At 67.9% G+C, this 55621-nt stretch carries 63 protein-coding genes (1 of these 63 cut by a window edge); 41 read left to right on the top strand and 22 right to left on the bottom strand.

The genetic code is table 11. The annotated features are described in order from the left end of the window. The 5 genes from V5E28_RS18935 to V5E28_RS18915 form a co-directional block, all read left to right on the top strand. Positions 1 to 779, top strand: the 3' portion of a protein-coding gene (locus V5E28_RS18935; RefSeq protein ID WP_336208466.1) for an aminobutyraldehyde dehydrogenase. Its footprint begins 625 nt before the window's first position; the window shows 779 of its 1404 coding nt (coding positions 626–1404); its start codon lies off the left edge, out of view; it ends in the stop codon at positions 777 to 779. A 252-nt stretch (positions 780 to 1031) separates the two neighbouring features. After that, positions 1032 to 4133: a sensor histidine kinase gene (locus tag V5E28_RS18930; RefSeq protein ID WP_336208259.1), complete on the top strand. Its 3102-nt coding sequence runs from the start codon at positions 1032 to 1034 to the stop codon at positions 4131 to 4133. Continuing rightward, complete coding sequence (locus tag V5E28_RS18925; protein WP_049565005.1) at positions 4130 to 4552, top strand: roadblock/LC7 domain-containing protein; 423 nt, start codon at positions 4130 to 4132, stop codon at positions 4550 to 4552. Before V5E28_RS18930 ends, V5E28_RS18925 begins: the two co-directional genes overlap by 4 nt. Before the next feature lie 20 nt (positions 4553 to 4572). Continuing rightward, on the top strand, positions 4573 to 4977 hold the full coding sequence (locus V5E28_RS18920) for a DUF742 domain-containing protein (RefSeq protein WP_336208258.1): 405 nt from the start codon (positions 4573 to 4575) through the stop codon (positions 4975 to 4977). Next, a complete protein-coding gene (locus V5E28_RS18915) occupies positions 4958 to 5536 on the top strand; it encodes a GTP-binding protein (protein WP_336208257.1) in 579 nt (192 codons plus the stop codon). The genes V5E28_RS18920 and V5E28_RS18915 overlap by 20 nt, the downstream gene beginning before the upstream one ends. Positions 5537 to 5585: 49 nt before the next feature. On the opposite strand, the gene V5E28_RS18910 is transcribed toward V5E28_RS18915, so the two are convergent. Then, complete coding sequence (locus V5E28_RS18910) at positions 5586 to 6359, bottom strand: ABC transporter ATP-binding protein (protein ID WP_336208256.1); 774 nt, start codon at positions 6357 to 6359, stop codon at positions 5586 to 5588. A gap of 144 nt (positions 6360 to 6503) precedes the next feature. Here V5E28_RS18910 and V5E28_RS18905 point away from each other — a divergent pair, with 144 nt between their 5' ends. Then, a complete protein-coding gene (locus tag V5E28_RS18905) occupies positions 6504 to 7475 on the top strand; it encodes an ABC transporter substrate-binding protein (protein WP_336208255.1) in 972 nt (323 codons plus the stop codon). Between the two features lie 58 nt (positions 7476 to 7533). Then, positions 7534 to 7956: a pyridoxamine 5'-phosphate oxidase family protein gene (locus tag V5E28_RS18900; RefSeq protein WP_336208254.1), complete on the top strand. Its 423-nt coding sequence runs from the start codon at positions 7534 to 7536 to the stop codon at positions 7954 to 7956. Positions 7957 to 7963: 7 nt separating this feature from the next. Here the strand turns inward: V5E28_RS18900 and V5E28_RS18895 are convergent, their stop codons facing one another. The 3 genes from V5E28_RS18895 to V5E28_RS18885 are packed head-to-tail and all read right to left on the bottom strand — an operon-like array spanning position 7964 to position 10616. Beyond that, a complete protein-coding gene (locus V5E28_RS18895) occupies positions 7964 to 8776 on the bottom strand; it encodes an ABC transporter permease (RefSeq protein WP_336208253.1) in 813 nt (270 codons plus the stop codon). Continuing rightward, a complete protein-coding gene (locus V5E28_RS18890; RefSeq protein ID WP_336208252.1) occupies positions 8773 to 9618 on the bottom strand; it encodes an ABC transporter permease in 846 nt (281 codons plus the stop codon). The genes V5E28_RS18895 and V5E28_RS18890 overlap by 4 nt, the downstream gene beginning before the upstream one ends. Then, entirely contained in the window at positions 9615 to 10616 is a 1002-nt protein-coding gene (locus V5E28_RS18885) for an ABC transporter substrate-binding protein (protein ID WP_336208251.1), read from the bottom strand. The genes V5E28_RS18890 and V5E28_RS18885 overlap by 4 nt, the downstream gene beginning before the upstream one ends. A 647-nt stretch (positions 10617 to 11263) precedes the next feature. On the opposite strand from V5E28_RS18885, the gene V5E28_RS18880 reads away from it, so the two are divergent. From V5E28_RS18880 to V5E28_RS18865, 4 genes are read left to right on the top strand one after another with little or no spacing between them, the layout of a single operon-like run. Beyond that, positions 11264 to 14014 carry a sensor histidine kinase gene (locus tag V5E28_RS18880; protein WP_336208250.1) on the top strand — a complete coding sequence of 917 codons (2751 nt, stop codon included), beginning with the start codon at positions 11264 to 11266 and terminating at the stop codon, positions 14012 to 14014. After that, positions 14011 to 14433, top strand: a complete 423-nt coding sequence (locus V5E28_RS18875) for a roadblock/LC7 domain-containing protein (protein WP_336208249.1) — start codon at positions 14011 to 14013, stop codon at positions 14431 to 14433. The genes V5E28_RS18880 and V5E28_RS18875 overlap by 4 nt, the downstream gene beginning before the upstream one ends. Before the next feature lie 58 nt (positions 14434 to 14491). Continuing rightward, positions 14492 to 14839 carry a DUF742 domain-containing protein gene (locus V5E28_RS18870; protein ID WP_336208465.1) on the top strand — a complete coding sequence of 116 codons (348 nt, stop codon included), beginning with the start codon at positions 14492 to 14494 and terminating at the stop codon, positions 14837 to 14839. 7 nt (positions 14840 to 14846) lie between these two features. Then, positions 14847 to 15407, top strand: a complete 561-nt coding sequence (locus tag V5E28_RS18865; RefSeq protein WP_336208464.1) for a GTP-binding protein — start codon at positions 14847 to 14849, stop codon at positions 15405 to 15407. A 6-nt stretch (positions 15408 to 15413) separates the two neighbouring features. Here V5E28_RS18865 and V5E28_RS18860 read toward each other — a convergent pair whose 3' ends face one another. The 4 genes from V5E28_RS18860 to V5E28_RS18845 form a co-directional block, all read right to left on the bottom strand. Then, positions 15414 to 16655 carry a flavin-dependent oxidoreductase gene (locus tag V5E28_RS18860; protein WP_336208248.1) on the bottom strand — a complete coding sequence of 414 codons (1242 nt, stop codon included), beginning with the start codon at positions 16653 to 16655 and terminating at the stop codon, positions 15414 to 15416. Between the two features lie 132 nt (positions 16656 to 16787). Next, a complete protein-coding gene (locus V5E28_RS18855) occupies positions 16788 to 17723 on the bottom strand; it encodes an ABC transporter substrate-binding protein (RefSeq protein ID WP_336208247.1) in 936 nt (311 codons plus the stop codon). Positions 17724 to 18022: 299 nt separating this feature from the next. Then, entirely contained in the window at positions 18023 to 18814 is a 792-nt protein-coding gene (locus tag V5E28_RS18850) for an ABC transporter permease (RefSeq protein ID WP_336208246.1), read from the bottom strand. Then, positions 18811 to 19608, bottom strand: a complete 798-nt coding sequence (locus V5E28_RS18845) for an ABC transporter permease (protein ID WP_336208245.1) — start codon at positions 19606 to 19608, stop codon at positions 18811 to 18813. Before V5E28_RS18845 ends, V5E28_RS18850 begins: the two co-directional genes overlap by 4 nt. Positions 19609 to 20219: 611 nt before the next feature. Between V5E28_RS18845 and V5E28_RS18840 the strand changes: the two genes are divergently transcribed. The 16 genes from V5E28_RS18840 (at position 20220) to V5E28_RS18765 (ending at position 32297) form a co-directional block, all read left to right on the top strand. Further along, positions 20220 to 22913, top strand: a complete 2694-nt coding sequence (locus tag V5E28_RS18840; protein WP_336208244.1) for a sensor histidine kinase — start codon at positions 20220 to 20222, stop codon at positions 22911 to 22913. Further along, positions 22910 to 23332, top strand: a complete 423-nt coding sequence (locus tag V5E28_RS18835) for a roadblock/LC7 domain-containing protein (RefSeq protein WP_336208243.1) — start codon at positions 22910 to 22912, stop codon at positions 23330 to 23332. The genes V5E28_RS18840 and V5E28_RS18835 overlap by 4 nt, the downstream gene beginning before the upstream one ends. A 92-nt stretch (positions 23333 to 23424) precedes the next feature. Next, complete coding sequence (locus tag V5E28_RS18830; protein WP_336208463.1) at positions 23425 to 23748, top strand: DUF742 domain-containing protein; 324 nt, start codon at positions 23425 to 23427, stop codon at positions 23746 to 23748. Beyond that, the gene (locus V5E28_RS18825) at positions 23702 to 24316 is read left to right on the top strand and encodes a GTP-binding protein (RefSeq protein ID WP_336208242.1); all 615 of its coding nucleotides are present in this window, start codon (positions 23702 to 23704) and stop codon (positions 24314 to 24316) included. Before V5E28_RS18830 ends, V5E28_RS18825 begins: the two co-directional genes overlap by 47 nt. A 55-nt stretch (positions 24317 to 24371) precedes the next feature. Then, the gene (ffh, locus tag V5E28_RS18820; RefSeq protein WP_336208241.1) at positions 24372 to 25916 is read left to right on the top strand and encodes a signal recognition particle protein; all 1545 of its coding nucleotides are present in this window, start codon (positions 24372 to 24374) and stop codon (positions 25914 to 25916) included. Positions 25917 to 26111: 195 nt separating this feature from the next. Beyond that, positions 26112 to 26555 (top strand): 30S ribosomal protein S16, encoded by a 444-nt coding sequence (rpsP, locus tag V5E28_RS18815; RefSeq protein WP_336208240.1) that lies wholly within the window; start codon positions 26112 to 26114, stop codon positions 26553 to 26555. Between the two features lies 1 nt (position 26556). Further along, on the top strand, positions 26557 to 26802 hold the full coding sequence (locus V5E28_RS18810; RefSeq protein ID WP_336208239.1) for an RNA-binding protein: 246 nt from the start codon (positions 26557 to 26559) through the stop codon (positions 26800 to 26802). A 68-nt stretch (positions 26803 to 26870) separates the two neighbouring features. Further along, complete coding sequence (rimM, locus tag V5E28_RS18805; protein ID WP_336208238.1) at positions 26871 to 27371, top strand: ribosome maturation factor RimM; 501 nt, start codon at positions 26871 to 26873, stop codon at positions 27369 to 27371. A 5-nt stretch (positions 27372 to 27376) separates the two neighbouring features. Further along, positions 27377 to 28156, top strand: a complete 780-nt coding sequence (trmD, locus tag V5E28_RS18800) for a tRNA (guanosine(37)-N1)-methyltransferase TrmD (protein WP_336208462.1) — start codon at positions 27377 to 27379, stop codon at positions 28154 to 28156. Positions 28157 to 28293: 137 nt separating this feature from the next. Further along, a complete protein-coding gene (gene rplS, locus V5E28_RS18795) occupies positions 28294 to 28656 on the top strand; it encodes a 50S ribosomal protein L19 (RefSeq protein WP_336208237.1) in 363 nt (120 codons plus the stop codon). A gap of 145 nt (positions 28657 to 28801) precedes the next feature. After that, entirely contained in the window at positions 28802 to 29662 is an 861-nt protein-coding gene (gene lepB / locus V5E28_RS18790) for a signal peptidase I (RefSeq protein WP_336208236.1), read from the top strand. Positions 29663 to 29688: 26 nt separating this feature from the next. After that, positions 29689 to 30252, top strand: a complete 564-nt coding sequence (gene lepB, locus V5E28_RS18785) for a signal peptidase I (RefSeq protein ID WP_336208235.1) — start codon at positions 29689 to 29691, stop codon at positions 30250 to 30252. Positions 30253 to 30304: 52 nt separating this feature from the next. Then, positions 30305 to 30973, top strand: coding sequence for a ribonuclease HII (locus V5E28_RS18780; protein ID WP_336208234.1), 669 nt, complete (start codon positions 30305 to 30307; stop codon positions 30971 to 30973). A gap of 39 nt (positions 30974 to 31012) precedes the next feature. Continuing rightward, positions 31013 to 31336: a DUF2469 domain-containing protein gene (locus V5E28_RS18775; RefSeq protein WP_026215037.1), complete on the top strand. Its 324-nt coding sequence runs from the start codon at positions 31013 to 31015 to the stop codon at positions 31334 to 31336. A 328-nt stretch (positions 31337 to 31664) separates the two neighbouring features. Next, complete coding sequence (locus tag V5E28_RS18770) at positions 31665 to 32018, top strand: YraN family protein (protein WP_336208233.1); 354 nt, start codon at positions 31665 to 31667, stop codon at positions 32016 to 32018. Then, the gene (locus tag V5E28_RS18765) at positions 32019 to 32297 is read left to right on the top strand and encodes a magnesium chelatase domain-containing protein (RefSeq protein ID WP_336208232.1); all 279 of its coding nucleotides are present in this window, start codon (positions 32019 to 32021) and stop codon (positions 32295 to 32297) included. It begins immediately after the preceding gene. Here V5E28_RS18765 and V5E28_RS18760 read toward each other — a convergent pair. Together V5E28_RS18760 and V5E28_RS18755 are read right to left on the bottom strand one after the other, a co-directional pair. Beyond that, the gene (locus V5E28_RS18760) at positions 32226 to 33533 is read right to left on the bottom strand and encodes a tyrosine-type recombinase/integrase (protein ID WP_336208461.1); all 1308 of its coding nucleotides are present in this window, start codon (positions 33531 to 33533) and stop codon (positions 32226 to 32228) included. The two genes, V5E28_RS18765 and V5E28_RS18760, sit on opposite strands and share 72 nt — an antisense overlap. A 19-nt stretch (positions 33534 to 33552) precedes the next feature. After that, a complete protein-coding gene (locus V5E28_RS18755; protein ID WP_336208231.1) occupies positions 33553 to 34266 on the bottom strand; it encodes a helix-turn-helix domain-containing protein in 714 nt (237 codons plus the stop codon). 49 nt (positions 34267 to 34315) lie between these two features. Between V5E28_RS18755 and V5E28_RS18750 the strand changes: the two genes are divergently transcribed. The 9 genes from V5E28_RS18750 (at position 34316) to V5E28_RS18710 (ending at position 40505) form a co-directional block, all read left to right on the top strand. Beyond that, positions 34316 to 34516 (top strand): helix-turn-helix transcriptional regulator, encoded by a 201-nt coding sequence (locus tag V5E28_RS18750; RefSeq protein WP_336208230.1) that lies wholly within the window; start codon positions 34316 to 34318, stop codon positions 34514 to 34516. Between the two features lie 137 nt (positions 34517 to 34653). Next, complete coding sequence (locus V5E28_RS18745) at positions 34654 to 34863, top strand: hypothetical protein (protein ID WP_336208229.1); 210 nt, start codon at positions 34654 to 34656, stop codon at positions 34861 to 34863. 11 nt (positions 34864 to 34874) lie between these two features. After that, complete coding sequence (locus tag V5E28_RS18740) at positions 34875 to 35699, top strand: bifunctional DNA primase/polymerase (protein ID WP_336208228.1); 825 nt, start codon at positions 34875 to 34877, stop codon at positions 35697 to 35699. Further along, positions 35696 to 37279, top strand: coding sequence for a DUF3631 domain-containing protein (locus V5E28_RS18735; RefSeq protein ID WP_336208227.1), 1584 nt, complete (start codon positions 35696 to 35698; stop codon positions 37277 to 37279). Before V5E28_RS18740 ends, V5E28_RS18735 begins: the two co-directional genes overlap by 4 nt. Continuing rightward, positions 37276 to 37686, top strand: coding sequence for a hypothetical protein (locus tag V5E28_RS18730; RefSeq protein WP_336208226.1), 411 nt, complete (start codon positions 37276 to 37278; stop codon positions 37684 to 37686). Before V5E28_RS18735 ends, V5E28_RS18730 begins: the two co-directional genes overlap by 4 nt. 28 nt (positions 37687 to 37714) lie before the next feature. Next, positions 37715 to 38020: a hypothetical protein gene (locus V5E28_RS18725; protein WP_336208225.1), complete on the top strand. Its 306-nt coding sequence runs from the start codon at positions 37715 to 37717 to the stop codon at positions 38018 to 38020. Between the two features lie 231 nt (positions 38021 to 38251). Beyond that, positions 38252 to 39661 (top strand): phage major capsid protein, encoded by a 1410-nt coding sequence (locus V5E28_RS18720; RefSeq protein ID WP_336208224.1) that lies wholly within the window; start codon positions 38252 to 38254, stop codon positions 39659 to 39661. 218 nt (positions 39662 to 39879) lie between these two features. After that, the gene (locus V5E28_RS18715) at positions 39880 to 40260 is read left to right on the top strand and encodes a hypothetical protein (RefSeq protein WP_336208223.1); all 381 of its coding nucleotides are present in this window, start codon (positions 39880 to 39882) and stop codon (positions 40258 to 40260) included. Continuing rightward, on the top strand, positions 40257 to 40505 hold the full coding sequence (locus tag V5E28_RS18710; RefSeq protein WP_336208222.1) for a hypothetical protein: 249 nt from the start codon (positions 40257 to 40259) through the stop codon (positions 40503 to 40505). Before V5E28_RS18715 ends, V5E28_RS18710 begins: the two co-directional genes overlap by 4 nt. 355 nt (positions 40506 to 40860) lie before the next feature. Here V5E28_RS18710 and V5E28_RS18705 read toward each other — a convergent pair whose 3' ends face one another. Continuing rightward, the gene (locus V5E28_RS18705) at positions 40861 to 41031 is read right to left on the bottom strand and encodes a hypothetical protein (protein WP_336208221.1); all 171 of its coding nucleotides are present in this window, start codon (positions 41029 to 41031) and stop codon (positions 40861 to 40863) included. Between the two features lie 41 nt (positions 41032 to 41072). Continuing rightward, positions 41073 to 41255, bottom strand: a complete 183-nt coding sequence (locus tag V5E28_RS18700) for a hypothetical protein (RefSeq protein WP_336208220.1) — start codon at positions 41253 to 41255, stop codon at positions 41073 to 41075. 94 nt (positions 41256 to 41349) lie between these two features. Here V5E28_RS18700 and V5E28_RS18695 point away from each other — a divergent pair, with 94 nt between their 5' ends. Next, a complete protein-coding gene (locus tag V5E28_RS18695) occupies positions 41350 to 41601 on the top strand; it encodes a GntR family transcriptional regulator (RefSeq protein ID WP_336208219.1) in 252 nt (83 codons plus the stop codon). 357 nt (positions 41602 to 41958) lie between these two features. Here V5E28_RS18695 and V5E28_RS18690 read toward each other — a convergent pair whose 3' ends face one another. From V5E28_RS18690 to V5E28_RS18660, 7 genes are all read right to left on the bottom strand, one after another. Continuing rightward, positions 41959 to 43980 (bottom strand): hypothetical protein, encoded by a 2022-nt coding sequence (locus tag V5E28_RS18690; protein WP_336208218.1) that lies wholly within the window; start codon positions 43978 to 43980, stop codon positions 41959 to 41961. Further along, the gene (locus tag V5E28_RS18685) at positions 43980 to 44369 is read right to left on the bottom strand and encodes a hypothetical protein (protein ID WP_336208217.1); all 390 of its coding nucleotides are present in this window, start codon (positions 44367 to 44369) and stop codon (positions 43980 to 43982) included. Before V5E28_RS18685 ends, V5E28_RS18690 begins: the two co-directional genes overlap by 1 nt. Then, positions 44366 to 44596 (bottom strand): hypothetical protein, encoded by a 231-nt coding sequence (locus tag V5E28_RS18680; protein ID WP_336208216.1) that lies wholly within the window; start codon positions 44594 to 44596, stop codon positions 44366 to 44368. Before V5E28_RS18680 ends, V5E28_RS18685 begins: the two co-directional genes overlap by 4 nt. Then, positions 44593 to 45399: a DUF2637 domain-containing protein gene (locus V5E28_RS18675; protein ID WP_336208215.1), complete on the bottom strand. Its 807-nt coding sequence runs from the start codon at positions 45397 to 45399 to the stop codon at positions 44593 to 44595. Before V5E28_RS18675 ends, V5E28_RS18680 begins: the two co-directional genes overlap by 4 nt. Then, positions 45396 to 45680, bottom strand: coding sequence for a hypothetical protein (locus V5E28_RS18670; RefSeq protein ID WP_336208214.1), 285 nt, complete (start codon positions 45678 to 45680; stop codon positions 45396 to 45398). The genes V5E28_RS18675 and V5E28_RS18670 overlap by 4 nt, the downstream gene beginning before the upstream one ends. Beyond that, positions 45677 to 46276 carry a DUF6907 domain-containing protein gene (locus tag V5E28_RS18665; protein WP_336208213.1) on the bottom strand — a complete coding sequence of 200 codons (600 nt, stop codon included), beginning with the start codon at positions 46274 to 46276 and terminating at the stop codon, positions 45677 to 45679. The genes V5E28_RS18670 and V5E28_RS18665 overlap by 4 nt, the downstream gene beginning before the upstream one ends. Positions 46277 to 46382: 106 nt before the next feature. Next, positions 46383 to 46544 carry a hypothetical protein gene (locus tag V5E28_RS18660; protein WP_336208212.1) on the bottom strand — a complete coding sequence of 54 codons (162 nt, stop codon included), beginning with the start codon at positions 46542 to 46544 and terminating at the stop codon, positions 46383 to 46385. 92 nt (positions 46545 to 46636) lie between these two features. Between V5E28_RS18660 and V5E28_RS18655 the strand changes: the two genes are divergently transcribed. The 3 genes from V5E28_RS18655 to dprA all read left to right on the top strand — a co-directional run bounded on the left by V5E28_RS18655 (position 46637) and on the right by dprA (position 50142). After that, positions 46637 to 46852 carry a type II toxin-antitoxin system prevent-host-death family antitoxin gene (locus V5E28_RS18655; protein WP_336208211.1) on the top strand — a complete coding sequence of 72 codons (216 nt, stop codon included), beginning with the start codon at positions 46637 to 46639 and terminating at the stop codon, positions 46850 to 46852. Positions 46853 to 46982: 130 nt separating this feature from the next. Further along, entirely contained in the window at positions 46983 to 48404 is a 1422-nt protein-coding gene (locus V5E28_RS18650; RefSeq protein ID WP_336208210.1) for a YifB family Mg chelatase-like AAA ATPase, read from the top strand. An 88-nt stretch (positions 48405 to 48492) separates the two neighbouring features. Further along, positions 48493 to 50142, top strand: a complete 1650-nt coding sequence (dprA, locus tag V5E28_RS18645) for a DNA-processing protein DprA (protein WP_336208209.1) — start codon at positions 48493 to 48495, stop codon at positions 50140 to 50142. A gap of 228 nt (positions 50143 to 50370) precedes the next feature. Here the strand turns inward: dprA and V5E28_RS18640 are convergent, their stop codons facing one another. Beyond that, positions 50371 to 51324: a helix-turn-helix transcriptional regulator gene (locus tag V5E28_RS18640; protein ID WP_336208208.1), complete on the bottom strand. Its 954-nt coding sequence runs from the start codon at positions 51322 to 51324 to the stop codon at positions 50371 to 50373. A gap of 62 nt (positions 51325 to 51386) precedes the next feature. On the opposite strand from V5E28_RS18640, the gene V5E28_RS18635 reads away from it, so the two are divergent. Then, on the top strand, positions 51387 to 53618 hold the full coding sequence (locus V5E28_RS18635) for an excinuclease ABC subunit UvrA (protein WP_336208207.1): 2232 nt from the start codon (positions 51387 to 51389) through the stop codon (positions 53616 to 53618). An 86-nt stretch (positions 53619 to 53704) separates the two neighbouring features. Here V5E28_RS18635 and V5E28_RS18630 read toward each other — a convergent pair whose 3' ends face one another. Both V5E28_RS18630 and V5E28_RS18625 read right to left on the bottom strand, forming a co-directional pair. Continuing rightward, complete coding sequence (locus tag V5E28_RS18630) at positions 53705 to 54070, bottom strand: ACT domain-containing protein (protein ID WP_336208206.1); 366 nt, start codon at positions 54068 to 54070, stop codon at positions 53705 to 53707. Positions 54071 to 54637: 567 nt separating this feature from the next. Then, the gene (locus V5E28_RS18625; protein WP_336208205.1) at positions 54638 to 55534 is read right to left on the bottom strand and encodes an arginase family protein; all 897 of its coding nucleotides are present in this window, start codon (positions 55532 to 55534) and stop codon (positions 54638 to 54640) included. Positions 55535 to 55621: the final 87 nt, after the last annotated feature.

Here is a 55621-nt window from a genome sequence, read left to right as displayed (position 1 = left end):
GCTCGACCGAGACCGGCCGGGCCGTGATGACGGGCGCGGCCACCACGCTCAAGCGGGTCCATCTGGAGCTCGGCGGCAAGGCGCCGGCCCTGGTCTTCGAGGACGCCGACCTGGCGGAGGCGGCCCGGGGCGTGGCGCTGGGCGCCACCTACAACACCGGCCAGGACTGCACGGCGGCCACCCGCGTCTACGTCGCCCGCGAGGTCTACGGCGAGGCGGTGGAGGCCCTTCGGGCAACTCTTGCCGAAATCCGGGCCGGCGACCCCTGGGATCCGTCGACGGACATCGGCCCGCTGATCTCGTTGGCGCACCGGGACCGGGTGCACGGCTTCGTCTCCCGCTCGGGCGGCCGGATCCTGCACGGCGGGTCGCCGGTCGAGGGACCCGGGTTCTTCTACCCGCCCACTCTTGTGACCGACGTCGCCCAGGACAGCGAGATCGTCCAGGGCGAGCTGTTCGGGCCCGTGCTGGTGGTCCTGCCGTTCGACGGCGAGGACGAGGCGGTCAGGCTGGCCAACGACACGCGCTACGGCCTCGCCTCGTCGGTGTGGTCGCGTGACGTCTCCCGCGCGATGCGCGTCTCGCACCGCCTCGACGTGGGCGTGACCTGGGTCAACGATCACCTGCCGATCGCCAGCGAGGCGCCGCACGGCGGGGTCAAGGGCAGCGGGTTCGGCAAGGACATGAGTCAGGAAGCGGTGCAGGAGTATTCGGTGACGCGGCATCTGATGATCAAGCACGCGGCACCCGTGGAGCGCGATTCGTTCCGCCCTGCCTAAAAACGTGTACGGCGCTATGTCCCCCAAAGTCCACCTGTGGGGGCGTTTGATGGGATATGTTCGGTTGGCCGATCTGGTACGGGTTGTGTTCCAATTACCCAGCCCGGCAGAATCCCATGCGCCACATGCGTGTCTGATTTTCTTCGAGCACGTAACGGCGAGAGGTTGCGAGAGTCAGTGAGGACGGAAAACCCCAAGCACACGAGGCCGGGGGAGTACACAGGCGGACGGTTCCGGCTGGCGAACTGGCGCGTGCGCTCGAGGCTGGTGGCGCTGATCCTCATTCCCACGATCGTGGGTGTGCTGCTCGCAGGCCTCCAGCTCGCCAACGCCATCGGCACCAGCAGCGAATACCGCCGGCTCACCCAGGTGGCCGAGCTGGTGCAGCGCGTCGGCGTGCTCTCCCACGAGCTGGGCAAGGAACGTACCCTCAGCGCGTGGTACGTCGCGGACGGCCGGCGCGCCGGCCGGATGGCCCAGCTGCGCACTCAGCGTGGAACGGTCGATGCCGCGAGGAAGCGCGTGCTCGAAGCCACGTCCGCCATCGACGCCTCCCACTCGGCGCGTGTGCGCGCCGAGGTCGAGGAGATGAACCGGTGGCTCAACGGCCTTCCGGGACTGCGTGAGTCGATCCTCGGCCAGAGCGTCCCGCCCCGAGCCTCGATCAGCACCTTCTCGCGGCTGATCGAGGTCCTCGCCGCGCTCCAGGGAGACCTGGGCGAGGGCGTCAGCGACGACAGCCTCCAGGGAGACGTGGCCGGGCTGCGCGCACTGCAGCGGGCCAAGGAGGAGGTCTCCCGCCAGCAGGGCATCATGGTCGTCGCGCTGGAAGAGCGCTCGCTCGACTACGACGACCTGTCCGACTTCCTCGGTTCGTGGAACCGACAGCAGTCCGAGCTCGCCGCCTTCGAGCAGGAGGCCACCCCGCAGGATCGGCGGGCCTACCAGCAGGCCGTGCGCGGCATCCAGATCGACCGCGCCGACTCCATGCGCCAGCGCGCCCTGGCCCAGCTGCGCGAGTACGGGCGCATCAGGGACCTCGACGTCACCTCGCGCCGGGACATCAACCTCTGGTACGAGAGCACCCTGCTGACCACCAACGCCATGCGCAAGGTCGAGGACGCCCTCGCCACCCGGATCGTGACGCAGACCCGCGAGCTCAGCGACACCGAGCAGCGCAACGCCATCATCTCCGGCGCCACCATCCTGGTCCTGCTGCTGCTCGTGCTGGTGATCACCACCCGGGTGGCCGGTTCGCTGGTCCGCCCGCTGCGGCGGCTGCGGGCCGAGGCTCTCCAGGTCGCCACCACCCGGCTGCCGGAGACCGTCCGCGTGCTGCGCGAGTCCGGCGACGGCGCAGAGGTGCCCGACGTGCCGTCGGTCGGCATCACCACCCGCGACGAGATCGGGGAAGTGGCTCGGGCCTTCGACGAGGTCCACCGCGAGGCGATCCGGCTGGCCGGTGACGAGGCCAAGCTGCGCGCCAACGTCAACTCGATGTTCGTCAACCTGTCCAGGCGCAGCCAGACACTGGTCGAGCGGCAGCTGCAGCTCATCGAAGGCCTGGAGCAGGGCGAGGAGGACGAGAACCGGCTCGCCAACCTGTTCCGCCTGGACCACCTGGCCACCCGCATGCGCCGCAACAGCGAGAACCTGCTGGTTCTGGCCGGTCAGGAGGCCGCGCGCAAGTGGAGCGAGCCCGTCCCGCTGGTCGACGTGGCGCGCGCCTCGCTGTCGGAGGTCGAGAGCTACGAGCGGGTCCAGATCCAGATCGCGTCCGGCACCCAGATCGCCGGCCCGGCCGTGACCGACGCGGTGCACCTGCTGGCCGAGCTGATCGAGAACGCCGTCTCGTTCTCGCCGAGAGAGAGCAAGGTCAACGTCACCAGCGCACCCGTCGACGGCGGCGTGCTCGTGACGATCACCGACCTGGGCATCGGCATGAGCCCCGAGGAGCTGGCCGAGGCCAACTGGCGGCTGGCCAACCCGCCCGTCGTGGACGTCGCGGTGTCGCGGCGCATGGGCCTGTTCGTGGTCGGCCGGCTGGCGCTGCGTCACGGCATCCGCGTACAGCTCCAGATGCGTGAGCGCGGCGGGCTGAGCGCTCTGGTCATGCTGCCCGACATGCTCCTGGTCGGCGTGCAGGGCACCGGGCCGCAGCAGCGCTCCCAGTACGACGCGTTCACCACCTTCGACCCGAGCATGTTCGACCAGAGCCCGGCGACGAACGGCTCCGGCGTCTACGCGGCGCCGTCCGGCCTGTCCTCGATGCCGGCCAGGCTCGACACGGCCGACGTCAGAGGCCAGGACGGCCCGCCGATGGACACGCAGTGGCCCGGCTCGCTGCCCGTGCCGGGGAGCGAGGCCTGGCCGCCGTTCGCCGAGCCGCAGAAGCAGCAGGAGCAGCCCTGGCCGTCCTTCGGCGAGCAGGCGCCCGCGCAGCCGCAGGAGGAGCCCCGCTGGCCGTCGTTCGCCGAGGAGACGCCGCCGCCGGTGCGCGAGGAGCAGCGCTGGCCCTCGTTCGCCGAGGAGCCGCCGCCGCTCACGGACGAGCCCCGCTGGCCGTCGTTCGCCACGGAGCCGCCGGCGCAGCCGCAGGAGGAGCCGCGCTGGACGTCCTTCGGCGACCAGCCCCCGCAGCGGCCCTACACCGAGGAGGCGGCCCCGTCGCCCTTCGCGGCCGAGGAGCAGCGGTGGTCGTCGTTCGCCGCTGACGAGCAGCGCTGGTCGTCGTTCGCCGATGGCCCCCAGGCCCCCGAGCCCTACGGGCAGAACGGCCATTCCGCGGTCAACCCGTTCGGGCCGGGCGACTACTCCTCGCAGGACCTGACCGGACCGCTTCCCGTGGTGCGCAGCTCGCCGATCGAGGAGGAGAGCGAGGAGTTCCTGCCGATCTTCTCCTCCGTCGGCTCGGACTGGTTCCGCCGCCCCGAACCCGAGCAGTTCGTCTCCAGGGAGCCGGAGCAGTTCGCCCCCCGGGAGCCGGAGCCGCCGGCGCAGCCCGCTCCCTTGCAGGTCGAGGCCGTCTCCGCGGACAAGCCCCCGCTGCCGCAGCGCAGGCCCGGCGAGTCGGGTGTCAGCCCGTCGTGGTCGTCTCCCGCGGACAGCGGCTGGCAGGCCGCCCAGGCGGCGGCCCAGCCCGCGCAGGGCGGCACCACCTCGTCGGGTCTGCCGCGGCGCGTGCCCAAGGCCAACCTGGTGCCCGGTACGGCGAGTCTGGCTGAGCCCCCAGTAACCTCACCGGCGCCGCAGATCTCTCCCGAAAGGCTGCGAAGCAGATTGTCCAGCTTCCAGCAAGGTGTACGGCAAGGCCGCGCGTTCACCCGCGGAGACGAGAATGAGGAGGAGAAATGAGAGAACTGAGCCAGGGAGCGCGTGGCATCAACTGGCTGATCACTGATTTCGTCAACAACGTGCCTGGTGTGGCGCACACCGTCGTGGTTTCGTCTGACGGTCTGCCGCTGGCTTTTTCCGAGGGATTCCCCAAGGACAGGGCCGACCAGCTCGCAGCGGTGGCGTCGGGCGTGATCAGTTTGACCCAGGGTGCGGCCCGCGTCTTCGAGGGCGGTATGGTCACCCAGACCGTCATCGAGATGCAGCGCGGACTGTTGATGATCATGTCGATCAGCGACGGTTCCTGCCTTGCGGTGCTCGCCGCGCCGGACTGCGACATGGGCCTGGTGGCCTACCAGATGACGCTGCTGGTCGAGCGTGCGGGGCAGGTGCTCACACCGGCCGTACGCGCTGAACTGCAGGCGGCCCGCCCCCGCTAGCCGGGCGGTGACAGGAGATCATGGTGTCAGGTCAGGGTTGGGCTGGTGATAGCACTCCGCCGCATCCGTCGGCTTCCCGTCCGCCGAAATCCAGCTCCCTGGTGCGGCCCTACGCCGTGACCGGGGGGCGAACCGCGCCGCGGATGAAGTTCGCCATGGAGGCGCTGGTGTCCTCCGTGACGTCCGAATACCAAGACATTTCACTACTAAGTCCGGAGTATCAGGCGATCATTCAGCTGACCCGGAACGTCCGGTCGGTTGCTGAGATCTCCGCCCTCTTACGCCAGCCTCTCGGGGTGGTCCGGGTGCTGATCGCCGACATGGCGTCGGAAGGCCTGATCCGCGTGCACCAGCCTGCGCTGGACGCGGGAAAGCCGGACCTCAACTTGCTCGAAAGGGTGCTCAGTGGACTTCGCAGGCTCTAGCGCCGGCCTGACCTCGACGAAGATCGTCGTGGCCGGCGGGTTCGGCGTTGGCAAGACGACGTTCGTGGGAGCGGTGTCCGAAATCTTGCCGCTGACCACGGAGGCGGTGATGACCGATGCCTCGGCGGGGGTCGACGACGTCTCGCTCACGCCGAACAAGACGACCACGACCGTGGCGATGGACTTCGGGCGGGTGTCGCTGGACCGGGATCTGATCCTGTATCTGTTCGGCACGCCGGGGCAGCACCGGTTCTGGTTCATGTGGGACGACCTGGTCCGGGGTGCGATCGGCGCGGTGGTGCTGGTCGACACGCGCCGGCTGGCCGACAGCTTCCCGGCGATCGACTACTTCGAAGAGGCCAAGCTGCCGTTCGTCATCGGCATCAACGGCTGGGACGGGCAGTTCGCCCACGCGGAGGAGGAAGTGCGCGAGGCGCTGTCGCTGGGCGCGCACACCCCCGTCGTGCGGCTGGACGCCCGTTCCAGAGACTCGGTCAAGACCACGCTGATCACGCTGGTGGAGCACGCGCTGACCCGCCACACGCACGCCCCCGCCTGACCTGAGCGCCTCAGCGGTGCCGTGGGGGCACCGCTGAGGCGGTCGGGCCCTAGCGCGCGACGGTGTGCCCGCGCACCAGGCGGCCCACCTCGGCCCTCAGGTGGACGAAGTCCGGGTGCTCGCGGCTGCTGATCTGGTCGCGCGGCGCGGGCAGGTGCACGTTCAGATCCCCGACCACGTGTGCGGGCGCCTTGGACAGCACCACGACGCGGTCGCCGACGTAGACGCTCTCGTCGATGTCGTGCGTGATGAGCACGATCGTCATCTGGTGGAGCCGGCGCACCTCGAGCACGAGGTCCTCCAGATCCTCGCGCGTCTGCGCGTCGACCGAGCCGAACGGCTCGTCCATGAGCATCAGTGTCGGCCGGTAGGCCAGCGCGCGGGCGATCGCCACCCGCTGCTGCATGCCGCCGGACAGTTGGAAGGGATACTTGCGGCCGGCCTCGGCCAGTCCCACCGACTCCAGCGCCTCTTGCGCGGCCTGACGCCGGCCCCGCCTGTCCAGGCCCTTGCGGCGCAGCGGCAGCGCGACGTTGTCCGCCACCGACATCCAGGGGAACAACGAGCGGCTGTAGTCCTGGAACACCACGGCCAGATTGTCGGGCGTCTGCTTCACCAGCACGCCGTCGACCTTGATCTGCCCGCTCGTAGGAGTGATCAGCCCGGCGATGGAGCGCAGCAACGTGGACTTCCCGCATCCGGATGGCCCGACGATGCACAGCAGCTCGCCCTCGGCCACCTTCAGATCGAGGCCGTCGATGGCGCGGTGCTCGTTCGGCCCACCGCCGCCATAAATGTGCGTGAGGTTTTCTATCTCAAGCAAGCGAATTCCTAGGGGCGAGTCCAGAGATAACACGGTGACTCTATCGAAGCCGTCATTAGTTGCACATGCCTACGGTTCATTACGCCTGGATCGGCCGTGAGCAGGTTTCACTGCTGTCATCGCCGATCGCGCTGGAGCCATTCGATGACACGCATATTCGCAGGTCACGTAGCTGTCATCGGCATTGCCGTGGCACTCGCGCTGGCCGCCTGCGGTGACGGTCCCGGGCATCGGGACGGGCAGCACCTGGAGCGGACCACCGTCAAAGTCGGCGTGCTGCCGATTCCCGATTCCGCGCCCCTGTATGTCGCCCTGGCCAATGGCTTCTTCGAACAGGAGGGCCTCACGGTCCAGCCTGTGACGATCCAGGGCGGCGCGGCGGCGTTGCCGCAGTTGGAGAGCGGCGCGCTGGACGTCTCGCTGTCGAACTACGTCTCCGCCCTGCTGGCGGCGAGCAAGGGAGTGCCGATCAAGATCGTCGCGGATCTCTACCACGCCAGGCCGAACGTCTTCGACATCGTCGTCCCCAAGAACTCGCCGATCACCGGCGTCGCCGGGTTGAAGGGCAAGACGATCCTGGTCAACACCCTGAGCAACATCGGCACGCTGAGCGTCACCGAGACCCTGGCCGGCGCGGGCCTGACCCCGGCCGACGTGAAGTTCGTCGCGACGCCGTTCCCCGACATGACCAGCACCCTGATCTCCGGAGGAGGGGACGCCGCCTGGATGACCGAGCCCTTCCTCACGCTGGCCGTGCGCTGGCAGGGCTTCCGGGTGATCGCCGACACCATGACGGGCAAGCTGGCGGACCTGCCCATCGGCGGGTGGATCGCCATGGACGAATGGGTGCGGGACAACCCGCGGACTCTGGCGGCCTTCCGGCGCGCCCTCGACAAGGGCCAGCGGCTCGCCGCCGGCGACCGCGAGGAGGTGGAGGCGGTGCTGCCGTCCTACACCCGGATCGACCCCGCCACCGCGTCGGCGATCGCGCTCGGCGGCTTCCCGACCAAGCTCGACCCGGCCAGGCTGCAGCGCGTGGCCGATCTCATGCTCCGCTACGGCTATGTGAGCGAGCCCATCGACGTCAAGTCCGTCGTGGCGGCCGCGCCCGGATGAGCCTGGGCGGGGCCATGACTATGTAACGATCTCGCGCGTAGGTAGTCTGAGGTGCCTTATGGATGGGTTCAGTGAGGCGGAGCTCGCTTATCTGCGCACACACGACCTGGCCAGGCTGGCGACGGCCACGGCCGCCGGGGCGCCGCACGTCGTCCCCGTGCGCATCCACCTCGGGGTCGAGCGCAACGTGATCGGCATCGGCTCCTTCCTGCTGGCAGAGGGCGGCCGCCCCCGCCGCTACCGGCACAACGTCCAGGACAACGACCAGGTCGCGCTCGTGGTGGACGACTTCACCGAGGACGGCCCGCGCGGCGTCGCCATCCACGGGGTCGGCAGGATCCACGCCGAGGGCGGCGAGCGGCTGAACCCCAGGTTCGAGCCGGTCTGGCTGGCGATCATGCCCACCTGGATCTCGTCCTGGGGAGTCGACACCTCTCCCTACGCCCCGCCCTTCAGCCGGTGGGTCGCCGAGGGGCTGTGAGCGCCCCTCACGCCTCCACGTGCTGGGCGCTGTGGTGCCAGGCCAGCACGCGGCGCTCGACGAGCAGGAACAGCTCGTTGAGCAGATAGCCGAGGATGCCGAGCAAAAGGATCCCGGCCCACATCGCCGGCAGGTTGAACGTCGAGTAGGCGACGGTGAGCTGGAATCCGATGCCGTCGGTGGTCCCGGGCAGCAGCTCGGAGAAGACCGTGACGATCAGCGACAGCGACAGGGCCAGGCGCAGCCCGGCGAAGATCTTGGGCAGTGCTGAGGGCAGGACGATCAGCAGGACCCGCTCCGCGCGCGACAGCCGGAAGACCTGTCCCGTGTTCAGGTGCAGCGGCTCGACCGAGCGGGCGCCGTCGGCGGTGTTGAGCAGGACCGGCCACAGGATGCTGAAGACGATGAAGGCCAGCTGCATCCGCAGGCCGAACCCGAACACCACCAGGAAGACGGTGACCAGCGCCGGGGGCGGGATCGCTCGCAGGAACTGAAGGACGCCGTCGAGGTAGTCGTACGCCCTGGCGGAAAGACCCAGCGCCAGCCCGAGGGCGACGCCGATGACCGCCCCGCCGGCCAGGCCGCCCGCCATCCGCCCCAGGCTCGGCAGGACGTTCTGGACGGCCAGGTCGGTGAGGAACAGTCTGCCGGGCGGGCCGGAGAACCACATCGCGTGCATCCGGGTCACGATGGTGGACGGCGGCGGGAAGAACGGGCTGCCGGCGGTCCGCGTGCCCCACTCCCACACCGCCACGAGGACGACCAGCAGCAGCCAGCGGGAGGCGAGAGCCCGGGCCAGCCGGCCCATGAGCGCGGTCACCGCCCGGCTCCCGCGGCGAGCGGTGCCCCGGCGGGGCTGCCGAGCCTGGCGTGCTGCCAGGTGAAGAGCCGGCGCTCGGCCGCGACCAGCAGCGAGTTCACCACCACCCCGAACAGTCCCACCCAGACGACCCCGGCCAGGATGTCGGCCATCCGCGCCGGGACCGCGATCCCCGCGAAGAAGATGAACACCCCGATGCCCTGGCCCCGGCCTGCCACGATCTCGGTGCTCACCGTGAGGATCAGCGCCACTCCTGTCGCCAGCCTGAAACCGGTCATGATGAACGGCGCGGCCGAGGGCAGGGAGACCCACCACAGCACCGACGGCCCGCGGAAGCCGTAGGAGCGCAGCGACTCCTTGGCGACCGGATCGACGCCGCGCAGGCCGTACATGGTGTTGTAGAGGATGGGCCAGAGCGAGGCGTAGATCACGAGGGTGACGCGCAGTTGCAGGCCGGTGCCGATGACCAGGGCCACCAGCGGGATGAGGGCGACGGACGGGATGGGACGCAGGAACTCCACGATGGCCCGCGTCGCGGAGTCGATCACCGGGACGCTGCCGAGCAGCAGCCCGAGGGGCACCGCGATCAGTGCCGCGACGGCGAGCCCGATGGCCCAGGCCAGCAGGCTGGTGGCCGCGTGGGTGCGGAAGGCCGGATCGAGGACCAGCTCCCCGGCCCGCAGGAGGACCTCCGAAGCGGGTGGCAGGAAGCCCCCGTCGACGAGCCCGGCCCGCCCGAGAGCCTCGAACAGCGCGGCGAAGACGATCACCCCGACCGCCCGGCGCGACCACCGTGCGGTGGTCCGGGACGAGCGGTCAAGGGTGCGGGCGCGGGTGCTCACCCGGAGGTGGTGGGGGACATCAACGACTTGACGTCGATCTCCTTGGTGAGCCATTTGGCTTCCAGCATCCAGTCGGCCACGCGCTGCAGCCGCACCGGGTTGTCGGAGCTGGAGAAGAACGGGAACGTCACGGTCGCCGCGGTGGCCTTGTCGATCTGCGTGAAGTTCGGCAGCACGTCGACCACCATGCCGCGGTTGCTCTCCATCATCTTGGCCGCGTTGTGGAGCGCGCGCTGGAACGCCGCCGCCGTCTTGGGGTACTTGTCGTACCACTCCTGCGTGCTGACGTATCCCGAGATGGGGAATTCGGCAGCGGGGCCGGAGGCGGGATCGAGAATCTTTCTGGCGCCCATCGAGGACGTCGCCGCCGTTACCATCGGCTCGCCCAAATAGGCGGCATCGAGCTGACCCTTTTGCCACGCGGGCATGATGTTCTGGAACGTCACCGCGACATATTTGATCTTTGCCGGATCGACGTTGTTGGCTTTCAGGACCTGGGTGAGCGCAAGTTCCTGAAAATTGTGCAAGACGTTCACATTGATCGTCTTGCCTTCGAGGTCTTTCGGAGACCTGATTGGCGAGTCAGGCAAAGCCATGATACTCAGCGAGTCCGGAGCGGCGCGCGATCCTTCGGCCAGGATGCGCAGCTTCAGCGCGCCCTGGTCGTGGGCCTGGAACATCGACACGTAATTGCCGAACATGGCGTCGATCTCGCCGTTGAGCATCATCGGAATGGCCTCGGGCGCCGCCTGGACGATCTCCGGCGTGACTTTGAGGCCTTCCTTCTCGAAGAGCTTCTGGTCGATGGCGACGAACATCGCGGCACTGTCGATGGCCGGCAGGGCGGCGATCTTCAGTTCGGTCTTCTCCAGACCGCCGTTGTCGGCGGCGGCGGTCGGTGGCGGACTGGCTGAGTTGGGGTCGCCGCTGCATGCGGTGACTCCCAGCGCCAGGGCAAACCCGATGATGACGGCCCTGGCGGGACGGCCAAGCCTCATGTCGGGGACTCCCTTCACAAGATGAGGTGGAGCCTGGAGGGGGAATTGGGGTGGGTGTTACTCAGGAGGCTGTGTACGAGACGTACAACAGGACCTGACGGTAGCACCACATGATGCGCCATCATCGCGAAAATAACACTTGTGGTTGCATCGCCAGTTTGGCGCTATATCGTAAGGATTGACCCGACCAGTAAACAGTCTTCGTGCTTTCGCCTATTTTGGCGCGGTTCGTTCCAGCCGTGCCCTCGGTGGGAGGAGGTGGCGCCTGGGTATCCGGATGCCAGTGGGGCGAGTCGAAGATCGGCTCATGCGGGCTACGACGGGCCGTCTATTTCACCATTCAACGACGGCTAGACCGATCTTGTTACATTTATGGGACAAAGAAGGATATATGCCCCAGTACGGCATTCCTAGTGTTTGGCCCTGGTCGTCGCCGTATGCTCAAATGGCCCTCATCTCGATAGTACACAGAGCCCCACATGCAATGAGCAAGCATGGTGATCGAGATTCCCCCTGAGGGGCGAGAGGTTGCGAAGGCAGTGACTACGCAGAGCGCTGGAGCTTCCGCTGACCACGAGCCGCACGGCCACCAGAAGCGCCGGATGCCCAAGCCTGCGCCGAGGCGATTCAGGCTGGGCAACTGGCATGTGCGATCGCGCCTTGTCGCGCTGATCGTCGTCCCCACGGCTGTCGCCGTGGCACTGGGTAGCTTGAATGTGATCACCTCACTCAGCGACGCGCGGACCTACCAGACCCTGCGCGAGGTCGCCGAGTTCAGCGAGTCGCTCGGTGCCGTCAGCCACGAGCTGTCCTTCGAACGCGACGAGACCGCCCTCTACATCGCCCAGAACCGGCCGCCGGCCCGCGAGCCGCAGCTCCGCGGCACCTACGACCAGGTCGACGACCTCATCGCGGAGGCCAAGCAGCGCGCCGCGGTGATCCAGGACACGCATCCGGCCGCCGTGCGCCCGGTGCTGCGGCGCCTGCAGGAGGTCTCGACCCTGCGCGACACCGCCGTCAAGGGCAAGATCCAGCCACTCCCGATGATCCAGAAGTACTCGCAGATCATCGCCGCCCTGGTGCAGTTCCACGACCAGGTGGGCCAGGTGGCCGTGGACGACGTGGTCTCCGACAGCGCGGGCTCGATGGCGGCCATCGCCAGGGCCAAGGAGCAGGCGTCCAAGCAGCGTGGCATCCTGGCCAGCGCTCTGGACAAGAAGGGGTTCGACGCCGGCGAGCTCGACGCGCTCACCGCCGCCAAGGCCCGCGAGGAGAGCGAGGAGACCCTCTTCGGCACCCTCGCCACCCAGGAACAGCTCGAGCTCTACCGCAACAGCGTCGTCGGGCGCGACGTCGACCAGACCGACCTGTTCCGCCTGAGGGCCATCGCGCAGTCGTCGGAGAGCAAGCCGCTGAGCATCGGCGTCAAGCCGACCAGGGACGTGGCCACCTGGTTCGACGTCAGCACGGGGAAGATCGACGCCCTGCGCAACGTGGAGAAGACCCTGTCCTCCTCCGTCATCCTGCGCGCCCGCGCCTTGGAGGACGGCGCCAACAGCTCCGCGCTGTTCTCCGGCGTGCTCATCCTCATCCTGCTGGTCGTGGTGCTCGCCATCATCGCGCTCATCGCCCGCTCGCTGATCAGGCCGCTGCGCAAGCTGCGCCGCGAGGCGCTGGAGGTCGCGGGCCAGCGCCTGCCGCAGACCGTCAGGCAACTGCGGGAGAGCGCCGACGGCGTGGCCGGCCCGGTGGTGCCGATCGGCGTCACCACTCACGACGAGATCGGCGAAGTGGCGCGGGCCTTCGACGAGGTGCACCGCGAGGCGGTCCGCCTGGCGGGCGAGGAGTCGCGGCTGCGCAGCAATGTCAACGCGATGTTCGTGAACCTGTCGCGGCGCAGCCAGACGCTGGTCGAGCGGCAGATCACCCTGATCGACGGGCTGGAGCAGGGCGAGCAGGACGAGCAGCGGCTCGGCAACCTGTTCAAGCTCGACCACCTGGCCACCCGCATGCGGCGTAACAGCGAGAACCTGCTGGTGCTGGCCGGTCAGGATCCGCCGCGCCGCTGGAGCCAGCCGGTCAAGCTCGTCGACGTGGCGCGTGCCTCCCTGTCGGAGGTGGAGAACTACGAGCGCGTGGTGCTGCAGGTGCCCGACGGCGTCTCGATCGCCGGGCAGGCGGTCAACGACATCATCCACCTGCTGGCCGAGGTCGTGGAGAACGCGCTGTCGTTCTCACCCCGCGAGACCCGGGTCACGCTGTCGGGCAGCCGGATCGACGGCGGCGGCGTGATGCTGTCGATCACCGACTCCGGCATCGGCATGACCCTGGAGGAGCTCACCCAGGCCAACGAGCGGCTCACCGACTCGCCGAGCGTGGACGTGTCGGTGTCGCGCCGGATGGGCCTGTTCGTGGTCGCCAGGCTGGCGCACCGGCACGGCATCAGGGTGCAGCTGCGCCCGCACGGCTCGGGCGGGCTGACCGCCATGGTGCTCATTCCCGAGTCGCTGCTCGCCCATTCGCCGGCTCTCGCGGGCGCCTCCAGCGGCCCCCGCGAGGAGCCGTACGTGGGACCGCAGTCGGCGCCCCCCATGCTGGAGTGGCAGACGGGCGCCTATCAGATGGGCCCGGGGCATCCGTCCTACCCGTCCAACCCCGAGGGGCCGGGCTGGCCCGCGCCGCCCTGGCCGCCGAACGGAAGCGGCGGCGGTGGCGGCTGGCCGGCGGACAGCGGCGGAGGCTGGCCCGCCGACCAGCACGGCGACGGCCGGCCCACCGACCCGCGCGTCATCGGCGGTGGCTACGACTCCGCCGATGTCTGGATGCCCCCTCGGGGACCCGGCTGGAACGGCAGCCAGCTGCCCAGGCGTCCCGCGCCCGAGCAGCAGCGACCGGGCTGGGCCCACGGCGAGCGCATCGACCCGCCGCAGCGGCCGAAGTACGACTTCCCCGAGATCGAGCCGGCCGCGCCCGGTTCCGGTCCGGTCGCCAAGCCTCCGGGAGACGACTACCTGCCGATCTTCGCCGCGGTCGAGTCCGCCTGGTTCGAACGCGGCGGCAGCAGCGCCACCTGGAGCTCGACGAAGGCGGATGAGGGCTGGTCGGCGGCGAAGGCGGCGGTGGAGCCGGTGCGCGACGGGGCGACGGCCGCCGGGCTGCCCAAGCGGGTGCCGAAGGCGAACCTGGTGCCCGGCTCGGCCGAGACGGCGTCCGCGCCGCGCGGCGTCACGCCGATGCCGTCGGTGTCGCCCGATCGGGTCCGATCACGGCTGTCGAACTTCCAGCAGGGCTTCCGCGCCGCACGCGAGGACATCAACGGCGGGCGGGCCGGCGGATCCGGATTCGGCGGGCCGATGCGCGCCGTGGACGGCGTAGACGAGCCGGAGGAGGGCGCATGAACGAGCTGAGCCATGCCGCGCGTGGTGTGGACTGGCTGATCACCGACTTCGTCAGCACGGTGCCCGGGGTGGCACACGCGGTGGTGGTGTCGTCCGACGGGCTGCCGCTGGCCGCCTCGTCGGGGTTCCCGGCGGACCGGGCGGACCAGCTGGCGGCCATCGCCTCCGGGCTGGTGTCGCTGACCCAGGGGGCGGCGCGGGTGTTCGAGGGGGGTGTGGTCAATCAGACGATCGTGGAAATGCAGCGAGGTCTGATGCTCATCATGTCGATTTCAGATGGTTCGTGTTTGGCGGTTTTGGCGGCCCCAGACTGTGATATGGGGTTGGTGGCGTATCAGATGACACTCATGGTGGATCGAGCCGGTCAGGTGTTGACGCCGGCGGTCCGTGCGGAACTGCGTGCGAGCCAGACCAGGTGATGTGGTGACGGATCCACGGTGGAACAGCGGCGGTTGGGAGCCCGAGTCCCAGCCGCGGTTGCAGGCTGATCCGGCCTCGCCGGTGCGGCCGTACGCGGTGACCGGAGGGCGGACGGCGCCGCGCGTGAAGCTGGCCATGGAGGCGCTGGTCTCCTCGGCCACGGCCGAGCACCGGGAGTTCTCGCACATCACGCCGGAATACCAGGCGATCTCCCAGCTCTGCCGGCAGGTCCGCTCGGTGGCCGAGGTGTCGGCGCTGCTGCGGATTCCGTTGGGTGTGGTTCGGGTGTTGATCGCGGACATGGCGGCGGAGGGGCTGGTGCGGGTGCACCAGCCCGCGCTGGACGCCGGCAGGCCGGATGTCAACTTGCTGGAAAGGGTGCTCAGTGGACTACGCAGGCTCTAGTCCGGGGCTGACCTCGACGAAGATCGTGGTGGCCGGCGGGTTCGGCGTCGGCAAGACGACGTTCGTCGGCGCGGTGTCGGAGATCATGCCGCTGACGACCGAGGCGGTGATGACGGACGCCTCGGCCGGGATCGACGACCTCGGCATGACGCCGCTGAAGTCGACGACGACCGTGGCGATGGACTTCGGCCGGGTGTCGCTGGACCGCGACCTGATCCTCTATCTGTTCGGCACGCCGGGCCAGCACCGGTTCTGGTTCATGTGGGACGACCTGGTGCGCGGCGCCATCGGCGCGGTGGTGCTGGTCGACACCCGCCGCCTGGCCGACAGCTTCCCGGCGATCGACTACTTCGAAGAGGCGCAGCTGCCGTTCGTGGTCGGGGTCAACGGCTGGGACGGGAAGTACGCGCACAGCGACAGCGAGGTGCGCGACGCGCTGTCGCTGGCCGCGCACATCCCGCTGATCCGCCTGGACGCCCGGTCGAAGGAGTCGGTGAAGAGCGCGCTGATCCACCTGGTGGAGCACGCGCTCACGGTGCGCACCGCGGTGCCGGGCTGGAGCGGCTGAGCGGTCTCAGCGCACGCTCCATGACGGCCGCTCGTTGAGCGCGCGCACGTCCGAGTCGGTGATCGCGTGCTGCGCGTCGGCCATGGCCGCCAGCTCCTGCTCGCCGAGCACGTCCGCGATGTCGTCGAACCCGTGCGGGGCCCGCTCGGCCACCAGCAGGGTGGTCTTCTCGACCGGCAGGGTGCGGTGCGCGAGCACCAGCTCGGAGGTGACGGGCCTGCGCTCGGCCTCGTAACCGGCCAGCGCCTCGGCCGGGTCGGACACGGTCGCCAGGTGGCGGGCCAGCACCCGGGCGTCCAGGATCGCCTGCGAGCCGCCGTTGGAGCCGATCGGGTACATCGGGTGGGCGGCGTCGCCGAGCAGGGTCACCCTGCCCTCGCCCCAGAAGGGCAGCGGGTCCCGGTCGACCATCGGGTATTCGAGGATCCGCTCGGAGGCGGCAATCAGCGAGGGAATGTGGAAGTGCTGGTAGTCCCAGTCCGCGAAGTGCGGGGCCACGTCCTCCAGTCGCCCGGGGCGCGACCAGTTGGCCTCGCCGACCACGCCGGGCTCGGCCACCTTGACCTCGGCCACCCAGTTGACCCACCGGGGCTCGGCGACGGAGATGTGGTAGGAGACGAACTTGGCCGTCGAGTTCGTGCCGGAGGCCAGCACGGTCGAGCCGTCCAGGACCTTGTCCCAGACGGCCACTCCGCGCCACATCCGGATCCCGGTCCACAGCAGCGGATCGTCGTCGGGGTGCAGGCGGGCACGGACCGACGACAGCACGCCGTCAGCGCCGATCAGCACGTCCACCCGTTCGCGCGTGACCTCGCCCGATCCGGCGTCGCGCAACGTGACCGTGACTCCGTCGCCGTCCTGCTCGTACCCCTCGAAGCGGGTGGCCAGCCGTACCGGCCCGACGCGCTCGCGTACCGCGTCGAGCAGGATCATCTGCAGCTCGCCGCGGTGGATGGAGTACTGCGGCCACCGATAACCTGCCGACCGGCCGCGCGGCAGCGCGAGGATCTCGCCGCCGAACCGGTCGGTGAAGGTCATGAAGGTGGTCTCCACACCGGTCGCGGCCAGCTCGCCGTCCAGACCGAGCTCGGTCAGCTCGCGTACGGCGTGCGGCTGCAGATTGATTCCGACGCCGAGCGGTAACAGCTCGGCGGCGCCCTCCACCACTTCGCAGTCGAGACCCGCGGCGTGCAGGCTGAGCGCGGTCGTCAGCCCCCCGATGCCACCGCCGATGATCATTACTCGCATCTGCTCTCCTCCGGCGGACTCCGCCTGTCATGGAAAAGGGGGGAGCGCCTGGCCAGGCGCTCCCCCCTCCCGCGTGCCCGGCCCTCGACGGGCCGGACCCGGACTTCTCGTTCCAGTGTCAGCGCTCGATCGCTACGAGGCCTTTTCCCCGATGATCAGCGGGGCGACCTCGAACTTCTCCTTGATGTAGCCGAACTCGAGCATCAGGTCCGCCACTCGCTGCAGTCGCGTGCCGTTGACCGAGGTGGAGTAGCCGCCGAGCTGCATGAGGTCGGCCGTGGCCTTGTCGATCTTCGTGTACTTCGTCAGGGCCGTGTCGACCTCGGCGGAGTTGGAGATGGCCAGCTCGATGGCCTTGGTCAGGGCCCGCTGGAAGGCGGCCACGGTCTTCGGGTTCTCCTGTGAGAACTTCTCGGTCGTGAGGTAACCCGCGATCGGGAAGTCGGCGGTGGGCCCGGTGAACATGTCCGACAGGACGACGGCGCCGTTCTTGCTGGCGGCCACCTGATAGAAGGGCTCGGGCAGGAAGGCGGCGTCCACCTGGCCGGCGTCGAGGGCTCCGGGCAGGTCGGGGAACGGGCGCTCCAGGAACTGGACGTCCTCGGGCGTCAGGCCGTTCGTCTTCAGCAGGGCGCTCACCGAAAGGGTGGCGATGTTGTTGAGGGTGTTGACGCCGACCTTCTTGCCCTTGAGGTCGGACACCTTGGTGATGGTCGAGCCCTTCTTCACCATGAGCATGAAGTTGGCGGGCTTGGCCGCGTAGGCCTCGCCGACGATCTTGAGCTTGGCGGTGCCGCTGGAGGCGGCGAGCAGGGCGGAGACGTAGTTGCTGTGGAGCACGCTCAGCTTCTCGCTGAGCAGGTCGGACATCGCGGCCCCGCCGCCCTGGATCGTCTCGATCTTGACGTTGAGACCCTCGGCCTTGAAGAAGCCCTTGTCGATGCCGATCTGGATGGGGGCGACCTCGGGCAGGGGCAGCATGCCGACGATGATGTCGGTCTTTTCTGGCCCACCTGCCTGTGCGGTAGTTCCTGAATCGCTGCCTCCACCGCAGCCGGAGGCGAGCATTGCGGTGGCAGTGAGTAAGAGAGCGGAAATTCGAAGGCGGCGCCGGAGACCGGACATGAACGCTCCAGGGGGAAGACGCAATTGATACGCACGCAGGCGTGATCTTGAGGAGAGAGAGCCTAGCGCAACAGGACTTGTGGACTCATCGTCAAATCGTGAAGTGTCACGACATCTAGCGAAATGTCCCGTATAGGAGGTGTGGTGCCGAATAGGTGATATACAGGGGATTTTGGGGGTATTTGGCAGAGTGTTCCATTATCGGAACGCTCATTACCTTGCGGGACGCCTGGTTTCGCATGTCAGGCGGTCCCCTTCGACGAGCTGTGCCAGCTCAGCGCCCGCCGCTCCAGGACCAGGAACGCCTGGTTGAGCAGATATCCCAGAATGCCGAGCAGGATGATGGAGCCCCAGACGCCCGGCAGATCGAACGCGCGCTGCGTGGCCCGCAACTGGAAGCCGATGCCCTCGGTGCTGAAAAACTCCGCGATCACCATGAGGATCAGCGCCAGTGAGAGGCTGAGCCGCAGCCCGGCGAAGATCTTCGGAGCGGCGGACGGCAGGATGATCTCGAACAGTCGCTGCCTGCCCGACAGCTTGAAGGCGCGGGACGTCTCCAGGTGCAATGGCTCGACGTTGCGGGCTCCGTCGGCCGCGTTGAAGAGCACCGGCCAGATGATGCCGAAGGTGATCGTCGCGACCTGCATCTGGGTGCCGACCGAGAACAGCGCCAGGAACAGGGGGAGCAGGGCGGGCGGCGGCAGAGCCCGGCCGAACTGGATGAGCGGGTCGATGAACCGGAAGAGCAGCGGGGAGCGCCCGAGCATGATCCCGAGCGTCACGCCGATCAGGCCGGCCACCACCCAGCCGCCGAGCAACCTGCCCAGGCTGTGCGGGAAGTTGCCCAGCGCCGTGTCGTTGAACCACAGCTGGGTGGGCGGGCCGGTGAACCACAGCTCCCGCATCCGCAGCACGATCGTCGACGGCGGCGGGAAGAACGGATGCTCCATCGCCCGGGTCGCCACCTCCCACACGATCAGCACGACCGGTACGACCCACAGCCGCAGCAGGTATGCGGCGAACTTGCTGATCACTGTGCTGCTCCTACCCGGGTCGAGTGCCAGTGGAAGATGCGGCGCTCCCCCCACACGAACGCGGCGTTCGTCAGCAGGCCGAGCACGCCTGCCCAGACGGTGGCGGCGATGGTCAGGGTGAGGCCGTCCGGGCTGCTCTCCGCCAGGATGATGAAGGTTCCGATGCCGTCGGAGCCGCCGCCGATCAGCTCGGTGCTGATCGCCAGGATGAGGGCGATCGTCGCGGACACCCGGATCCCGGTCGCGATGAAGGGGGCCGCGCTGGGCAGGGAGACCCGCCACAGCACCGACAGGTGGCCGAACCCGAAGGTCCTCAGCGTCTCCTTGGCCAGCGGGTCGACGTCTCTGAGGCCGTAGATCGTGTTGATCAGGATCGGCCACGTCGAGGCGTACACGATCATCGCGATCTTCATGTCGAGCCGGTCGGAGAAGATGAAGCCGGCCAGCGGGATCAGCGCCACGGACGGGATGGGGCGCAGAAACTCGATCAGCGGCCGCAGTGCCCTCTCGATCGCGGGCACGCTGCCGAGCACCAGCCCGGCCGGTACGGCCACCAGCACGGTGACCAGCAGGCCGAGCGCCCAGCCGAGGAAGGTGGCCCCCACGTCGGCAAGGAACTCCGCGTCCGTGGCCAGCTCGGCCGCGTTCGCCAGGACCGTCGAGGCGAGCGGGAACTGGACCGTCGAGATGAGACCGGACCTGCCGGCCGCCTCTGCTATGCACAGCAGGCCCGCGACTCCGATGGCGCCGCAGACTATCTGGCTCTCCAGTGCGCGATGGACGGTCAGGCGCATGGGAACGCCCCAGCGCCGGACGGGGGAAGCGTCATTTGAGCTCTCTCCAGAGATCCGTCTGACCGATTCCGTATCGGGTCAGACAGGAGGAAGACGGGCGAGTTGCGAGTCAGAGTAACGGAGTAGATCAACCGGAATCCGGTAAACCCTGCGCGGATGAGGGATTCCCGATAGAAGCCTAGATGTGATGTATTGAGCTGTTTGTCTGTTTTGCGTAGTGCGCAAGATTATCGATCTGACATGGCCTCCCACCTGCGCAATTAAAGGTTAAACCAGTCCGGTTTGAGAGGTTATGGGGTTTAGTGTGAATATTGTGACGCTTGAGGTATTGGCCGATTTAATGTGGGTGTGCTCAAATAAGCACTCGCCCCATGGGGGTTTCGGCGTCACGCCAAACAGGCCTGATGTGATCCGCGCGCGTCAGATTGTCCGAGGAGAGGTTGCACAAGTCGGTGAGGACTGCATCTACCCGCGGGAGCCGTGCGCCCGGCACTGAGACTGCGAGCCCCTCGGGCACCCCCTCGGTGCCACGCCAGCCGGGCCAAGGACGTCCCCCGAGGAACGACCACAGGGTCAAGCGGCCCCCGAGGACCGCCCTGCGCAACTGGCGTGTGCGCTCGAAACTGCTCGCCCTCATCGTCATCCCCACCGTCGCCGCCCTGATCCTCGGCGGGACCAGGGTCACCGCCTCGATGAGCAGCGCCATCGAGTATCAGCGCGTCAATGAGATCGCGGTGCTCGCCGGCCAGCTGGCCGAGCTCGGGCAGGAAGTGGAACTGGAACGTGACCTGACCGCGACCCACGTCGCGCAGGGACGCAGGGCCAGCGGCCTCGGCAAGGTCGAGACGCAGTACGCGGTCGTCGACAAGGCCGTGCAGGCCGTACGCGGCGGCATCGAGGAACTCGCCACCTCCGACAGCGCCGAACGCGCCGAGGCGGTACAGATCCGCAACCGGCTCGACGAGCTGCCGAACGCCCGCAAGGTGGCCACCGGAACCCAGCTGGACACCCGTACCGTCATCCGCCTCTACGAGCAGGTCATCCGCGACCTGATGGCCTTCAACGACGACATCGACCGCGGAGCCGTCGACGAGGAACTCGCCGACGCCGTCTCCGCGTTCGCCGCTCTCACCCGGGCCAAGGAGCGTGCCTCGGCGGAGCGCGCCATCCTCATGGCCGGCCTGGCGAACAGGCGGCTCGACGCCGCGCTGCTCGACGACTTCCTGGCGGCTCGCGCCCAGCGATCGAGCGAGCTGACCACCTTCCGGGCTCACGCGACCATCGCGCAGCGCCAGTTCTACGAGGACAACGTCAGCGGCCAGGAAGTCGACCGCGCGGAGGGCATCAGGTCACGCGCGCTCGTGCTGACCGCCGACGGCGACCTCCTGGTCGACAAGGCGCTCGGCCCGCGCAACGGCAGCCTCTGGTTCGACTCGATGACCGACACCCTGGACCGCATGCGCAAGGTCGAGGCCCAGATGGCCGACACCATCGTGCTGCGCAGCAGCGCCCTGCAGGCGGCCGAGCAGCGCACCGCGCTGATCGTCGCGATCGCCATCGTGGCGCTCCTGCTCGTGGTGCTCGCCGTGACCATCATCATGGCCAGGTCGCTCGTCCGCCCGCTGCGCAGGCTGCGCGGCGAGGCCCTGCAGATCGCCGGGCAGCGCCTGCCGGAAACCGTGCGCAAGCTGCGCGAGTCGGAATCGACCGAACAGCCCGAAGTCGAGCCCATCGGCGTGGTGTCGCAGGACGAGATCGGAGAAGTGGCGCGCGCCTTCGACGAGGTGCACCGCGAGGCGGTCCGCCTGGCGGGCGAGGAGTCACGCCTGCGGGCCAACGTCAACGCGATGTTCGTGAACCTGTCCAGGCGCAGCCAGACGCTGGTCGAGCGGCAGATCACCCTGATCGACGGGCTGGAGCAGGGCGAGCAGGACGAGCACCGGCTGGCGAACCTGTTCAAACTCGACCACCTGGCCACCCGCATGCGGCGTAACAGCGAGAACCTGCTGGTTCTCGCGGGCCAGGACCCGCCGCGCCGCTGGAGCCAGCCGGTCAAGATGGTCGACGTGGCCCGCGCCTCCCTGTCGGAGGTCGAGAACTACGAGCGCGTGCTGCTGCAGGTCCCCGACGGCGTCTCCGTGGCGGGCCAGGCCGTCAACGACATCATCCACCTGCTGGCCGAGCTGGTGGAGAACGCGCTGTCGTTCTCCCCGAGGGAGACCCGGGTGACCATGTCGGGCAGCCGGATCGACGGCGGCGGCGTGATGCTCTCGATCACCGACTCCGGCATCGGCATGACCCAGGAAGAACTGGTCCAGGCCAACGAGCGGCTCACCGACGCGCCCGCGGTGGACGTGTCGGTGTCGCGCCGGATGGGCCTGTTCGTGGTCGCCAGGCTGGCGCACCGGCACGGCATCCGCGTCCAGCTCCGCCCGCAGGGCGGCGGCGGGCTCACCGCGATGGTCCTGGTGCCGGAGAGCCTGCTCGGCACGCAGACCCCCACCTACGACAACCCGGCCTCCATGGACCGGAGCCGGGCGGACGCCTTCGCCCCCTCCGCGGCCGCGGCCGCGCCTCAGTGGCAGGGCGGCGGCTACCAGATGGGTCCGGGACACCCGTCCTACCCGTCCAACGGCGACCCGAGCGCCTCCTGGCCCTCGGGAGCCCAATGGCCGTCGGCAGGCGACGCCTGGCCGTCCAACCCGCGCAGCAGCAGCGGCGGGTTCGACACCGACGACGTCTGGATCCCCTCGCGAGTCCCCGGCTCCTGGTCCAGCGAGAGCAACCCGCTGCCCAAGCGCCCCACCGACCCGCTCCCCGGCCGCGCCTTCGACGACCGGCCGAAGGCCGCTTCGCAGCGGCCGAAGTACGACTTCCCGGAGACCGAGTCGGCGGCGACCGGCCCCATCCCCGCGGTCCCGGCGGCCGGCGACGAGTTCCTGCCGATCTTCGCCGCGGTGGAGTCGGCCTGGTTCGACCAGGGCGGGACCGGCTCCACCTGGGGCTCGGCCACGTCCGACGCCGGCTGGAGCGCGGCCCAGGCCGCGGCCGAGCCGGCGCGCGACGGCGCGACGGCCTCCGGGCTGCCCAAGCGGGTGCCCAAGGCCAACCTCGTGCCGGGCTCGGCCGACACCGCGTCGGCCCCCAAGGGAGTCGCCCCGATGCCCACGGTCTCACCGGACCGGGTGCGCAGCCGCCTGTCCAGCTTCCAGCAGGGCTTCCGGGCAGCGCGTGACGATATCAGCGGGGGCCGGGCACAACCACCTGGTCAGCGGAACCACGAGAACAGGGAGGAGGGCGCATGAACGACCTGAGCCACGCGGCTCGCGGCGTCGACTGGTTGATCACCGACTTCGTCGGCTCGGTGCCAGGCGTCGCCCACGCCGTCGTCGTCTCTTCTGACGGCCTGCCGCTCGCGGCCTCGTCGGGCTTCCCGCCCGACCGGGCCGACCAACTGGCCGCGATCGCTTCCGGCCTCGTGAGCCTCACCCAGGGCGCCGCCCGGGTGTTCGAAGGCGGCGTGGTCAACCAGACGATCGTGGAGATGCAGTTCGGGCTGATGCTGATCATGTCGGTCAGCGACGGCTCCTGCCTGGCCGTACTCGCCGCGCCGGACTGCGACATGGGCCTGGTGGCCTACCAGATGACCCTGATGGTGGACCGTGCCGGTCAGGTACTCACTCCGGCGGTGCGCGCGGAGCTGCGTGCCAGCCAGACCAGGTGATGTGAGTGACAGATCCCAGATGGAACAGTGGCGGCTGGAACAGCGGCGGTTGGGAACCCACACCCCCGCGTGCCGCGGACCCGGCCTCGCCGGTGCGCCCGTACGCCGTGACCGGCGGACGGACGGCGCCGCGCGTGAAGCTGGCCATGGAGGCGCTGGTCTCCTCGGCCACGGCCGAGCACCGGGAGTTCTCGCACATCACGCCGGAATACCAGGCGATCAGCCAGCTCTGCCGGCAGGTCCGCTCGGTCGCCGAGGTGTCGGCGCTGCTGCGGATGCCGCTCGGTGTGGCGCGCGTGCTCATCGCCGACATGGCGGCGGAAGGCCTGGTCCGCGTGCACCAGCCGCAGCTGGACGCTGGAAGGCCAGATGTCAACCTGCTCGAAAGGGTGCTCAGTGGACTACGCAGGCTCTAGTCCCGGGCTCACCTCGACCAAAATCGTGGTGGCCGGTGGCTTCGGAGTTGGCAAGACGACGTTCGTCGGCGCGGTGTCGGAGATCATGCCGCTGACGACCGAGGCGGTGATGACGGACGCCTCGGCCGGGATCGACGACCTCGGGATGACGCCGCTGAAGTCGACGACGACCGTGGCGATGGACTTCGGCCGGGTGTCGCTGGACCGGGATCTGATCCTGTATCTGTTCGGCACGCCGGGGCAGCACCGGTTCTGGTTCATGTGGGACGACCTGGTCCGGGGTGCGATCGGCGCGGTGGTCCTGGTCGACACCCGCCGGCTGGCCGACAGCTTCCCGGCGATCGACTACTTCGAAGAGGCGCAGCTGCCCTTCGTGGTGGGTCTGAACGGCTGGGACGGCGAATACCAGCACAGCGACACCGAAGTCCGCGACGCTCTCACCCTCGCCCCGCACATCCCGCTCATCCGCCTGGACGCCCGCTCCAAGGACTCGGTCAAGAGCGCGCTGATCAACCTGGTCGAGCATGCCCTCTCGGTTCGGATGGCCGTGCCAGGTTGGAACGGCTAATGAAGCGGATAGGCTGAGACCAGACCCACATTCGCTTCGAGGACTGGCCTACCACGTGTTCGAGACGCTTTCCGACCGGCTGACATCGGTCTTCTCCTCCCTCCGATCCAAGGGGCGGCTGTCCGACGCCGACATCGACGCCACCTGCCGCGAGATCCGCATCGCGCTGCTCGAGGCCGACGTCGCGCTGCCGGTGGTCAAGGCATTCGTCGCCCAGGTGAAGGAGCGCGCCCGCGGCTCCGAGGTCTCCCAAGCGCTCAATCCGGCGCAGCAGGTCGTCAAGATCGTCAACGACGAGCTGATCGAGATTCTCGGTGGCGAGACCCGCAGGCTCCGCTATGCCAAGACGCCGCCGACCGTCGTCATGCTCGCCGGCCTCCAGGGCGCCGGCAAGACCACGCTGGCGGGCAAGCTCGCCAGGTGGCTGCGCGAGCAGGGCCACGTGCCGATGCTCGTCGCCGCCGACCTGCAGCGGCCCAACGCGGTCCAGCAGCTCCAGGTCGTGGGCGAGCGCGCGCAGGTCGCCGTCTACGCCCCCGAGCCCGGCAACGGCGTCGGCGACCCGGTCGCGGTCGCCCGCCAGTCGATCGACGAGGCCAAGCGCCAGCAGTACGACATCGTCATCATCGACACCGCCGGCCGCCTCGGCATCGACCAGGAGATGATGCGGCAGGCCGCCGACATCCGCGACGCGGTCCAGCCCGACGAGGTCCTGTTCGTGGTCGACGCCATGATCGGCCAGGACGCCGTCACCACGGCCCAGGCGTTCATGGACGGCGTCGGCTTCGACGGCGTCGTCCTCACCAAGCTCGACGGCGACGCCCGCGGCGGCGCGGCCCTGTCGGTCAGGCACATCACCGGCCGGCCGATCATGTTCGCCTCCACCGGTGAGAAGGTCGAGGACTTCGACGCCTTCCACCCGGACCGGATGGCCTCCCGCATCCTCGACATGGGTGACATCCTCACCCTGATCGAGCAGGCCCAGAAGACGTTCGACGAGGAGCAGACCGCCAAGATGGCGGGCAAGCTCACCTCGGGCGAGAACTTCACGCTCGAGGACTTCCTCGAGCAGATGATGATGGTCCAGAAGATGGGACCGATCAAGAACCTGCTCGGCATGATGCCCGGCATGGGGCAGATGCGCGACCAGCTCGACTCCATCGACGACCGCGACCTCGACCGCATCGCCGCCATCATCCGCTCGATGACGCCGGGGGAGCGCCAGGACCCGAAGATCATCAATGGTTCCCGGCGCGCCCGCATCGCCAACGGCTCGGGCGTCACGGTCACCGCGGTCAGCAACCTCATCACCCGCTTCTACGAGGCCCAGAAGATGATGAAGCGGATGGCGGGCGGCATGGGCATCCCCGGCATGCCCGGTGGCAGGGGCAAGGCCGCCAAGGGGCAGAAGAAGACCAAGAAGGGACGCCGCGTGAGCGGCGACCCGCGCAAGGCGGCACTCGGCAAGCAGCCGACGGAGGCGCCCGCCGAGCCCAAGCAGGGCGGCGTGCTGGGCAACCTCGGCGGCAAGCTGCCTCCCGGCATGGAGCTGCCGCCCGGTTTCGACCCGTCCAAGCTGAGGCTGCCCGGCCAGAAGTAAACTTCTGCTCCCGGCCTGGCATGAAGTCGAAGGCAGTGCCGTACGTCTGGCACAATTGCATGTTGGAACATCGTGACCAGGCGGGTGCCCTCTCACCTCCCGCCGGCCGCGCCTGTCCCTGGAGCGGACCCGCATCGTGCCCCACTCGATGAGGAGCCCGCTCACCCGCGCTCGAATGCAGGAGAGACCACACCCGTGGCAGTCAAGATCAAGCTCAAGCGGCTCGGCATGATCCGCAACGCTCAGTACCGCATCGTCGTCGCCGACAGCCGCACCAAGCGTGACGGCCGGGCGATCGAAGAGATCGGCCTGTACCACCCGAAGCAGGACCCGTCGCGCATCGAGATCGACGGCGAGCGCGCCGCTTACTGGCTGGGTGTCGGCGCGCAGCCGACCGAGCCGGTGCTCAAGCTGCTCAAGCTCACCGGTGACTGGCAGAAGTTCAAGGGCGAGCCCGCCCCTGAGCCGATGAAGGTCGCCGAGCCCGCGCCCGACCGTCACGCCCTCTACGAGGCCGCGGCCAAGGAGACGCTGTCCGGTGGCGACACCGGCACTGCGGCTACGACGCCGAAGAAGGCCAAGAAGAAGGACGAGGCTGAGGCCGCCCCCGCCGAGACCCAGGCCGAGGGCGAGGCCTGACGTGCTCGAGGAGGCTCTCGAGCACCTCGTTAGAGGCATCGTCGAACATCCAGACGATGTCCGGGTCCGTGCTCGCCGCATTCGCAGCGGGCGCGTCCTGGAGGTCCGGGTGCACCCCGAGGACCTGGGCAAGGTCATCGGACGCGGCGGGCGCACCGCCAAGGCGCTGCGCACAGTCGTGAATGCCCTGGCCGACGGGAAGTACGTACGGGTCGATCTGCTCGACCTGGACGAAGCAGTCCGTTAGCGTCAGGTTCGCGCGCCCTCATCGGTTCATCCCGATGGGGGCGCTTGCGTTAGAGAGGGTAGGTTCACGTGCAGTTGGTCGTCGGCCGGATAGGCCGCCCGCACGGTGTGCGCGGCGAGGTGACCGTGGAGGTGCGCACCGACGATCCCGATCTGCGCCTCCCCGTCGGCGCGTCGATCGCCACGGACCCCGCCGAAAGGGGGCCGATCGTCATCGAGGGCCGCCGCTGGCACAAGGGCATGCTGCTGCTCACCCTCGCCGGCGTCGCCGGCCGCGACGCCGCCGACCAGCTGCGCGGCACGATGCTGGTGATCGACTCCGCCGAGGTGGAGCCCTCCGACGACCCCGACGAGTTCCACGACCACCAGCTCATCGGGCTCAAGGTGGTGACCGTCGAGGGCGAATCCGTCGGCGAGGTCACCGACGTGCTCCACCATGGCCAGGACCTCCTCGTCGTGCGGCGCGGCGGCCAGGACGACGCGCTCATTCCGTTCGTCAAGGCGCTGGTGCCGGAGGTGGATCTGGCCGGCGGCAGGCTCGTGGTCGCACCACCCGAAGGGCTGCTGTGAGCGCGGTGCGGCTCGACATCATCTCGATCTTCCCTGAATACTTCGCGCCGCTCGACGTCTCGCTGATCGGCAAGGCGCGCGAGCGGGGCACCCTCGACGTGCGGGTGCACCAGCTGCGTGACTGGGCGCACGACGTGCACAGGACCGTCGACGACACGCCCTACGGCGGCGGCCCCGGCATGGTGATGAAGCCCGAGGTGTGGGGCGAGGCCATCGACGCGGTGATCGGCGACGGCGCCCCCCGGCTGATCGTCCCGACGCCCAGCGGCCGGCCGTTCACCCAGGAGCTCGCCCAGGAGCTGGCGACCGAGCCCTGGCTGCTGTTCGCCTGCGGCCGCTACGAGGGCATCGACTCCCGGGTCATGGCCGAGTACGGCTCACGGCTGCGGGTCGACGAGGTGAGCATCGGCGACTACGTGCTGGCCGGCGGCGAGGTGGCGGTGCTGGTGATGGCAGAGGCCATCGGCAGGCTGCTGCCTGGCGTCCTCGGCAACGCGCACTCGGCCGTCGACGACTCCTTCGCCCCCGGCGCCATGCGCAACCTCCTCGAAGGCCCCGTCTACACCAAGCCGCCGGTCTGGCGGGGGCACGAGGTGCCTGCCGTGCTGCTGTCCGGACATCACGGGAAGGTCGCCAGGTGGCGGCGTGACCAGGCGCTTCGCCGTACCGTGAGCAACAGGCCCGAGCTGGCGGCGGCGCTCGACCCCGGCACGCTCGACAAACACGACCGGCGGCTGCTGGAGGAGCTCGCGTTTCGCCTCCCGCCGGAAGATGTGGCACACTGAAGCGTTGCCAACCGTCATGTGGTTGGTCAGCCATGCCCGGGAAATGGTTCCGGGTCCATCAAATCAGCAGGCGCGTCCGCCGCGAGCTCAAGCCGGGTGGACCTCCGCGTGCTCGCGAGACTTGAGGAAAAGCTCTCATGAACACGAAGATCCAGGAGCTCGAGAAGTCGACCCTGCGCACCGACGTGCCGGACTTCCGGCCCGGCGACACGCTCGAGGTTCACGTCCGAGTGGTCGAAGGCAACCGCTCCCGCGTCCAGGTCTTCAAGGGGTTCGTGCTGCGCCGCCAGGGCAGCGGCGCCCGCGAGACCTTCACGGTCCGCAAGGTCAGCTACAGCGTCGGCGTCGAGCGCACCTTCCCGGTGCACAGCCCGGTCATCGAGAAGATCGTGCTCGTGACCCGTGGCGACGTGCGCCGCGCCAAGCTCTACTACATGCGTGACCTGCGCGGCAAGGCTGCTCGCATCCGCGAGAAGCGTGACGCCACGCCCGCCAAGTAAACGCAGCTCGTTCTTCCAGATGGCCCGCCTGGCGTGCGGGCCATCTGGCTTTTGCGGGGGCCTTCCCTTTATGTGGAGCGACTCGTGCTCGGTGTAGCGTCGGTCGAGGCTTGTCGGGCCTGTACATCATCTAGGCTCGTCAGCAATGACTAGCGAGAGCCAGGAGCCCGGCGCGCCGCGCCGCCCTGTCGAGGACGAGGTGGACGTGGTCGCCGAAGAGACTCAGAAGCCGGCAGCAGACGGGAAGAAAGAGAAGAAGGGGTCGTTCTGGAAAGAACTCCCCGTCCTGGTCGTCGTGGCGCTGGCACTGGCGCTGATCATCAAGACGTTCGTGATCCAGGCCTTCTACATCCCGTCCGAGTCGATGGAGAACACTCTCCTGAAGAACGACCGGGTGCTGGTGAACAAGCTGGTCTACCACACGCGTGACATCGAGCGCGGTGACGTGGTCGTCTTCTCCGGCGTCGACTCCTGGGACGGCGAGTTCGAGCTCGAAGAGCCCTCCAACCCCGTCGCGGGCTTCTTCCGCTGGGTCGGCACCGCGTTCGGCGTGGTCCCCGGCGAGAAGGACTACATCAAGCGGGTCATCGGCGTCGGCGGCGACCACGTCAAGTGCTGCGACTCGCGTCAGCGCATCACCGTCAACGGGGTGGCGATCGACGAGACCACCTACCTCTACCCGGGCAACCTGCCCTCCAGAGAGCCCTTCGACATCAAGGTGCCGCCGGGGCGCCTGTGGGTCATGGGCGACCACCGTCAGGTCTCGCTGGACTCCCGCGCCCACACGGGCGACCCTGGGGGCGGATCCATTCCCGAAAGTCAGGTCATCGGACGGGCGTTCGTGATCGTCTGGCCGTTCTCGCGAGCTTCGTCGATCCCCATCCCCGACACCTTCGCGCAGCCCGCGCTCCAGGCGCTCGGCGGGTCGGTCCCGCTGGTCGCGGGGTTCGCGCTGGCGGCTCCTCTGGTTCTGGTCCGGCGACGCTGGATCGGGGCAAGGCGTTGATGGCCGTCACCAAGAAGGCGGAGGGTGTGGAGAAGAAGAAAAAGGGCGGTTTCCGGGAGACGATCGTCCTGCTGGTGATGGGCGTGGGGATCGCGCTGCTGCTGCAGGCGTTCGTGGTCGGATCCTTCTACATCCCCTCCGAGTCGATGGAGAACACCCTCCAGGTCAACGACCGGGTCTTCGTCAACAAGCTCGCGGGCGCGCCCGAGCGGGGCGACATCGTGGTGTTCAAGGGCTGGAACGGCGAGGACACCATCAAGCGGGTCATCGGCGTCGGCGGCGACAAGGTCGTCTGCTGCGACTCCAAGAAGCGCATCACGATCAACGGCAAGCCGCTCGAAGAGTCCTCCTACCTGTTCCCCGAGGACTTCCCCTCAGGCGACAAGTTCGACGTCACGGTGCCGGCGGGCAAACTCTGGCTGATGGGAGACCACCGCAGCGCCTCGGCCGACGCCCGAAGCCACATGGAGGAGCCGGGCAAGGGGTTCATCGGGGTGGACGCGGTCGTCGGCACGGCAGTGGTGCGCTACTGGCCGCTGTCGCGGGGCATGATCTTCACCAAGCCCGAGAGCTTCGCCAAGGTCAAGTAGAGCGCGCTTGCGGTCGCGGTTTGCGGCGATTGGGGCGTACGCTTCCTGTGTCATGACAGTTGCGTTCCGCCCTCGACCGAGCGTCGTCCGGCGCGATTCCGGACTTTACGCCTACGAGCGGGCGCTGGCCCGGCGCGGCCTCACCCCCATCGCCGGGGTCGACGAGGCCGGTCGCGGGGCCTGCGCGGGCCCGCTGGTCGTCGCCGCCGTCATCCTGCGCAAGCAGATCGACGGGCTGGCAGACTCCAAGCTGCTCTCCCCGGTGGTGCGCGAGCGCCTGCACGAGCAGATCATCGCCACCGCCCACGTCGGCGTCGTCATCATCCCGCCCACGGAGATCGACGCCAGGGGGCTGCACAAATGCAACCTGTCAGGAATGCGGCGGGCCGTCGCGCAGTTGTCGTGTGACCCTGGGTACATCCTCACAGATGGCTTTCCGGTGCCGGGCCTTCCGGCGCCGTCGCTCGCAGTGTGGAAGGGGGACCAGGTGGCCGCCTGCATGGCGGCCGCGTCGATCGTGGCCAAGGTGACGAGGGATCGGCTGATGGTCGCACTGGACGGCGACTTTCCTCTGTACGGTTTCGCCGACCACAAGGGTTATGTCACGCCACAGCACCGCCTGGCACTGGAGACGCACGGCCCGTGCGCGCACCACCGTTACTCCTTCGTCACGGTGGCCAGGGAGATGGGCGAGAATGAAATGGGGGCCGGGGTTGCCTGAGCAGGCACACCGGGGGACCGGTACGACAGGAGGACCGCGATGAGCGCAGAGGATCTCGAAAAATACGAAACCGAGATGGAGCTGCAGCTTTACCGCGAATACCGCGATGTCGTCGGTTTGTTCACCTACGTAGTGGAGACGGAGCGGCGCTTCTACCTGACGAACTCCGTCGACCTCGACGTGCGCACCGCCGAGAACGGTGATGTGTTCTTCGACGTGAAGATGCAGGACGCCTGGGTTTGGGATATGTACAGGCCTGCGCGGTTTGTGAAGAACGTCCGCGTCGTCACGTTCAAGGATGTCAACGTCGAAGAGCTGGCCAAGGCCGACCTGGAGATGCCGAAGGAGGGCTTCTCGGGGTAACCGGGACGGAGATCGGGCCCCGCGACGTAACGTCTGTGGGGCGTCCTCCGTGTTGGTGCGCTCCCGCGTGTCTGTCCCGCACCGGTATGTAGGTCCGCGCTGGTGTGCACGTGTCTGTGCCGCATGGCGCGTGGACCTGACCGCACGTGTCTGCACGCGGGGAGCGTCCACCGGCGGGGGAGGCGCGGCAGTGGCGATGCGGGCTGGGCGCAGCGTTTGGCGCAGTTATCCACAACCTCGAGCCGCCCGCCCGCCGCTATCCCCAGAACCGCGCTCGGCAGCCGGCCGACCACCCTGAGTAAGCGAAGGTCAGTGCCGGAGGTGGCACATGGCCGCGAAGAACGAACTCGGCAGGCACGGCGAGCAACTCGCCGCTGACTACCTGCAAGCCGAGGGCATGACAATCATCGAGCGCAACTGGCGCTGCCGCTACGGAGAGATCGACATCATCGCCGAAGACGGCCCCAGCCTCGTGGTCGTCGAGGTGAAGACCCGTTCGAGCGGATCCCACGGCACCGCACTCGAGTCCGTACGACCGGCCAAACTGGCACGCCTGAGGACCCTGGCCGCCAAATGGCTGGCAGGCCAGCCCCGCGCCTTCGCCACGGTCAGGATCGACGTGATCGCCCTTGAGCGCTTCGCAGGCGACTACTCCCTGCGTCACGTGCGGGGGGCGATCTAGGTGGCAGTCGCGCGCACCCGCAGCGTCGCCCTGGTCGGAGTCGCGGGCCGCCCCGTCGAGGTGGAAGCCGACGTGGGCAACGGCTTGGCGTGCATCCACCTCATCGGCCTTCCCGACACGGCACTGAGCGAGGCCCGCGAGCGGGTCAGGTCGGCGATGGTCAACAGTCACTACCCCAGCGGCATGGGCAAAGAGCTGGATAAATGCTCATTCGATCACCCCTCGGGCCGTCTCTGGGCCGTCAGCCGAGAAGCGATCTTGTGCGGTAGGCCGTCTTAGCGCAGCGTCGATGATCTTCCGCATACGCTGCTCCGACTTCGGCATCAGGTGTGCGTACGTCCGAAGTAGCAGGGCCCCGCCGTCGCCGTGCCCCAACCAGTCAGCCACGGCCTTAGGACTCTCCCCCTCGGTCAGCAGCACGCTCGCGAAGTAGTGCCGCAGCATGTGCATGCCGTGCTCGCGGTAGGCGTACCCTCGCTTTTCGCCGCTCAGCAGCGGCGGCACGATACCGGCCTGAACCAGTGCTCGCCGCCACACTGGTAGGAAAGTGGCCTGATGGATCGCCCGGCCGTTGACGTTGGTGAAGAACAGCTGTGCAGTGTGCGGCGGCCCATCCACGTCCACCCATGGCAGCGTCACCGTGACCGGCTCGACCGCGCGCATGTGCTCAGCGAGAGCGATCTTCACGCTCTCGGGCAAGGGCACGTCCCGCGGCTTGCCCCCCTTGGGTGGAGCGAAGACCAGCTTGTTGCTCAGGATCTTCACCTGGCGCTGAATGTGCGCCACGCCGGGAAGCCAGTCGATGTCATCAGGACTGAACGCGAAGATCTCGCCTTGCCGTAACCCGACGCCCGTTCCTACCTCCACCATGGCCTGATAGCGCGCCGGCAGTGCGTCCGCCACGTCGAACACCTGATCGGCCGTCCAGGGTACGAGCTTCTTCTTCATCACAGACGGCAACACCACGGTCTTGGTGATAACCGGATTCTGGACGATCAGCTTGTCGCTGATGGCGACGGAGAACACCAGCTGGACGTGCGCCATGATCACGGTAAGCGTGGTGGGCGAGAGGTCTCTCGACAACTGCTTCACAAGGCTCTGGATGATGCTGGGGCGCTGAGAGAGCAGGCCGATCTCCTGCGACCCGATTAACGGATAGACGTGCTTGGTGAGCCGCTGGCGCATCTTGGCGCGGGTGCTCGGGTTCAGCGTGCGGTTCTCGATCACCTCCTCGGCGATCTTCCGGAAGGTCACCTTCCCGGCATCGGGATCGATGTACGTGCCGCGTTGCACGTCGGCCTCGACATCGACTTTGAACCGGTCGGCCTGCACCTTCTTGGCGAACGACCGGTTGCGCTCCTGGCCATCGGGATCCATATACCGCACCCGCCACCGGGCACCCTTGCCGAACCGCTCAGGGTCTTTCTCCATGACCGGCTTGCCCTCGTCGTCAAGGATGACCTTCCCGGCAGCGTCACGGGACTTTCGCATCCACCTGTCTTGGATGTGCGCCACCGCCAAGCCTCACTTCCGTTCAGGTCGCAGGCTCATCGATAAAGGCGAGCGAGCTTTCGAGTCTCGGGGGAGTGATGTCCAGCCGGCGCATCTCAGTGCGAATGTGCGACAGCTGCTTCTCCAGCGTTCGCGACCGAGCCTCATCTTGCTCCGCTCGCTCCAGGCCGGCATCTCGATCCTCGGAGTTGGCTGCTTCGCGCGCTACCTTGCGCTGGAATTGCGCGCGCCGCAGGGTGTTCTTGAGATCGATTACGCACTCCTCGTGAAGTCGGTAGCTGTCCAGAGGGGCAGTGCTAGTTCGCCATGTCTCTTGGTCGGTCTGCTCGACGACCCATCCGAGCGTGCTCGGATCCTGCTCAGTGAATGCCTGTTCGCCTGTGAACCACTTCAAGGATTCCCACGCGTCAACTTCGAGGCCTGGAAGGATCTCCAGGTCTTTCTGGCGTCCCACAGGAAACAGCAGCAGGATCGCCGGCACTTTCAGAGCTTTCGCAACGACGACCAACTCAGCGACGCTCATCGTCGGCCGACGTCCGCTCTCTAGGTTCGCGATCGCAGAGCGAGACAAGGTCAGACCCAGTGCCGCGCAGGCGTTCGAAAGATCCTGGGCGCTCATCCCTCGCTGGTTCCGATAGTGCTGAATTTCTGCGGCGATGGCCTTGGTCAGGCGGGCCTGCCAATCAGTTTGTGTCACTGGCACACAGTAGATGCCCGCGTTGACAGAAGGCAACACTGTCTGATTGTGTGTGTCTGTGCCTAACTATCAACGGGAGGTTAGTGTCATGGAGACACAAGACCCCTATCGGACGACGGCTGAAGTGGCGGACCGCTACCGGACGTCGCCTGGAACGGTTCGCTACTGGCGGCATGCGGGCATCGGCCCGCGCGGCGTGAAGATCGGTACGAAGGTGCTCTACCGGGAGTCCGAGCTGCGCCGTTGGGAGCAGCAGCGCGAGGCTGCGGAGAAGATCGGCGCCGCCTGATGGCTCCGGACAACAGAAGGGCGGACCCTCCCAGCCCGGAGGACCCGCCCACAAGATCAGCGTTCAGCGACGCCACCAACGCGACCACGGTACAGCGCAGCAACGACAGGCGCCACGCTTCGCGACAGCTCCCCATCGTGCTGTCTGCGACGGTCTACACCCCCGCGTACGGCATGGTGTTCGCCCTGATCGTCACTGACGACGCTTGCCCGGCCTGCGGATTCTGGCACTCGCACCGGCTTAAGTGGCCGGCGCCCGTGCTCGTCACTCGCAAGGCGCGGTGCGGCCAGCGCTACGAGCTCGCCTTACACCCGCCGCGCGCGATCAAGCGAAAGCGGGTCGCCTGATGACCTCGACCATGCTGGCCGCCGCACTGGCCTACGTGGAGCGGGGATGGCCGGTGTTCCCGATCATCCCGAACGGAAAGCGCCCCCTGTTCAAGTCCGTACATGCTGAGGGTGACCCCCTACGGGAGACCTGCAAGGGAGCGTGCGGCCAGATCGGACACGGCCTGTACGACGCCACTACCGACATTGAGTTGGTCTCGCGGTGGCTGACGACCTGCCCGAACGCGAACCTCGCAGTGCCTACCGGCCTGGCCACCTTCGATGTGCTCGACGTGGACGTGAAGCCGAAGGGCGCAGGATGGCCAGCGTTCAACCGGCTCAAGGCCGAAGGCTTGCTTCCCGAACCGTTCATGGTCGTGCAGACGCCATCGGGGGGTCTGCACGCCGGTTACGCCGGAACCGACCAGGCGTGCGCGAGCCTCGTCCAGCACTTCATCGACTTCAAGAGCACGGGCGGCTATGTGGTCGTCCCGCCGAGCGTGGTCGACGGCAAGCCGTACAGGCTCATCTCAGAGCGTCCCCACGCGCGGAACCAACTCAGCTGGTCTTCGGTGCGGGAGTTCCTCGACCCGCCCAAGCCCGTCCAGGCCACTCTCAAGCGCGCCAGCAACGGCACGGGTATCGACCATCTGGCCGTGTACCTCGCGGGCAAGCGGCGGCCAGGCAGGAACGCAGCTCTGTTCTGGGCCGCGTGCCGGGCTGTGGAGAACGGCGCCAGCGAGGCAGAGCTTCACGCCCTGTACCGCGACATGGACTTTGACCGCCACTTCGACGAGCGACAGGCCGCCCGCACGGTGGCCGACGCGTTCCGCAGAGCCACCAGGAGGAGCGCGTGACGCTGCAACTTGTCGGCGACCCGGGTGATGACTCCGAGCCCACGTCATCCGTGCCGGTCGACGGCTCCGAGATCCTCGGCCGGGTGGAGAAGTTTGCGAATCAGTACCTCTGCCTGCCGAACGAGCACTGCCTGCCCACTGTCACGCTGTGGGCGGCTCACACGTATGCCGCCGAGATGTTCTACACCACGCCTCGCCTAATCTGCAGCTCGGCTGAGCCTGAGAGCGGCAAGACGCGGGTGCTAGAGGTGTTGAACCTCTTGGTCCACAAGCCCGAGATGATCCTTTCTCCCACCACGGCCGCCCTGTTTCGCATGCTGTTCGACGGCCCGATGACGCTCCTGTTCGACGAGACAGACACGATCTTCAACGTCAAGAACGCGGGCAACTTCGAGGATCTCCGCGGCCTGCTCAATGCCGGCTACAAGCGTGGTGCCACCATCCCGCGCTGTGTCGGCGACGCGTCCAAGATGAGGGTCCAGCGGTTCAAGGTGTTCGCACCTGTGGCGCTGGCAGGTATCGCGGGCGGCATGCCCGCCACGATCACGACGCGAGCGATCACACTCCACATGCGCAAGCGGGCCGCGGGGGAGCATGTCGAGCCGTTCTATGAGGAGGACGCCGAAGAGGAGGCCAAGCCCATCTCCGCCGATCTGGCCGCATGGATGGAGCCTCTCGCGGCAGACCTCGGTAAGGCCCGACCGGATATGCCCTCGGGCGTGGTGGACCGTCCTGCGGAGGTCTGGAAGCCTCTCCACGCCATCGCTGACGCGGCAGGCGGGGAATGGCCGGACCGTGTCCGCGAGGCGTGCAAGTTCTTCGTACTCGACCCGAGTCGCCGGCCGCTCTCGCTCGGCGTTCGGCTGCTGGCCGATCTGCGCGAGGTGTTCACGGTCCGGGACAAGGACGGGAAGATCACTGCTCATCACGAGCGGCTGCGTACGGAAGAGATCCTCTCCGGTCTGGTCGCCATGGAAGAGGCGCCTTGGGGCAATTTGTACGGCAAGGCGATCGATGCCCGCAGGCTCGCCGCGGAACTGCGCGGCTACGAGGTTCTGCGCAAGACGTACAAGGACCCCTCGGACAAGGCGGTCAAGGGCTACATGGTGGCCGGGCACGCCGACAAAGAGGGTGTGAGCGTCGGTCTTGGGGACGCCTGGAACCGGTACCTGCCCTCACAGCCCGACATTCTCGGTAACCCCGGTAACCCCGGTAACTCTGCTGGTGAGCCGGTTACCGCTGGCTCGCCGGTTACCGCAACATCGGTAACCGAGGATGCGCCCCAGGCTCCGGTTACCGCAGTTGCGGTAACCGAGCAAACTGCGGTAACGGTCCTGACCAGCGAAGTTACCGCCGTTACCGGGGTTACCGCGAATACCGCCGATGTCCACCCGGATCAGCTCCAGGTGTCCGGCACCCTACCGCCTGACCCTGTCTCCAAAGCTCCGGTGAAGCCCGTACGGCGGAAGTGCGCGGACTGCCGGAAGTCCATCCCCAAGACCGCACGGGCCGATGCCAAGTACTGCTCGCCCACCTGCCGTAAGCGCGCCAACCGCCACAAGACCAAGGAGACCTCATGACCACGCCGCCGCGCGTAGAACTCACCCTGTTCAACGGCCCCGCAGACGGCGAGTGCTCAACCTGTCGAGAGACGTACGAGATCCGCGCCTACGCAGCGTTCGTCGACGGCGACCAATGGACCTGCCCGCGCTGCGCAGACCGGCACGCCCGCGGCCTACAGCAGATCATCAAAGGCCTCGACCTCGTCCACGAAGCCCTCCTGCTCGACGTGTTCACCCGCCCCACCACCGGTACCGACGCCCGCGCCATCACCTGGGCCATCCGGCGCCTGGCCGACCTCGTCGACGACGTCATGGCCGACCGAGTCAAGGTCAGCCTCCGAGTCCACATCCAAGAGGGCATCACCCCGGACGAGGAAGGCCAGTACATCGGCGTACTGATCAACCACGACGTCACGCAGTTCTAACCCCCATCGACACGCAAGGAGTGCTCCCATGTCCGAGCAGAACCCCGAGACGCCCGGCCGCAGTGACGCCGAGCTGGCCGACCAACTTCGCGCAGGTGTGGCAGTCATCGCCGCGGCGCACCAGCTCCACGCCGGACAGCTCGACAACGTCGAGTTCGGTCGACTGGTGGCCGGCATCGGCCGTGACCACTTCCCCGAGGCGCCCGTACAGCTCGTGCTGCCGGTGTCGTGGCTCGCGCTCAAGCTGGCCGCACTGGTCGCTGAGCTCACGGGCCAGGACCTCGCCACGGTCATGCAGTGGCTCGGCGCCGAGGCCGCAGACTCCTTGAAGTGACCTTGTCGGCCCGAAGTGGCATGATTGTGACTGGCAGAACGACAGGGACGCCTCGCGGTGACCTCTTCGCAGCCCTCGGGACCCTGTCCTGCCAGTCGCAGAGGTCGACGGTCACGCTCTCCGAGCACCGTCTCTGACCCGCCACTGGCAGCCGCGTCCCCTTGTCGTCTGCGCTCAGTCGCCGCCTTCGTATGAGGCCGCACTGATGCGTCCACAGTTCGGGAGCCTTTCATGGCGCACATCACCACCTACGAAGAGATCGTCCAGGAGCACGGGGAGCCGTCCGAGGGCGGTGGCGGGGAATGGCTGGCTCGCCACTGTGAGCAGCTCGCCGAAGCCCACCGGGGCATGCTCAACGGCGTCCTCGAAACCGTCAAGCAGGAGCAGCGCGACACGCTGACAGCCAGCGAGAAGCGCCGCTTCGACGCCCACAAAGAGCAGGTCGACAAGCTGCGAGCTGCTGCCACCTTCTACGGCGCTCGGGAACGTCGTACTGCTGAGCTGGCCGCCAAGTACGGCCAGGCCGGCGAGCAGCGCGAGCGAGGCATGCTCAGCGTCTCCTCCAACGAGCCGACCTACCGCCGGCACGACCCTCAGAGCCCGTCGTGGGTGCGCGACATGGTGAACCTGTCGCTGCGGTCCGACCCTGACGCCGCGGACCGGCTGCGCCGCAACAACCGCGAAGTAGCGATGGAGACCCGCGCGCTCAGCACCACGGACGGTGCCGGTGGAGACTTCGTGCCACCCCTGTACATGGTGCAGGAGTTCGTTCGGCTGGCCAGGCCGGGCCGCGTCGTGGCCAACCGCGTCCGTAACGCGCCGCTGCCGGCCGGTACCGACGCCATCACCCTGCCGCGGCTCGCCACCGGCACCGCCGTGGCCGAGCAGGCGACGCAGAACACCGCCGTGCAGAACACCGACGCCACCACGAACGGCGTCACTGCGAACGTGGCCACGATCGCCGGTCAGCAGGTCGTGTCCGTCCAGCTCGTCGAGCAGTCGCCGATCAACATGGACGAAGAGCTGCTGCGTGACCTGCTCGCCGATCTCGCGGTGAAGGTCGACACGTTCGTTATCAACAACAACGCCGCAGGCAAGCGCGGACTGCTCAACGTGACCGGCGCCAACGCGATCACCTACACCGACGCGTCCGCCACCGTGGGCGAGCTGTATCCCAAGCTGGCCGACGCCATCCAGCAGATCAGCACCACCCGCTACCTGCCGCCTGACGCGATCTTCATGCACCCGCGGCGCTGGGCATGGATCCTGTCGGCCGTCGACACCCAGACCAGGCCGCTCGCAGTACCCGCCGCGAACGCCCCGCAGAACGTCATCGCCGCCGTGGGCGGGGTGGCCGCCGAAGGGTTCGTCGGCAGCATGCAGGGGCTTCCCGTCTTCGTCGACCCGAACATCCCCGTCACTCTCGGCACCGGCACCAACGAAGACCGCATCATCGTTGCCCGCACCGAAGACGTGATCCTGTACGAGTCCGCACCGCGAGCCGAAGCCTTCCGCGAACCTCTCGCCGCGAACCTATCGATACTCCTGCGGGTGTATGAGTACGTCGCTTTGCAAAGCGAGCGATACCCCAAGAGCCTTAGCTTGATCGGCGGAAACGGCCTTATCCCACCTGTTTTCTAGGCCCCCATGAGCGGGACGCGTCGGGCGTCAAACGGCGAACTGAGCTGACCTTCAGGCAGCCCAGCCAACCCAAGGCAGGAGAGGTCTCCCAATGGGAGGGAACCGCAGACCCAGCCTGCGCCCGACGCATCCAACAATTTTTTAGCCACGAAGCTCCCGTGACCCCCAGACAGGCGGCTCTTTCTGTGCGAGGCCTGAAACAAACGAGGTGTACCTGAATGTCCGAATCCGTTGCGGTGGAGCCTCCTGCGGGTACTCGCGAGTCCGGCCGGCGTCTGTGGGCGTCGGTGCTCGCTGAGTACGACCTGGAGGAGCACGAGCTGGCGCTGTTGCGGGAGATGGTGCGCACGGTTGACCTGCTCGACGAGCTGGACGAGGCGGTTCACGCTGACGGGCTCATGGTGACCGGTCCAGGCCTGCAACAGCGCGTCCATCCGGCCGCGGTAGAGGCTCGCCAGCAGAAGATCGCGCTTGCTCGGCTTGCGGCTGCTCTGCGGTTGCCTGCGGGCGAGGAGGACGACGCGCAGAAGGGCGCCAGGCGGCCTCAGAGGCGCGTGGGCGTGCGAGGCGTGTATGGCATCAGAGGAGTTGTGTCATGAGGCGTAGAGGGAGCTCGGAGGGGCGGTTTCTGACCCGTACCCCGCAGGAGTGGCACGCTCTGATGCCGTATCAGAGCGTGGCGATGATGGATTCGCTGCCGAAGCTGGCCGGTGGCGTGCTCGCGGCGCGGGGCATGCTCGCGAGCGAGGAAGTTGCCCGGCTGGAGCGGATCGCGGCGGGGGTTGAGGGGCATCCCACGATCGGCGTCGACGCTGCCGGGCGCATCTTGGGGAGGCGTTCGTGAGGCGGCGTGTTCCTGCGCGGCCGGCGGGTGTGCCACCTGCGCGGGTGGAGCGGTTCCGGTTGGAGGACTGGAAGGATGATCCTGCCGATCCGTCGTGGGTGTTCCTGGACGGGGCGTGGTTGCGGGCGTTCAGGCGGTTCCGTGAGGCTCGCCGGGCGTGGCTGGGGTCTCAGGATGGCCAGGGCCCTACGGCTGGGTAGCGGCGGTACGGAAAGGTTGGCCCCGCCCTGACCCTCCAAGGCGGGGCGGGGCCACACTCCCCGGTGTCCGCGCTAGGGGCCGGGGTTGAACGCCCGGCTCCCGCGATCGATACAGGGCTTTGAGGAACTCTGCCGAAAGCGGGAGCCGGGCTGTCTTAGGTGGCAGGGCCGGTGCGGCGAGCCTGCTTCATGCTGTGGACGCTCAGGTTCTCCAACGGTCCGAACTCTCGGTTCACCCAGCCGAGCGCGCCGGAAGCCTCGCCGTTCAACAGTTCGATGATCGGCTCTTTTGACGTCGGGCTGACCCTGCCGGTGTCGAGCCACACCCTGCCCTCCCGATCCGACCAGGCCGGGATGAAGCCGCCACTCATGCCGGGTCGCCCGTGCGGTAGGCGGCGGCAAGCCGCAGGATCGCCGCTGCCACGTGGATATCGGCGCCCTGCTCGACGACGGCTGTCTGGCCGCTGCGCCTGTGGGTGAGCACGATGGCGCCGGACTCATCACGGCGGACGTCGCACTCCGGGATCTCTGGCAGGGGGCGGAGGGTCATGGGCAGACGATACGTCTAACACGTACAGCTCGTACAGCCTGTCTAATACGGACCGTATGCGCAGGTCAAATAGGCCGTCCGTAACGTTAAGTACGTGAGTGTTGACCAGCTCAACCCGGAACCGCTGTGGTCGCAGCTTGCCGCCATCCTGCGCGAGCAGATCAAGGCCGGCGACTACGAGCCGCGCCAAGTGCTGCCCAGCGAGGCACATCTACAGCAGGAGCACGGGGTGGCGCGAGGCACCGTACGCCGCGCCGTCCGGGCACTGGCCGAAGAGGGCTACGTGGTGGTGATCCAGGGCCGCGGGACATTCGTCGCGCCGCGGGAGTCCTGGCCGGAGTCGTAGCAGGCCGCGCAGGCGGCAATCCACCGTTGCTAAACTTGAGTTTAGCAACGTGGTGTCCGCCCCACGTGCGCAGGCGGCAATCCACAGAGGGGTCCTCGAAGGACCTCAGTACGCACTAGTGCGTACCCCTCGCGTAACGCGAGTGATCCACAGACCTCCTTGGAGAAGGCCAGTGCGCGGGGCCCGTGGCACCTCGCGTAGGGGCTGGGGTGCCACGTGTGAGGGTGTTACAGGTCAGAAGGGGTGCCACGCGGTGTGGCACCCCTCCGTGGCCCCTCGTGGCACCCGACCGTGGCACCCCGTGGCAGCTTGATCAACAACGGTCGCGCGCGACTCCCACGCGCAGCCGTACGAGGATCACACCTCCGGGCGGTTCGGCATCAGGTAGCGCTGTGCGGCCTCGTCGTAGCCCGCCAGTACGCCCGCCTCGACCAGGCGCCGTAGCTGCTTCTGAATCCACGCCCGCGAGATGTCGGTGGTCTCCCACAGCGGCTTGAACGCGCCGGAGGAGAAGTCCCGGGCGCCCTCGTCCCACAGCTCTTGCAGACGAGCCATGAGAGCCGCGCCGCGCTGCTCTGGCGTCATGCTCTGGGCAGGCGGGGCGAACGTCAGCGGCGGCTCGCCCTCGTCCAGCTCGGGGATCTCGTCGTCGATGTCCGCCGTCACGTCCGGATCGGGGTCATCTGTGTCTAGGTACTCCCTGGCCACGTTCTGCACCTCCTCATCATCGTCGTCCTGGCCGTCGTCGCGCTCCAGTAGGCCGACCGGCGCGGTAGCCGCCTGGCTGCCGCCGTGCAGTCGAGACAGGGCCGCGGTGGTGGCGTCGACAGGCTTGGCCGCGGCCGGCCACTGAGCGCTGTGGGCGCGCATGGCCGCGTTGGCCCGCTCGTCGTCGAAGTCGCCCTTGTCGTCGAGGCCCCACGCGTAGGTGCGCAATGGCATCGCGATCCGGCCGTCGTCGATGCCGGGCACGTCCAGGTAGGCCATGCCGGGCTGCTTGTTGCTCCACAGCTCGGGCCGGGCGCCGGCGTCCTGCTGGGGCTCGGACAGGCCAAACGAGGCATCGCCCCCGGTCTGCACTCCGAAACACATGTTGCCCAACTGGCCTCTGGCCAGCGTCGGCATCTGCGAATAGTCCGACCGCTGCAGGGACAGCACGATCGTGCCGCCCGCCGACCGGATCGCCTTCAGCATCGACAGGAACAGCTCCTGCTCCTTGTCGCTCAGGCAGTCGTAGATGTCGGGGAACTCCTCGAACCAGATCAGCCAGTACGTCAGGCCGCACCCCTGCTTCCACTTCGTGAGGTTCTTGGACGCCAGATAGTCGGTGCGTTCCTTCACCCGCGCCTGCAGTTCGCGGATCATCGCCTTGACGCCCGCCTTGGTCGTCTCGAACCGGTGCAGCGACTCCTCCAGCGGGCCGAGCGTCTGCCGGCCCTTGGTGATGTCGCCGACGAACACGGCCACGTCGTAGCGGGTGACGACCTCAGCCAGGATGTTCCAGGCGCCGCCGATGCTCTTACCGGCGCCGCTCTGCCCCATGACCTGTAGGTGGAAGCCGAGCAGCGCGAACTCCACCTCGTCGAGGTCCTGCCACAGGCCGATGTTGAGCGGGTCGGCGATCGACAGGCCAGGCCGGGACGGGGCAACCCAGGCAATCGGGCGCTTCATCACCCGCGGATCGCTGATGGTCACCTTGGCCTTGTCGGCATGGTCAGGGTCGATGCTCGCGGTGATCGAGCCGGGCGGAAGCCCGATGCCCGACTCCACGTAGCCCACCTTCCGCTGCAGGTCCTCCGCGACCTGGCGGCCCTGCTCCAGCTGAACCTCGCCCTCGACCTTGTGGGCGGTCGCCTTGGTGGTGGTGGCCTCGATAGCGGGCATCCCCGCCCGCTCAGCTCCCTGACCGAACAGGAAGCTGAGCGGGTCGGAGATAGCGCCGGGCTGATCCCAGCCCTTCATCCGGATGACCGTTCGAATATTCCAGGTGAGCGCGATCGTGAATCCGCCGATGAGCACCAGGCGGCCAGTGATGACCGTGGTCGGGCCGTTGATCGTGGCCGCGCACACCCACACTCCCGCCAGGAAGGTCGTGAGTGTGGTGTGCGTCTTGCCCCACGGGCCGCGGGCGTGCGACTGGCCGAAGGTGACCCCGGTCAGCACCAGCACGGCCACGGCCAGCAGGAACATGGTCCAGCCGATCGTTTGCGGGTCGTCGCTGTCCAGGATGAAGTGGAACGCGCATCCGACGCCGAACACCAGGACGTACGCCACCCACGGCATCGCGAGGGTGACGAGCTTGGACACCTCCTTGGCCGCCACCTTCGACAGCGAGGATTCCGTCTCGACGGAGACCAGGTCCTTGGTACGGCCGGCCATCAGTCGTCGTCCTTCCAGTTGAACGTGGACCTGCGCGCCTCAGGCTTGGCCTGGGGGAGCACGTCAACGAACTCCTTGCGGAACTGGGCGTGGAACTTCACCAGCTCGACGCCGGCGCCCTTCTGCAGCTCCGCAGCCCGCTTCAACCGCTTCACCACGCGTCGAGCGCGCATCTTGACGTCGGGGGCGCCGAGCAGCGCGAGCACCGGGTGACCCTTGAAGGAGCGGATCAGCACCGCGTACAGCTCTTCGGAGCCGATGCCGAACTCTTCGCCGAGGTCCCGGCACAGGTCCCGGCCGGTCTTCGCATACCGGGTGATGGCGCTCGGGCCTTCCCACGGAATCCCGGAGAGCTCGGGGATACGGCCCCGGCCTGAACGGTCGCTCATCGGCTCGCCTTCCAGGTGATGTAGACGACCTCGACCAGCCGGCGACTGCTGTACGACAGTCGCGGCAGGCCGAGCCGGGCAGTGATGAGCGCGTCGACGGCGCCGAGCAGGAGCACGACGACGTGGCCGAAGATGGCCAGCGAGAGCAGCAAGGCGAGGCATACGCGCATCGCGAGGATTCGCGCCCACCGCAGGCGGTCGGGCTTGGCGATGTGAACCGTGGTCATTGCGCCACCTCCACGAGCTTGCCGAGATAGGACTTGAGCCGGCGAGCCCGGTCTGTACCTACGTTCAACCCGTCCTTGATCGCCCGCACGGGGGGAGTGGCGCCCTGGACGACGTCGGACAGGAAGTGATTCAGGGCCAGCGGGTAGTAAGGCGCGTCGGGATCATGCGCGGGCTCGGGCTGTACCTGGTCGTCGACATCCCGATCTGTCAGATCGCCACCATGGTGGCGATCTGCCTCGACCGGTGAGGGCGCGACCTGCGGAGGTACACCCGCGAACGCAGCAGGTACAGCAGCCGTGGCCACAGGGACAGGCACGACCGAGGGGGTCACCTCGACCCTTTCGAGAGTGTCACCGGTGACACTCTCCGGCTGAACTGTGGGGCTCACGCCAACGGTTGCAGGTACAGCCGCCTGGACCGTTACATCTGTAACGGTGGACCTCCGGATCAGCCCCATCAGCAGCTCGTACGAGAGCACCAGGGCCACGGCCGGCCACGCGGCGACGATCGCACCGACAGGCCCGTGAGCCCAACCGTGCATCACGTTGGCGGCCAGCGTGGCGAGGATGCCCAGACCGAGCGTGAAGTACGCCAGCTTGGGCGCGGGCAGGCGGCGGCGGGCAGCGTCGAGCAAGACCATGCTGCTCGCGAAGATCAGGCCGTCGATCGTGAGCGGCACCAAGACCGCGGTGAACCCGGACTCGCCGTTCGCGATGACGACCTCGTAAGCGTGGCGATAAGACACGACCGCGGCGACCCCCGCAAGGAGGATCACCACGGCCGCGGTAAGAAAGCGGATCACTCCGACGCCTCCCGAAGCAGGATGGCGCCCTCAGACAGCAGATCCCCGAACTCTCGGGTACCGCGCCGGTCGAACGTCCGGATGATGTAGCCGACCGTGCCGGCCTGCTCGGCCGTGAGCCGGATCGTGGTCGTCTCGCCCGCCAGGTCGGTCAGCATGACCTGCACGTACCTGTCGTCGCTGTAGAGGGCCACGTTCACCTCAACAAGGCAGTCCTTGTCATCGAGGTGCTCGACCAGGTCAAGGTTCACGACGCGGTCGGGCCGCTGCTCGCCGCTCATGCGCTCTCGCCCGTGGACAGGCCGGGCAGCGGGTAGCAGGACACGCAGGTGATGTCCGAGCACTTGCCCTCGTGGTCGAACGGGATGATGGCCGGCCTCCAACCGCCGCGCGCCTGCTCGACCAGGGACAGGATGGATCGGGCGATCCGCTCGGCCTCGTCCAGCGTGGCCGCCGCGACGTGCTCGCCCTCGAACTCCACGAAGACCCGCGCCTCGACCTCGCGGAACGCGAGAGTGAGCTGGAACGTCATCTCGGGCGCGCGGAAGTCGGCGAAGGCCGTGGACGGCTCCATCGAGTCGAACTGGACGGCGTGCACTTCTGAGTCGTGCGCCCGGTCCTCGGGACTGTCGCTGCTCAGGTGCGTGCCGGTGTTGCGGCACCACGGCGGGCACGGGTGCGAGGCCAGCCAGTAGGGGCTCTCGCCGCTCTCGCGCTGGCGCTGCAGGGCGCGCATGGTGGCGACGTACTGGAAGCGGACCGAGTCAGCGGCGCGCTTGCCGGCCTCGATGGCGTCGCGCGCCCAAGCCTCGGGAAGCGGCTGGGTGGTGGCGGACAGGCTGTCCGTCGCGGCCTGGGCTGTGATGTGATCAGACAAGGTCTCTCTCCTGGGTTAGAGCAGGGGTGGGACTCAGGGCGGGTCAGGTGTTCGAGCACCTGGCCCGTCCGCTTTGCCCTGGGGGCGGGTGCCCCCGGGCGGTGGGTCAGATTCCGAGTCGGGTCTTGGCCTCCGCCAGCTCCATCCAGAACCCGTCCCGCATCGCGGGGGTCTGGTGGGCGAGGAAGTCGGCCCGCATCTCGACGTTCATTCCGATCAGGTCAGCGAGTGCCACCAGGAGGGCGTCTGTGTCGGTGCTGGTGGCCATTTCGTCTCCCCTGGCGTCTCTCGCTCTTGCTTATGGCCTGACTGTACATCGAGCCCTTATGTACATCAAGACCCGATGGTAAGGTTTTCTCTATGGACATCGAGAGGGACGAACACCCCATCGCGGAAGCCCGCGCCAACTTGTCGGAACTGCTGGCGTCCGTACGCCTCTTGCGGCGTGTGTCCTTCTTGACCAGCCGCGGCAAGCCGCAGGCCGCGATCGTGCCGGCCGAGCTCGGCGAAGCAGTCCTAGCTGTAGGCGGACCTGATGCGGCAGTTGAGCTGCTCAGGAAGGCGGCGGGAGAGTAGCGGGCTTGGGCCGTCTCTGGGCCGTGTGACCATCGAATGCGATCAACACCACTCAACGCGAGTAAACGCATATCTCTGCAGGTCACGTGGCCTATACGAACAAACGTGCAGGTAGTGAAGCCGCAGGACGGTGAACAGTCACTACCCATGGCCCGACGCCCGCATCACGGTGAGCCTCTTCCCGGCAAGCCTGCCCAAGCGGGGCAGCCAGTTCGACCTGGCCATCGCCGTGGCGATCCTGGGAGCCGCCGGCGTGGTCCCCGCCGCCCGGGTCGCAGAGCCGTTCTTCCTCGGCGAGCTCGGCCTGGACGGCCGCCTCAGGCCCGTGCGGGGTGTGCTCCCCGCCGTCCTCGGCGCGGCCAAGTTCGCGGACGCCACGGTGGTGGTCCCGGCCGCCAACGCGGCCGAGGCGGCCCTGGTCCCCGATGTGAAAGTGGTGCCGGTCGCAGACCTCCGCCAACTCGTGGAATGGCTGCGCAGGGGAGACGGCTCGCCGGAGCCCCTCGTCCAGGACCTCCCCGACCCCCCTCGACCGGCCACAGCCCCCAGCGCGGACCTGCCGGACGTCGCCGGCCAATGGACCACTGCGCCGACCGTGGATCTGTCGGACGTGGTCGGCCAGCCCGTGGCCCGCCGTGCCCTTGAGGTCTGCGCCGCGGGCAACCACAACCTCTGGATGCTGGGCCCACCCGGCACCGGCAAGACCCTCCTGGCGGAGCGCCTGCCCACACTGCTGCCGGATCTGGAGCTCGACCACGCGCTGGAAGTGACGGCCATCCACTCCGTAGCAGGCGTCCTGCCGCCCAACAGCCCCATGATGGACAGGCCGCCGTTCGTCAGTCCCCATCACTCGGCGACAGCAGCGGCGATCATCGGCGGCGGCAGCACCGTCGTACGTCCCGGCGCGGTCTCCCTGGCCCACAGGGGAGTGCTGTTCATGGACGAAGCACCTGAGGTCCCCCGCCACGTGCTCGATTCGCTCCGCCAGCCGCTGGAGTCAGGCCAGGTCACGGTGGCCAGAGCCGCTGGTTCCGTCACCTTCCCGGCCAGATTCATCCTGGTCCTGGCGGCCAACCCCTGCCCCTGCGCCCAGCCCCAAGACCAGCGCGAAAGCTGCCAGTGCACGCCCACGATCAGGCGCCGCTACCTGGGCAGGCTCTCGGGCCCCCTGCTCGACCGCATCGACATGAAGGTCACCGTGGCCCGTTCCTCGAGACGTGAGCTGATGGCGGACCGCCAGTTCGTCGAGACGAGCAAGACCGTCGCCGAGCGTGTCCTGCTGGCTCGCGAACGAGCCGCCAAACGCTTCTCCGGCACTCCATGGCGGACCAACGCCGAGATCCCGTCCTCGGCACTCCACGCGCGCTATCGCCCTGCGGATGCCGCGATGAAACCGATCACCACCTGCCTCGACTCGGGCACTCTGAGCGCCCGAGGCCTGGACCGCGTGGTGCGAGTCGCCTGGACCCTGGCAGACCTCGCCGGCAAGGACCGCCCAGACGAAGCCGAAACGTCGGCGGCGCTCGCCCTGTGGCTCGGGATGACCACGTGACCCACTCACGCACACCTCGTGCGGACGCCTTCCCCAGCCCATCGAGTCGTGCGGTCACCCACGACCTTCTTCCTCGGAGGAGCCACCCATGAGCACCCCTGAGCATGAGGCCAGAGCCGCCCTCATGCGCGCGGCCGATGCGGGCGACACGGTCATGGGCCGCCTCGTGTCCCGATACGGCGCCCCGCAGACGGCGGAGTTCGTCCGCACTCGCACCCTCCCGCCCGCCCTCACCCCCCAGGACGGATCCGAGAAGCGTCCCGCGGACCTCGGCCGGCGCCTGAGCACCTGGCACGCCCGTCTGGCGGCAGCAGACCCAGCAGCCGACATGGCGGCAGGGCACAAGGCCGGAGCCAGGCTCATCATCCCGGGCGACCCCGAATGGCCCACCCAACTCGACCAGCTGGGCTCTGCCCGGCCGATCGGCCTCTGGCTCCACGGCACGGCCGACCTGCGTTTCTCCTGCCTGCGCTCGGTGGCGGTCGTGGGCGCCAGAGCCGCCACCGCGTACGGCGTGCACGTCGCCGCCCAGTTCGGCGTCGGACTGAGCGAATCCGGATGGACGGTGGTCTCAGGCGGCGCGTTCGGCATCGACGGCGCAGTCCACCGGGGCGCCCTGGCCGCGGACTCACCCACCGTCGTCGTCCTGGCCTGCGGCGCGGACATCTGCTACCCCTCGGAGCACCACAGCCTGTTCGCCGCCGCCCGCGACCAAGGCGTGATCGTCAGCGAGTGCCCGCCCGGCGTCCACCCCACCAGAGCCCGCTTCCTCATCAGAAACCGCCTGATCGCGGCCTTGTCCAGAGGCACGGCCGTCGTCGAAGCAGCCCTGCGCAGCGGCGCCCTCAACACAGCCACCCACGCCATGTCCCTCGGACGACACCTGGCGGCGGTGCCCGGCCCCATCACCTCCACCCAGTCAGCCGGCTGCCACAAACTCCTACGCGAGCAGAAGGCCGTCTGCGTAACCTCTCCGGAAGAGCTGATCGACCTGGTGGGTGTCATAGGCGACGACCTGGCCCCCACCCTCCGAGCCCCCGCCCTGCCGCGGGACGCCCTCTCGGCGTCGACGAGAAGGGTGCTGGACGCCGTCCCGGCCCGGGGCGGCGCCGGACCCGCTTCAATAGCGGTCTCCGCCGGCGTGGACCTCAACACGGCCCTGAGCTCCCTGGGCGCCCTGGCAGCCGCCGGTTACATCGAACGCGCCGCCAACGGCTGGCGCACCCGCAAGACCGCATCGCCGGTCTACCCCAAAGCCCGGGACACGCTCGTCCTCAACACAGCGCCACAACCCGCTCCCGACAACGACCCGCCGCGCCCCAAGCCCACCGGGGCAGAGCGGCCTTCCTCCCATGAATCCTCTCCACCAGTTGGCCCGGCCACGTCCTTCACGGACGTCGCTGCTCAGCCCGAGACTCGTGCGGAGGTTCGGGGTGCGCCTGACGTCTTGTCCGAGGCTTGTGCGGAGGTTCGGGGTGCGTCTGACGTTTTGTCCGATGCTCGTGCGGACGTCCGCGTGAGGCGCGAGTCGCGGGCGGACGCTCCCTCGGCGCCCAGCCCTCGTGTAGACGCTCGCGCTGTGCCCAGGCCGCGGTACGCGCCGGATCCCAGGAATCGCGCCACGCCTACGCCTGATCCGGAGGGCTGTGCCGATCCTCCAGATTCCAAGGGCCGAGCTGTGGACCTGCCTGCTTTGGAGACCTCTGCCGAGTCTGCGCCCGGTTCGGAGGATTGTTAGCCCAGGCTGGCGCTCGGCCGTCCCGCACCCGCGTCCAGCACCCGTCCCTGCTTCCAGGGCTCACCCGACTTCTCACGACGGCTGCCCGAGGATGAGGTCCGCGACCCATCAGTCCACCACAGGCACGAGGCCGGGCAACACCGCACTGAGCAGAGGATTCCTCCTGCTGTGAAGGGGCCGGTCCCTGTCCTCGGCGCGTTCACGTCACCGAGACGCGGAATGAGGGTGTCACCCGCAATCGAGGAGGCGTGCGCCGAAGGTCTGGCAGGCGGTTCGGAAGTCGCGCGGTTCATGGATGGTGAAGTCCGCATCCAGGAAGGCGAGGCTCAGGATCAGCCATTCCCAGGTGTCGAGCATCAGGACGACCTTGGTGCGACGGTCCTCAAGTGCCGCGAGTTCGGCATCTTGATACTTCAGGGCGTCGGCGACCGCAGGGAGAGGCGCGTCCACGGTGAGCACGACCCGTTTGCGGTGCTTGCCGAGCCCTTGTCGCAGGTAGTCCACGGCGGTGTCGGCGGGCAGCGGCCTTGGCGTGTAGGTGCTGGTTGACGTCTGGAGACGGTTGATGCGATCTATACGGAAGAGGCGCCAGTCGCCCTTGTGGGCGTCCCAGGCGAGGAGGTACCACCGCTGTTGGTGGTGGATCTGGCGGTGGGGTTCGACGCGGCGGGAGGAGGCTGGGCCATCCTTGCCGCTGTAGTCGAAGGTGACGACGAGGCGGCGCTGGATGGCGTCGGCCAGGGTCGACAGGTCGTCGGCGCTGGTGCTCGGGCCGAGCGACGTGCTGGTTTCCAGGCTCGCGCGGAGCTGGGTGGCGCGGTGCCGCAGGCGCTTCGGCAGGTACTGGTCGACCTTGCCGTAGGCGCGGGTCGCAGCCTCGTCCACGCTTCCCTCCGTGGCGCTGCCAGTGGCCGCGAGGGCGGCCAGCCCGAGGAGAGTCGCGATCGCCTCGTCGTCGTCGAGCACAAGCGGTGGCATCGCGTTGCCCGCGGTCAGCCGGTAGTGGCCACCAGGGCCAGGCTGGGTCTGGACCGGGTAGCCGTAGCCGCGGAGGCGGTCGACATCGCGGCGTAGGGTCCGGGGACTGACGTCGAGCCGTGCGGCGAGCTCGTCGCCGCTGAACGCCCGGCCGGTCTGAAGAGTGGTGAGCAGGGCGAGGATGCGTTTGGTGACGTCCGCCATGCATCCAGTGTTATCGATGTTGCGGTCAGTTTCTGTCCACATCTGTTCATAGCCTCACCGGCATGCAGAAGCGAACGATCCGCATCCGGGGTGCTCGGACCAACAACCTGAAGTCTCTCGACGTGGACATCCCCCGCGGCCAATTGGTCGTGTTCGCGGGCGTGTCAGGGTCGGGGAAATCATCGCTCGTATTCGACACGATCGCGGCAGAGGCCGGACACCAACTGAACGAGACGTTCCCGCCGTTCGCGCGTAATCGCCTGCCGAAATGGACTCGCCCCGAGGCGGACGAGATCAAGGGACTGTCGCCGGTGGTGGTGGTCGATCAGCGCAGAATCGCGGGGAACGCCCGATCCACTATCGGCACCATCACCGACGCCTGGACCTATCTCCGGTTGCTGTTCTCTCGCATCAGCTCACCGCATGTGGGCGAGTCGAACCACTTCTCGTTCAACGACCCGGTAGGCATGTGCCCGACCTGCGCTGGGCTGGGCGAAGTCGTAGTGAGCGCCGTCGACCGGTTCCTGGACCTGGACAAGTCGCTCGCCCAGGGAGGCATCCTGCTTCCCGGGTTCGGCAACGGCGGCTACTGGTACGCCCAGTACGCCGACATCGGCAGCTTCGACGCAGACACTCCGCTCCGGGACTGGACCGAAGGGGAACGCGAAGCCTTGCTCTACGGCGGTGAACACGCCGCACGCCTGGGCACCCGGCCTCCCGTGGACTACGAGGGCATCGTGGAGCGCTTCGAACGGATTTACCTGCACACTTCCGACAACCTCTCCGATCGCAAGCAAGAGACGATCGCCCGGTTCACCCACGCAGAGATCTGCCATGACTGCCACGGCGACCGGCTCAACGAGGCCGGCCGCACCGCCACCGTCCTCGGGTACACCATCGGAGAAATGGCCCGCATGGAGGTCACCGAACTCGCCGACGTCGTCGAGCAGGTAGCCGACCCGGCTGGCGCGCCTGTCGCGGCCGCTCTGCGGGACCGGCTCGGAGCCATGGTCACGATGGGGCTTGGTTACCTCCACCTCGGCCGTGCCACCACCAGCCTGTCCGGCGGGGAGTCGCAGCGGATCAAGACCGTCAAGCACCTCGGCAGCAGCCTCATCGAAATGCTCTATGTCTTCGACGAACCCACCGTGGGCCTCCACCCGCACGACATCAAGTCGATGATCACCCTGCTGCGGCAGCTCCGCGACCAGGGCAACACCGTCCTGGTCGTCGAGCACGACCCCGCGGTCATGGCCATCGCCGACCACATGGTCGAGATCGGACCCGACGCCGGCGCAGACGGCGGAGAACTGGTCTTCCAAGGCAGCTTCGACGAGCTCAAGACCGCGCGAACGGCGACCTCCGCAGCCCTCGCCATGCAGACGCCGATCACCACTGACCCGCGAGCAGCCACGGGTGCGTTCACGGTGGCCAACGCCACCCGCAACAACCTCGACAACCTCACCGTCGACATCCCCACCGGAGTCCTCACAGTCCTCACCGGTGTCGCAGGATCGGGTAAGTCCAGCCTCGCGACCGAGCTGGTCACTCAGCAGGGCGCGATCGTGATCGACCAGAGGCCGGTCAGCACCAACCGTCGTTCCACCCCCATCACCTACACCGGCATCGCCACCCCGATCCGCAAGCTCTTCGCCAAGCACAGCGGCCTGCCCGCAAGCTTCTTCAGCGCCAATTCCGAAGGCGCCTGTCCCGACTGCAAGGGTTTGGGAGTCATCTACACAGACCTGGCCTTCATGGACGGTCAGGAGACCGTTTGCGAGACCTGCCAGGGCCGGCGGTTCACCGGCGACGTGCTCCGCCACCGGGTCAACGGGCTGTCCATCGCCGACGTCGACGACCTGACGATCAGCAGCGCCATCCAGCAGATGCCCGACAGCGCGATCCGCAAGGCGCTGCAGCACCTCGACCAGGTAGGACTCGGCTATCTCCGCCTCGGCCAGCCGTTGACGACGCTGTCCGGCGGTGAATGCCAGCGGGTCAAGATCGCCAAGGAGCTGCGCAACACCCTGGAGCCGACCCTCTACGTCCTCGATGAGCCCACCACAGGCCTGCACCTGCGCGACATCGCCACCCTGCTCCGGATCCTCGACCAACTCGTGGACCAAGGCCACACCGCCGTCGTCATCGAACACAACGTCGACGTCATCAGGCACGCAGACTGGATCATCGACCTTGGTCCCGGCCCAGGCAAGCACGGCGGCCAGATCCTCTACCAGGGGCCGGTGGCCCAGTTGAAGGGCACTGTGACCGCCGAAGCCCTCCAGGCCGGGTAAGTGCGGCCTGTGCGATGTCTGGCTGGCGGCCAGTCGGCGATGTGGGCTTCGTCCGCCCCTGGTCCCGGCCCAGGCAAGTACGGTGGCTAGTGCTGTGACCAGAAAGGTTCACCGGCCTCGCCGTCCCCGCTTTCCACGTGGTGTCCCGCTTCCTCCAGGGCGATGACGGCCTGCCGCTCTGTCTGCTGGGGAACCAGAACCAGGTCGGCGTGGGAGGTGGAGGCGACGAACACCGGTATCGCCGCCTCTGCCAGCGGTGTGACGATCGCCGCCAGCATTCCGGGGACGTCCAGGCCATGGGCGGTGGCGCCACTGTAGAAACCGATCCACCGTTCCCCTGACTCCAGAGGCCGGACCGCACGGACAACGGTCAGCCCTTCCGGCCCGCGGACAAGCACGACCCAGTCGTCCCCGGGTGACGCCGCATGCGGCTGTTGCTCGACGGCGAACACTGGGGAAACGATGCGCAGGTGCTGAGTCGTAGGCGAGTTCATGACGCGTGTCTACCAAAGATCCTGCGACCTCGCCCGTTCGGCTAGCGGCACCCGGTGAACGAGTCCGGTCACAGCACTAGCTCCTCTACCAGGGGTCGGTGGCTCAGTTGGAGGGCACTGTGACTGCCGAAGCCCTTCAGGCCGGGTAAGGGCGGGCTGGGCGATGTCTGGCTGGCGGCCATCGGCGATGTGGGCTTCGTGGGCCTGGACGCGACCCTGACAATCCGGTCGTCATCACCGGCCGCATAGCTGCCTGCGGCCGGCCGCTCTCGGCCGCAGAGAAGGAGGTCGACCAGCTCATCAACGCCGAACGCACTCCCGTCCAGCACGGCTTGGCCGCCCTGAAGACCCGGCGAACCCCAACCAAGGTCCCATCAACGCGGTTCACTTCACCACGCTGCTGCGCCCTGCTGGTCATGGTCAACACCGAGATCACTCGGTCACAGATGAACGCTCGATCAGAAACTCCGCCATGACCAGCAAGTGCGTCCCGGTCATGCCATGTCGGGCCGTTGACCTGCGTACTCAGGAAGAAACCATCTCGATGGACGCCAGCGCTTCTTCGACGTAACGGACGATGCGCAGCGCTTGGTGCCCGTCCTCGTCGAGGTCTGGGTTGTAGATGGTGATCGACCAACCCACGCAACCCGGTCGCCGGAGTGCGATGCCGGTGAGTTCGGTCAGTTCCTCCCAGCTCAATCCTCCGACTTGAGGGTAATCAACGGCGGCCAACTGGTCGCTGGCCAGAACGTCGAGATCGACATGCAGCCACCAATGCGATTCGGCCCGCTCTATGGTCGCGATGGCATCGGCCACCGAGGCTTCGATCCGCCCGGTGAGGTCTCGATCGGTGGCGAACCACAGTGCCCCGCGCAACGAGCTGATTCCGTGGTCGATGAGCTCCGCGCTATCACGAGGGCCCAGCAGAGCGGTGGCCTCCGGCCGCAGCATCGACCCCAACTCCGCCGGGAGGCCGGTCGCCGTGACCCCCAGCATGAGGCCCAGCTCACAGTCCGCAGCCTCGCCGGTGGTCGAGTCCGCCGGCGGCCACGCATCCTCATGGCCGTCTACGAACAACAGGCCGGCAGAACCGTGGACTGCCCTGCAGGCGGCCAGCGCTCCCAGCAGCACGGCACAGTCGCCGCCGATCAGCAGCGGGAAATGGTCGCCGGCCAGGATCGTCCCCAGCCTCTGCCGGACGCCGCCGATCATGGAAATCAGCGCGTCCTCAGCCAGCAGTCCCGTCACCTCGCCACGCTGCGGCACCGGCTCGCTGAACTCGACGTCGCCCACGTCACTGACTTCATGCCGGGCCGAAGCTCGCGCGATCAGACCCGCGCGCCGCAACGCGTCCGGTGCCCGAGCCACGCCGTTGCTGAGCCCTGCGGAATTGAATCCGACACCCAGAACATCGATTCTCACCGTTCAGTCTCCTTGCCCAAGCCGGGCCGGGCTATGACCGTCTGTTGCCACTGCGGGACACATCCATCCGATCCGCTTGTACTCTGC

Origin of the sequence: Nonomuraea sp. LPB2021202275-12-8 (genome assembly GCF_037044575.1) — a bacterium.
Lineage (GTDB): Bacteria > Actinomycetota > Actinomycetes > Streptosporangiales > Streptosporangiaceae > Nonomuraea.
This window is presented reverse-complemented; position numbering and strand designations above follow the sequence as displayed.

Coding starts and splice junctions, on each gene's coding strand:
- V5E28_RS18925 (WP_049565005.1), top strand. CDS start 4,130: ATGAGAGAACTGAGCCAGGGAGCGCGTGGCATCAACTGGCTGATCACT.
- V5E28_RS18920 (WP_336208258.1), top strand. CDS start 4,573: ATGGTGTCAGGTCAGGGTTGGGCTGGTGATAGCACTCCGCCGCATCCG.
- V5E28_RS18905 (WP_336208255.1), top strand. CDS start 6,504: ATGACACGCATATTCGCAGGTCACGTAGCTGTCATCGGCATTGCCGTG.
- V5E28_RS18900 (WP_336208254.1), top strand. CDS start 7,534: ATGGATGGGTTCAGTGAGGCGGAGCTCGCTTATCTGCGCACACACGAC.
- V5E28_RS18885 (WP_336208251.1), bottom strand. CDS start 10,616: ATGAGGCTTGGCCGTCCCGCCAGGGCCGTCATCATCGGGTTTGCCCTG.
- V5E28_RS18875 (WP_336208249.1), top strand. CDS start 14,011: ATGAACGAGCTGAGCCATGCCGCGCGTGGTGTGGACTGGCTGATCACC.
- V5E28_RS18860 (WP_336208248.1), bottom strand. CDS start 16,655: ATGCGAGTAATGATCATCGGCGGTGGCATCGGGGGGCTGACGACCGCG.
- V5E28_RS18855 (WP_336208247.1), bottom strand. CDS start 17,723: ATGCTCGCCTCCGGCTGCGGTGGAGGCAGCGATTCAGGAACTACCGCA.
- V5E28_RS18845 (WP_336208245.1), bottom strand. CDS start 19,608: ATGCGCCTGACCGTCCATCGCGCACTGGAGAGCCAGATAGTCTGCGGC.
- V5E28_RS18835 (WP_336208243.1), top strand. CDS start 22,910: ATGAACGACCTGAGCCACGCGGCTCGCGGCGTCGACTGGTTGATCACC.
- V5E28_RS18825 (WP_336208242.1), top strand. CDS start 23,702: ATGTCAACCTGCTCGAAAGGGTGCTCAGTGGACTACGCAGGCTCTAGT.
- rplS (WP_336208237.1), top strand. CDS start 28,294: ATGAACACGAAGATCCAGGAGCTCGAGAAGTCGACCCTGCGCACCGAC.
- lepB (WP_336208236.1), top strand. CDS start 28,802: ATGACTAGCGAGAGCCAGGAGCCCGGCGCGCCGCGCCGCCCTGTCGAG.
- V5E28_RS18780 (WP_336208234.1), top strand. CDS start 30,305: ATGACAGTTGCGTTCCGCCCTCGACCGAGCGTCGTCCGGCGCGATTCC.
- V5E28_RS18775 (WP_026215037.1), top strand. CDS start 31,013: ATGAGCGCAGAGGATCTCGAAAAATACGAAACCGAGATGGAGCTGCAG.
- V5E28_RS18770 (WP_336208233.1), top strand. CDS start 31,665: ATGGCCGCGAAGAACGAACTCGGCAGGCACGGCGAGCAACTCGCCGCT.
- V5E28_RS18750 (WP_336208230.1), top strand. CDS start 34,316: ATGGAGACACAAGACCCCTATCGGACGACGGCTGAAGTGGCGGACCGC.
- V5E28_RS18740 (WP_336208228.1), top strand. CDS start 34,875: ATGCTGGCCGCCGCACTGGCCTACGTGGAGCGGGGATGGCCGGTGTTC.
- V5E28_RS18730 (WP_336208226.1), top strand. CDS start 37,276: ATGACCACGCCGCCGCGCGTAGAACTCACCCTGTTCAACGGCCCCGCA.
- V5E28_RS18725 (WP_336208225.1), top strand. CDS start 37,715: ATGTCCGAGCAGAACCCCGAGACGCCCGGCCGCAGTGACGCCGAGCTG.
- V5E28_RS18720 (WP_336208224.1), top strand. CDS start 38,252: ATGGCGCACATCACCACCTACGAAGAGATCGTCCAGGAGCACGGGGAG.
- V5E28_RS18715 (WP_336208223.1), top strand. CDS start 39,880: ATGTCCGAATCCGTTGCGGTGGAGCCTCCTGCGGGTACTCGCGAGTCC.
- V5E28_RS18710 (WP_336208222.1), top strand. CDS start 40,257: ATGAGGCGTAGAGGGAGCTCGGAGGGGCGGTTTCTGACCCGTACCCCG.
- V5E28_RS18700 (WP_336208220.1), bottom strand. CDS start 41,255: ATGACCCTCCGCCCCCTGCCAGAGATCCCGGAGTGCGACGTCCGCCGT.
- V5E28_RS18690 (WP_336208218.1), bottom strand. CDS start 43,980: ATGGCCGGCCGTACCAAGGACCTGGTCTCCGTCGAGACGGAATCCTCG.
- V5E28_RS18685 (WP_336208217.1), bottom strand. CDS start 44,369: ATGAGCGACCGTTCAGGCCGGGGCCGTATCCCCGAGCTCTCCGGGATT.
- V5E28_RS18680 (WP_336208216.1), bottom strand. CDS start 44,596: ATGACCACGGTTCACATCGCCAAGCCCGACCGCCTGCGGTGGGCGCGA.
- V5E28_RS18670 (WP_336208214.1), bottom strand. CDS start 45,680: ATGAGCGGCGAGCAGCGGCCCGACCGCGTCGTGAACCTTGACCTGGTC.
- V5E28_RS18660 (WP_336208212.1), bottom strand. CDS start 46,544: ATGGCCACCAGCACCGACACAGACGCCCTCCTGGTGGCACTCGCTGAC.
- V5E28_RS18655 (WP_336208211.1), top strand. CDS start 46,637: ATGGACATCGAGAGGGACGAACACCCCATCGCGGAAGCCCGCGCCAAC.
- dprA (WP_336208209.1), top strand. CDS start 48,493: ATGAGCACCCCTGAGCATGAGGCCAGAGCCGCCCTCATGCGCGCGGCC.
- V5E28_RS18640 (WP_336208208.1), bottom strand. CDS start 51,324: ATGGCGGACGTCACCAAACGCATCCTCGCCCTGCTCACCACTCTTCAG.
- V5E28_RS18635 (WP_336208207.1), top strand. CDS start 51,387: ATGCAGAAGCGAACGATCCGCATCCGGGGTGCTCGGACCAACAACCTG.